Raw genomic sequence first — 57,671 nt, 5'->3', positions numbered from 1 at the left:
TGAAACTACAACATCTTCGTCAGCTGAAGGAGTCGTATTGTTACCAAAAAATGTGGATGTAAAGATTAATGGAAAAGCTAAAAAAGTATTGTATAATGATTTAGTATTAGATAATTTTAACGGGAATCTAAGTTTGAATAAAGGAAACCTAAAATTAGATCAAACTCAATTTAATTTAGTTGGTTCTACATTTAATTTAAATGGAATTTATCATCCAATTAATGCTAGAAACGCTAAATTTAGTTTTGATATAAAGGGTAATAACTTTGATATTCAGCGTGCGTACAAAGAAATTACGTTATTTAGAGAAATAGCAAGTGCCGCAGAAAAGGCTCATGGTAAAGTATCATTAGATTATCATTTAGAAGGAAATCTAGGAGTAGATATGTTTCCTAAACTAAAAACTATAAAAGGAAATGGAGATCTTGTGGTAGAAGATGTTCAATTAATGGGTTTTAAAGTATTTAATACTGTTGCAGAAAAGACATCAAAAGATGCCTTACACGATGCGAAATTAAAGAATATAAAAATCCATACATCAATTGCGAATAATGTAATGACGATTGATCGTACAAAATTTAAAATTGCAGGATTCCGACCTCGTATAGAAGGTCAAGTAACTTTAGACGGTTACATGAATATTGGTATGCGCCTAGGTTTACCACCGTTCGGGATTATAGGTATACCGATTAAAATTACAGGTCCTGCTGATACATTTGAGGTAGAAGTAGGAAAATATCATAAAGAAGATTTAAATGAAACTGATGACGAGTTCGCAGAATATCAAAAAAATCTTGAAGAAGAAAAAGCCAAAGCTTTACAGCAATAAATTATTAAAAAAGCCTTTAGAAAATGTCTAAAGGCTTTTTTAATGTTTAACTTCAAAATAAATCAATTAAATTTAAATCCAATGTTTCAATTTAATTGATAGTGAATAACTTAATAAAACATATAAAATGGTGGAAATTCTTGTTAATATCAATCTGGATTTATTTTACCTATTTAATGATACAGATTACGCTAAAATATTCTGTATTAACAGATGAAGTAGCATTTTTAGCAATAAAACAAGATGAAGTAGAACACGTAAATGGTTATTTACCGGTATTTTATATACATGTTTTTTTTTCAATCTTTGTTTTATTAATCGGATTAGTTCAGCTTTTTCCTATTGCGAAAATTGTTCCTCGAAGAATACATCAATGGCTAGGATATGCCTACGTTATTATAGTTGTAATATTTGCAGCACCATCGGGGATATTTATAGGATATTATGCAAATGGAGGATTGGGTGCAAAATTTGCCTTTATAATACTCGGAATACTTTGGATTTTTTACACAATACGAGCGCTAGTTCGTATAAAAAATAAGAATTTTAAAGGGCATCAACGAGATATGTGGCGCAGTTATGCATTAACCTTGTCGGCATTAACTTTACGATTATGGAAAGTGATAATTGTTTACTTATTCAAACCAAATCCAATGGAGGCTTATATAGTAGTAGCTTGGTTAGGATGGGTTTTGAATTTAATTCTTATCGAAATATATATTAACTATTCTAAAAAGTAGAATCCTATGAAATATCAATTTATCTATATTTTGTTATTAATGATAATGTTTTCATGTAAAAATGAAAAGCAAAATAACTTGGCCACACCCGAAACTACTGATACGATACAATCAGAGAATATCGAAATAAGCGAAAGCGATTATGGATTATGGGCTGGAATATTCGAAGCGGATTCTGTCGATTATAATCGTTCTGAAATTTTTTCAGTATCTAATCGTATAGGATTTGTGATACAAAAAATCACCGATGAAGACGTAAAAGGTTATAGTGTTACTGCAGGAAATATGCGTCCATTCGTGGGGACTATAAAAAATACAGATTCTACGCGATATGTTGTGGTAACAGAGCCGGGAGATCATAAATATGATGGAACGTTTAAATTTAATATAGCTCCAAATAACGATTCTATCTACGGATTTTGGTATTCGAAACGAAAAGATTTACCTGTATATTCAAGAAAATTTTCATTAAAACGTAAAGACTTTAGATATGATTCAAATTTGATGCTGAAGCCTAATACTTTTGAATATGATGAAGGAGAAGTAGAAAATTATCCTTTAGTGGATTGGGTTAATTATAAAGATAAAAAAGAAAACTACGAAGGAGAAGAATACGTAATAAATGTTAACCGAGCAGCTTCAGATGCTATTTATAAAATAAACGCATCTTCAAAAAAATTAACTGAAAAGGAATTGAAAAATCTCAGAAAATTAGATTTAGAAATCATCCGAAATACAATTTTTGCTCGTCATGGTTATTCCTTTTCAAACCGTGGAGTACGACAGTATTTTGACTTTGTGGAATGGTATATTCCATTGTTTACAAATGTTGAAGACAAATTAACTTCTATTGAAAACGATAATATTGCATTATTAAAAAGATTAGAAAAATATGCAGAAGATTATTATGAACAGTATGGTCGCTAATTTTTAAATTATAATTTTTCTCTTTAGGAGCTGTATTTATATCCAATAATAGTTAAAAAATATGCGATTTTATAGGGAAATTTAAATATAAATTAACTTTTTCTGACTTTTTAATTGATTATTTTAAATATTATCAATAAAATAGTAATTAAAAATAAATTTGTCGTAAATTTGCACCCATAATTTTCAAGAATGCAAAACATCAGAAATATTGCGATTATCGCACACGTTGACCACGGTAAAACAACTTTGGTTGATAAAATTCTTCACTCAACTAACGTTTTTAGAGAAAACCAAGAGTCAGGTGAATTAATCATGGATAACAACGATATCGAGCGTGAAAGAGGGATTACTATCTTTTCTAAAAATGCATCGGTAGAGTATAAAGGTGTAAAAATCAATGTTATCGATACTCCTGGCCACGCGGATTTCGGTGGTGAAGTTGAGCGTGTATTGAAAATGGCCGATGGAGTTATCTTATTAGTAGATGCTTTTGAGGGACCAATGCCTCAAACTCGTTTCGTTTTAGGAAAAGCTTTAGAATTAGGTTTAAAACCATTAGTAGTTATCAATAAAGTTGATAAAGAAAACTGTCGTCCTGACGAAGTTCATGATAAAGTTTTTGAATTATTCTTCAACTTAGATGCTACTGAGGAACAATTAGATTTCCCTGCGTTCTACGGATCTTCTAAACAAGGTTGGTTCAACACAGAGAATGTACGTACAGAAGATATTATTCCATTAATGGATGGTATTTTAGAGCACGTGCCTGCTCCAAAAGTAAATGAAGGTGCATTACAAATGCAAATTACATCTTTAGATTACTCTAAATTCTTAGGACGTATTGCTGTAGGTAAAGTAACAAGAGGAGAAATCAAAGAAGGAGACTGGATTGCTTTAACTAAGCCTGATGGATCTTTCAAAAAACATAAAATCAAAGAATTATACACTTTTACAGGTTTAGGAAAAGTTAAAGCTTCTGTTGTAAAAGCTGGAGATATCTGTGCTGTAGTTGGTATTGATGGATTCCAAATTGGTGATACTATCGCTGATCCAGAAAATCCTGAAGCATTACCAATTATGCATATTGATGAGCCTACAATGAACATGTCATTCGGTATCAACAACTCTCCATTCTTTGGTAAAGACGGAAAATTTGTGACTTCTCGTCACTTAGTTGATCGTTTAACTGACGAATTAGAGCGTAACTTAGCTTTACGTGTTGAGCCAACAGAAGATTCTAATACACAATTAGTTTACGGACGTGGTATCATGCACTTATCTGTATTAATTGAAACAATGCGTCGTGAAGGTTATGAGTTAACAGTTGGGCAACCACAAGTTATCTTCAAAGAAATTGACGGTGTAAAATGTGAGCCATATGAAACGTTAGTAATTGATGTTCCAGATGATTACTCTTCTAAAGCCATTGACTTAGTAACTCAACGTAAAGGTGATTTATTAGTAATGGAAGCTAAAGAAGGTATGCAACACTTAGAGTTCGAGATTCCTTCTCGTGGTTTAATTGGTTTACGTTCATTAATGTTAACAAATACTGCTGGTGAGGCTGTAATGGCACACAACTTCTTAGAGTATAAACCTTTTAAAGGTGCTATCGCTGGACGTTCTGCAGGTGTAATTATTTCTAAAGATCAAGGTACATCTACTCCTTATTCTATTGATAAATTACAAGATCGTGGTAAATTCTTTATCGCTCCAGGTGAAGAGGTTTACGAAGGTATGATCGTAGGAGAGCACTCTCGTAATAATGACTTAGTTGTAAACGTTGTTGAGGCTAAGAAATTAAATAATATTCGTGCATCAGGTAAAGATGATTCTACTACAATTGCTCCAAAAATCGAAATGACTTTAGAGGAATGTATGGAATATATCCAAGGTGATGAGTGTATCGAGGTAACTCCAAACTTCATCCGTTTACGTAAAATTCACTTAAAAGAGAATGATCGTAAGCGTTACGAAAAAACAATGGGATAATATCCAATTTGATATAATATTTAAAAACCTGATCAATTTGATCAGGTTTTTTTATTGATTATTTCTATCATTTTTAAATTCAACTTTTTAACTCCATTTTTATTTAAATGGTGATCATCATATAAATCAAGTGTATCATTGATTTCTATTAATTTGTTTAAATTATAATATTCTACTTTAAAAGAATTGAATAAACTATCAATTTTAGAGTTGTTATTATAAGAGTTATATAAACTTTTAGATATTGGAGCAAATACTAAAATAATCCTAGAATTATTATTTTTAATTAATTTTAAGTTTTCTTCAAAAATTTCAATTTGCTTATAATCTATATTCCACGTGTTATTATTATGAATTTTTTTATCAGCAAAACTAATTTTGCTTTCTACAAATCCTCCTTTAATATAATAATCATTTTTTTTGACAATTGGCTCAATATTATTCTTATTAATATTAAAAAAATCATTTATACTTGCAATCAAAAAAGTGTTATAAAGTTTAATATCATTAGCGGACAAAACCATATTTAATGATAAATTATCATTTTTATCATTACTAACTAAATCAAGAGCAGGGTTTATTTGTGATTTATAAAATGTTGGAGGATATACTTCGTATATCACAATTTTAGGTTTCACATTATCAATATACCTTTTTAATAAAATATTCGTTTGAACTGGACTTTGTGAACTTGATCCTAAATTAAATGTTTTTTTATTTACATAATATCTAGTATCAAATCCTCTATATGTATGCGAGGAACCTAAAAAAAGAATGTCAAGATTATAATTAATATTTTTTTATCTCTTTAATACGTGTATTTAAGTGACCATATCCATTTGGCTTATAACCGCCGAATTTAGTAGAGAAATAAGGTATATAATTATAATTTATTACATATAAAAATATACTATACAAGATAAATATTGAACATATGTATTTAAGTATTTTTTTAAACATATTTTAATGCATTAATTCATTTAATACATCAGTTAATTCAAGCTTAGAACCGCAATATTCTAATATTTTTCCTTCAATTTTAAACTTAGAAATATTAAAACCTTCTACAATATCATTATACCATACAATATGATTTTCATGTCCGGCAACGACCCAAAAATTATCCTCAATAACATCATTACATTTCCATACTTGTGGATTTGTTTTAATTTTATTCCAGAATAGTTCTTGTGAATGATCAAGATTTTGTTCCGCTAAAAAAAGTTCAATCATAAGATCTTTCTTGGGGAATGCTATCGATTTTTCCATGGTATAAAATTATTTCCTTTTTAACAAAATCCAATGATGTTGAGATATAATTTCTTCAGATCCTATTTCTTTCCATTCAATCGTATACCAGTATGTACCAGAAGATACTTTTTTTCCTCTGAAGGTTCCGTCCCATATAAAATTATTAAATAATGAACCTTCAAATATAATTTCTCCTAAACGATTGTATATTTTAAATATTGGATTGTTTTTTTCCTTTAGCTGAGAAAAATTTAGAAAATCATTTATGCCATCTTGATTAGGTGAAATAAAATTTAAAAATTCGATAATGCTAAATTCTTGTGATATAATAGTACATTCTGTCGAAGACTTAACATGAATCGTATGTTTACCAATAGTTACATTATAAAATACGTTAGAAGATTGAAATGGACCATTATCTAAAGCATATAGGAAGTTATTATCAGCATTGGTTACATTAATTGTTACAGTATTTCCACGGATTAAGATATTTTCAATGATCGGATTTTCAGATTCGCTTACAACAACCTCTTGAATATAGAAACATCCCTCAAATTCTAATCTTACTTGATAAACTCCTATAGGAACATTTTCAATTTTTGAAGTTGTTTCTCCACTATGAAACCAAAAATAGGAATCATATCCTTCGCCTGCATCTAATGAAGTTGTGGAATTCTGACAGATCGTTTGATCTTTCAAAACCTCTGATTTTTTGATAGTTTTAAAATGGAAATTAAGTATGGCTATATTTTCACATTTATTTAGATAAGAATATCGGAAAAAAAAAGTACTATTTTGTGTAAGGATTTGTTGTTCGCTAATTTCATTTTTATTTAATTTCGCATCATTTTCTGAAGCAAAAAATTTCAAAGATTCTGGATTTTCGTTGAGAATAAAACTAGTATAATTGGTAAGATCGATGTATTCTGATCCATCCATATTTTCATCACAAATAATAAAGGGATTTACAGAATTAGAAGTGCTTAACTCTTGTAAAATAAAGAAAAGAGGTTCAATAATCGGTAGACAATTTTGGTTTTGGAGCCTAACATAAATATTTTTTGATAAGTCGGGAACTAATAATTCTAAATATTCTATAGAATTTATATTTTGTTGGGCTTCCAGATATGTATTAAAATATTGAATATTAATAGTGTTGTTATAACCTTCTAAAATTTGATTATTGTATTGGAGTAAATGAATATTAATCTTATTATCTAAATCCTCGTCACAAATATAAAAAGAAGTGTTTTTAATAATTGGTGAAGAATGATATTCGATTATAATGCTCCCTTTTATGATACAGCTAGTAGCTAATTCAATCTCTACGTCATATTTTCCAGGTTGATGTACTAGATATGTGGAGGCATTTGCCGATGCTATTTGTTGTCCATTTCTAAACCATTTATAATTTATTGCATTTTCATGATATGCATTTAGTTGATATGTTTCATCTTCACATAATGCTGTTCCTTCTGTGATAGTTAAATCTTTTCCTAAGTTTATTGAATTTGAAAAACTCCCTGCCTTTAAGAATACTCCAGAGTCGTATAAACCATTTCCCTGGTCAGCAATAACTAATTTTATTGTATATTTTTTTCCTGGAGTTACATTAGCTATTGCATTCAAAATAACAGTTTCTCCATTAAAATTTGTGGGAGAATTATTAAAATTAAATTGACTAAAATATTGAGAATTTACCGGTGTACATAAACCTCCCGTTCCAAATATTGTATTTACTGATACTGGAATATTAGTGCCAGGTATTAAAGCTATATTTAGATAATCATTTGGAGAATTGTGCTCTTTTATTAAAAAAGCGAATCCATCGGTATAACCACAGTTTCCTTCATTGCTTGTGCGGAGATATTGTTCGGATGCAAAAATATATTCGAATATAATCTGATCATTTTCAATTGACGTAAAATCAAAAGATAAAATAGTCGCATTATAAGTTGTATTCGTAGTTAAGTTTAGAGCTTCCTCCAGATCTTTATCTCCTTTCCAATCTGAATTTGTAAAGCTTTGTAGGGTAGTATTAGGACCAACTGCTGCATTAAGGTTTCCCGTTGTTAATAAAATACCACTTTCTAAAGGGAAATTTGATTTTCCTTTTTCAAAATAACCATAGCTAATAGTATTATCACTGTTATATCCCGTCAGACGTATTGATTCTTCATCAATATCAATACAACTTGAACCTAAAAAAATGTCTTTTACTAATTGGATCGGTGTAAAATCATTTTTCACATGAATATATTGCCCACTAGATTTATGATATCCAATAAAAAGCACCAATATAAGCATAATGATTTTTTTTGTAATCAGTAAAATAAATTGATGTAATAAGTTGTATAACATTGTTTTATGTATAAATGAAGATTACATAAATTTAATGATAAATGAACAGATTATAAAGTTTAATATACTTTCCAATCTAGTATATATCACAAGAAAAGTATTTTTATGTATTGATGATGTTTTTTAAATAGATTAAAAAATAGTTTAATATATAGCTGATTCTGGGAATAATACAATTAAGATAATAGCTATATTTTTGTCTACCAATTATAATATAATTTTTACCAACCTATTATTTATAATTTTTTTTAAATCAACCAAAAAACTATGAAAAAACCTTTATTTCTGATGAGCTTGTTAGCTTCATTTATGTTTTCAAATTCACTAAACGCACAAGTTGGAATCAGTAAACAAACAACTTTTACTCCGGCAGAAAGCTCAATATTAGATGTAGAATCTGCTGATAAAGGTGTGCTAATACCAAGAGTAAAACTGACAGCGACAAATAATTTTGCTCCTTTAACAGGAAATATTGAAACCTCAAATTCATTATTAGTATACAATACAGAGATATCTCCTACCGAAGTTTTAGTCGCAAATAAAGTAACACCTGGATTTTATTATTGGGAAACTGATAAATGGGTGAGGGTGATGAATCCTAATGACCAAGATTTACGTTTAGTTGGGACCAACAACCACATTACCAAAGATGCCGGAGTTGGTGGAACAGGTAGTAGTAATATTGCAATTGGTAAATCAAATTTAAATGCCATTACAACTGGGTCTGATAATATTGCAATTGGATAAAATGTATTAAAATTAGCCAAAACACAAATAGGAGCTGTAGGTATCGGAAAAGATGCATTATCAAGTTAAGTAAATAGTGTTACCACAATTGATGAATATCCGGTAGCAGTTGGTTATAATTCATTAAAAGCTTTCGCCCCATATAACGTCAATGATGCTGGACGTGGTAATACAGCTGTTGGAGCAAGTTCTTTAAGTACATTAGTAAATGGCGCTTATAATACAGCTATAGGTACATTTGCTTTGCAAGCCATGAAAAGTAATAGAAATACTGCAATAGGTTATGGAAGTTTAAAAAATAACAGTTTAGGAACAGGGAATGTTGCATTAGGTTACAGTGCAGGTGGTAGTGTTACTTTTACTGATTATTACATTTTTATAGGAGAAAGAGCAGGAGAAGGATGGAGACCAGACAATGTGGGTAATGATATTTTAAGTAAAAATATTTTTATTGGAAATGATATTTTAGCTTCAAATGTAAGTGGTACAAATCCGAATGGTAAATTAAAATCATTTGGAAATGTTTTCTTAGGTAGCGAAATTCTTCATCATGATAATTATAGAAATCAAATTAAAAAAATTGATAATAGCACATTTTTAGGTTTCGGTAGCGGTCCAACTGATGTATTAAATAGTGAATTTTTCTTTAGTACTGCAATAGGTTCTCAATCTAGAGTTGGTGCTAGTAATTCAATTGTATTAGGTAGAGTTGGAACAAGTGATACTACATATGATAAAATTGGTATAGGAGAAATCTCACCTACTCATCGTTTACATGTAAAACCATATGGAACACTAGACCCAGTTAAAATCGAAGGATTAAAAAAAGGTGCAATTACAGATGCCTTATTAGTTGTTGATAAAGATGGAATCTTGAAGAAATTGAGTTCGACACAATTTAATGGTACAGCAACTATAACTCAAAAAACAGAAGAATTATATTCAATTATAAGTGATCATAAAAAACAAATCAATGATTTACAAGCTGTGCAAGCAGAGCTTATTAAACGTATAGAAAAACTTGAAAAATAACATTTACAATTCTTTTAAATATAAAAAAGCACTTCTGTACAGAAGTGCTTTTTTATTATTTTATAGTGATAAAATTAAAGTTTCCCTAAATTTTCTGCAATAGTTTCGATGAATGAAGTCAATGGTTTTTTAGCCATCATTTCAATCATCATATTGAATTTTCCATCAAAATCTAATTGTACATCAGATGTATTCTCATCAATAGCTTCAATATTTATAGTTAATGTATAATCAAAAGCTGGAGCCGGAGATTCAAAAACAATTTGCGAAGGTTCAGTTGTTTCTTTTAAACGCATTCCTACCTTTGGTAATGCACCAACACCTACAGTAAAACCTTTTCCAGATTCATGGATTTCAAAGGATTTTGTATCAGTTGGCATCAACTGTTTATAGTTTTCCATATTCAGTAAGAATTCAAAAGCATCTTGTTGATTTTTTGATAAACGTACTTTATTTGTATTTACTTTCATATTCCTGTGAGTTTTTTATAAATTTGTATCAAATCGCTCAAATGTACAAAGTTTTTTTTAATGAAAGTTCACTGACTTTCGCACAAGAATCAAAACCAGCAGCAAAAAATATTTTATTTCATCACGAATCTCAATTCGATGAAGCATTTCATTTATTGTCCAATTCAGGTGTAAATCACGTTAATATTTTTTCAGATAATATTGAGGAGGTTTGGGAAAAGTTTTTCGATTATTTCAAGCTAATCCGAGCAGCAGGAGGTATAGTTCGTAATCCTAAAGATGAATATTTATTTATTTACCGTTTAGGAAAATGGGATTTACCAAAAGGTAAGATGGAAGAAGGTGAAACTACGGAAGAATCTGCAATTAGAGAAATAGAAGAAGAATGTAGCATTACTCCCTTAGAGTTGAAGCGATTTTTAATGTCTACATATCATATCTATTTTCAAAAAGAATATATTATTAAACAAACATTTTGGTATGAGGTTTTTTATGAAGGAACAGAAACACCTCAACCACAAACCGAAGAAGGCATAGAAGCAGTGGTTTGGAAAAAGAAAGAAGAGATTGCAGAATTAATGGATAATTCTTATCCAAACATTAAATTATTAGTGAATAATTATTTAGATTTGTAATAAATAAGAGAACTTATTATGAAAAAATATATTTTAGGATTTTGTGCAGTAATGGCATTCGCTGTAACGACACAAGCTCAGGCTAAAAAAGAAAATAAAAAGGAAAAAACTGAGAAAGTTACTAAAGCACAAAAAAATATTTTAGCAAAAGGTACTGCCACAGTCGCTGATTTATATGCATACCAAGTGTATGGTGAATCTTTTGATGTTAAAAATACTTTAACAAAGAATGAGTTAGGTTCTTTATATGATAACATGAAAGATGGAGATGTGATTGAAAATGTTCAATTCAAATCGACTATTGAATCTGTTTGTAAAAAGAAAGGTTGTTGGATGAAAGTTGATCTTGGAAAAGGCGAGGAGCAATCTTTCGTACGCTTTAAAGATTACGGATTTTTTATGCCATTAGATGGTGAAAAATCAGATATTATCGTTCATGGAAAAGCTTTTGTAAGTGAAGTTTCTGTAGATAAATTACGTCATTATGCAGAAGATGCTGGGCAATCTAAAGAAGAAATTGCTAAAATTACAAAACCTCAGTTACAATTTAACTTTGAAGCAGATGGTGTTTTTGTAAAAGAAAACTAATAATTTAGACTTTAAAATATAACTAAAAACCTTTCATTTATTTGGAAGGTTTTTTTATACCAACAAATGAAAAAAAATATGAATATATTTCAAGAATTAATAGGAAAATCAAAAGAAGCTGAGCAATTCATCACATTTGAAAATACATTAAAATCTGAAGGAACTATCCGTCAAAATAATGTCGTGATTGATGGACAAAAATCCCACGATTATGAATTATTATTTAAAGAAGATGGAATTTTAATCACTTTTTTGGATGAAGAAATAATTGGTATTAAAGTTCATTTTGTACCTACACCAATTTGTAAACCTTTTCAGCGCGAATTCGTTTTAGGTTTAAGCCATATTAGTTCGGAAAATGATATCAAAAAACAATTTAATTTCCCCAAAAACCTAAATCAAGCCCCAATGCGAGCTGATAATATTTATGAATACGAAAATGTAACGGTTGCTTTTGATGCCATGACAGGTGAAGCAAAATATGCTGAAATCAAATAAAAAACCAGATCTAAAATGGATCTGGTTTTCCTTTGTATAATAAATTTTTCCCGAAGTAATTGTTACAAAAAATGTAAAAAATGGTATGAATATATCATTCTGTATATAAAGAAAAGAAGTAAGAAATTGAATTTATTCTTTTTTCATCAAAGTAAATTTCTCTTTCTTTTAAAATTTCAAATGCCTTTTAATCTTGATAAATCAAATACTTTGCACGAACTTTTTTAAAATCTTCTAAATCTTTTTGCCAAGTTGCTTTAATACGCTCCTCAGACCAACCCGCTTCTATTTGTTTTCTTAAATCTGCTGATCCTGATAATTGATCAATCCATAATTTTTTACCATTCAATGTCCAAAACGGTTGTTTAGTATTATTTTTATAAGCTGTTATTAACCATTGTAACGAAATTTCGTCCATATATAATTCATCCGATAAATCTTCACCATAACATACTTCATCTTTAAATTTTGGACTTGTCGCTCCAGGTTTACTTACTGGTGTATATTGAAAAGGCATATTTTTTAAATAAGGCGAACCGTACACTTGAAATTGAAAATCTGTTCCACGACCTTCATTTACATTTGTACCTTCAAATAAACAAACACTCGGGTATAAATTAATTGAACGATCGTTGGGTAAATTTGGTGATGGTTTTACAGGTAAAGAATATCTGGTATTATGAGTATAATCTTTTAATGGAATTACTTGTAAATCGGCTTTTATTTTATTCTTTAACCAACCTTCCCCATTTATCATTTGAGCATATTCTCCAATCGTCATTCCGTATACAATGGGAACTTTGTGCATACCTACAAAAGAAGTGAATTCCTGTTGCATTACTGGTCCATCAATATAGTGTGCATTGGGATTTGGACGATCTAATACAATAATTTTTTTACCATTTTCGGCAGCAGCTTCCATCACATAATGTAAAGTTGAAATGTATGTGTAGAATCTTGCTCCAACATCTTGCATATCAAAAACTAGAATATCCACATCTTTTATTTGATCTGGTGTAGGTTTTCGATTATTTCCATAAAGCGAAACAATTGGTAAACCTGTTTTAGTATCTACGCCCGATTTTACTTTCGCTCCTGCATCCGCATCACCACGAAAACCATGTTCTGGAGAATAGATTTTTACAACATTAATTTTTTGACCCAGTAAAAAATCGACTAAGTGAATTGTATTTTCACTGTAATCTATATTTTTTTTACTTGCTCTTAGAATGCCAGTTTGGTTAGATATTACTCCAATTTTTTTATCTTTTAATAAATGCAGATAGGCCTCCGTATTTTCAGCGCCAAGGCCAATTTCTAAGCCATAAACAAATTTTACGTTCTTTTTTGGATTTGCAAATTCAGTTTCGTAATTTTTTGTTTGTGAAATTGAAAAAATAGGTGTGCTTAGAAGTAAAGCAATTGATGTATATTTGACAAGTTTTTTCATGGTGGTAATTGAGTTATCATGGGTTGAAACAAAGACGATTTATTAATTTAATCGTATTGTATCATTGTAAAAAAAAATAATTTGAACTTTTCTTGGTGGTTTTCTAAAAAAATTGCACTTGGTAAAAATACTAAAAATAACTTATCAAGTATTATTATACGTATTGCACAGGTTGCTGTAGCTTTAGGAATTATTGTATCGTTAGTCACTTTTTCCACTGGAGTAGGTGCACGACAAGCAATCAAAAATAAATTAGCAGATTTCAATGGTCATATTACCATCCGAAATTATAATAGTAATAATTCATTGAGCTCAGATTCTATATCTATAAAACAAGCTTTTTATCCCAATTTTAAAAATGTTGAAGATATTGTCCACGTCCAAGCAATTGCAAATAAAAGTGGTGTTATCCGTACAGCGGAAAATTTTAGTGGCGTAGTTTTTAAAGGTGTAGGGACTGATTATGATTCTACTAGATTTAAAAACTTTTTAATAAAAGGTCATTTTCCAAGAATTAATAATGATTCTCTTGTAGATGATGTTGTATTATCTAAGAAAGTTGCAGATGAACTAAAATTGGATGTAGATAGTTCGTTTGTGATGTACTTTATTAGAGATGAAAGTAATCCTGTATACAGAAGATTTAATGTTCGTGGGATTTATAAATCTGACATCAAAAACTTTGATGATATTGTAATGATTGGGGATATTAAACATATTCAAAATCTGAATAAGTGGGATAGTACAACAATTGGAGGATTTGAGTTATTTGTAAAAAATATAGATGACATAGAGATGGTATCTGCAAAAGTTGCACAAAATATACCATACAACTTATTGTCTGAATCTGCATCTGATTCATTTGCTCAAATAAATGAATGGATTGCAATTTTTGATAAAAATATTACCATAATTTTAGTTGTAATGTTATTTGTAGTTGTAATTAATATGGTAATGGTTTTATTAATATTAATATTAGAACGCACTAACTCAATCGGTTTATTAAAAGCTTTTGGCGCTACAAATTGGAGTGTTAGAAGGCTTTTTATTAATTATGCCTTATTTATTATGATGCCTGGATTGTTAGCAGGAAATGTAATAGGTATTGGATTATTATTAATTCAGAAATATTTTAAGATAATTACATTACCTGCTGAAAATTATTATATATCAGTTGCACCAGTATATTTAGATGTTAAAATGATTGTTATATTAAATGCAGGGGCTTTATTAGTTTGTGCAATTGTATTACTTTTGCCATCATACATGATTTCTAAAATTACACCTTCTAAAGCCATTAATTTTAGATAAAGATTTATAAAAAAAAAGTATTAAAATGAAATACGCAAATAATATATTAGAAACGATTGGTAATACACCTTTAGTTAAAATTAATCACATTACTAAAGATTTACCATGTACAGTTTTAGCAAAAGTTGAATACTTTAACCCTGGACATTCTTGTAAAGATAGAATGGCATTAAAAATGGTTGAAGATGCTGAGAAAGATGGACGTTTAGTACCAGGAGGAACAATTATCGAAGGTACTTCAGGTAATACAGGAATGGGATTAGCTTTAGCTGCTGTTATCAAAGGTTACAAATTAATTTGTGTAATTACAGATAAGCAATCTAAAGAGAAAATGGATATCTTACGTGCGGTAGGTGCGAAAGTTGTTGTTTGTCCAACAGATGTTGAGCCAACAGATCCACGTTCTTATTATTCTGTTTCTAAGCGTTTAGCAGAAGAAACACCAAACGGATGGTACGTTAATCAATATGATAATCCATCGAATGCACAAGCAAACTACGAACAAACTGGTCCAGAAATTTGGGAACAAACAGAAGGTAAAGTTACTCATTTTATCGTAGGTGTAGGAACAGGAGGAACTATCTCTGGTGTTGGAAAGTACTTAAAAGAAAAAAATCCAAATATTAAAATTTGGGGAGTTGATACATATGGTTCTGTTTTTAAAAAATATAAAGAAACAGGAATCTTTGATGAAAATGAAGTATATTCTTACGTAACTGAGGGTATCGGGGAAGATATTTTACCAGAAAATGTTGATTTTGATGTAATCGATGGTTTTACAAAGGTGACAGATAAAGATGCAGCGGTATATACACGTCGTTTAGCATTAGAAGAAGGATTATTCGTAGGTATGTCTTCTGGTTCTGCGATAAAAGGGTTATTACAAATGAAAGATGAATTTGGACCAGACGATGTAGTTGTTGTATTGTTCCATGATTCAGGTTCTCGTTACGTAGGTAAAATCTTTAATGATGATTGGATGCGTGATAGAGGTTACTTAGAAGAAGAAGTAAAAACTGCTGTAGATTTAATTCAAGAGCATGTAGACAAACCATTAGTTATCGCACGTACAGAAGAATTAGTTTCTCATGCAATCGATCGTATGCGTCGATTTAAAATTTCTCAAATTCCAGTAAGAGATATTACAGGATTTGTGGGGTCTTTAGATGAGTCAGATCTTTTTCAAGCATTTATGCAAGATCCAAACATGGCTGAAAAACCAATTCGCGAAATTATGGGTAAACCTTATCCAATCGTAAAAGCAAGTGCGTCTATTGAAGAAGTATCTAAATTAATCACTAAAGAAAATCAAGCGGTATTAATCGAATTAGAAGATGGTAAATTAAATATCATTACTAAGTACGATATTATCAATTCGATTAAATAATAAAAACCGATCTTTATATCGATATGGGAATTGTATTAAAAGGAGAGAATTTAATAAAAGATTACGGTAAAAAACACGTCGTAAAAGGGGTATCCTTCCAAGTAGAGCAAGGTGAAATTATTGGATTACTAGGACCAAATGGTGCTGGTAAAACAACTTCGTTTTATATGATAGTTGGTCTAGTTTCAGCTACACAAGGAAAAGTATCGCTTAATAATTTGGATATTACTAAGGATCCAATGTACAAACGCGCACAGAAAGGAATCGGATATTTAGCACAAGAAGCGTCTATTTTTAGAAAACTTTCTGTGGAAGATAACATTAAATCTGTTCTACAATTTACCAAATACTCGAAGAAAGAACAACAACTTAAAGTTGATGCTTTAATTGAAGAATTTTCACTAGAACACGTACGTCATAATCGTGGAGATTTATTATCAGGTGGTGAGCGTCGTCGTTGCGAAATTGCACGATGTCTGGCTACAGAACCTAATTTTATTTTATTGGATGAACCTTTCGCAGGGGTTGACCCTATTGCGGTGGAGGATATTCAAAAAATTGTACGTTCGTTAAAGGATAAAAATATCGGAATCTTAATTACCGATCACAACGTTTCACAAACTTTAGCTATTACAGACAAAACATACATTATGTTCGAAGGTAAAATCTTAAAAGAAGGTTCGCCGGAGCAATTAGCTAATGATCCTGATGTGCGTCGTGTTTATCTAGGTGAAAACTTTACGTATCAACAGATTTAGGAAAAGAATAGAATTTATATTTTAATCCCTTTAGCATATTGCTAAAGGGATTTTTTTTTCAGTGGTTATAATTTAATTCCGTATTTTTAAAGTAAATTAAAACATTGAATATGAGAAAATTATACAATTTTATGATTTTGATGATAGGAATTTTATCCACATCAATACAAGCACAAACATTACATTACGGTATAAAAGCAGGTTACAATGCAGCTAATATTGGAGGAGATGTAGACAATTCTAAAACTTTAAGTGCTTTCCATGTAGGATTGCTTGTTGAGGTAGCTCTTTCAGATCAATTCTCTCTTCAGCCAGAAGTTTTATATTCCGCTCAAGGAGCAAAATTTAATTCAAATCGTGAAAGTAATATTGATTATGTCAATGTACCAATTTTAGTAAAATATTATTTTATAGATGGTTTTTCAGTCGAAGCTGGACCTCAAATAGGATTTTTAACTAAATCTGAAGATAAGATAAATGGACAAACCATAGATTATAAAGACGAAACAAAAGGTGTCGATTTTTCAATTCCTGTAGGTTTATCTTATCGATTTCCTATCAATATTTTTGCTTCTTTACGCTATGCTTTTGGACTATCTAACTTTAATGATTTAGAAAGTTCAAATTATAAAATGAATCATCAAGTTTTTCAAGCATCAGTAGGATATAGATTTTAGAAGAAGTATTATCTAATAAAAGCGCAATAGCACAGATAACTAAATGTATTCTATAATTTGTCGAAAATATCCTTAAAATTGTAGATTCATCGTAAGTAATATCAATTAAGAATAAAAATAAAAGCTGAAAATCGTTGGTTTGATTTTCAGCTTTCATAAATTATTATTTGGCTTTTGTATCTTCTTTCTCTGTAGATACATCTTCGTAATAATATTTTTTACGTGGACGTTTTACACCGTAAGAGCCTTTAATAATTTTTCCTCTTTTAGACTTTCTATCGCCCTTTCCCATAAATTAAAAATTTAAGTTAATAGATTCTATTATATGATTCTAATTTAATGAAATTAAATTCATTAACCAACATAAAATTAGATATTTTAAACAAACTTTTATAAAAAAGTTGATTTAAAAAATTCAATTCATTAAAAATTAATCTTTTTTTAAATCAATATAGCATTAAGCGAGCACTAAAAATCTCTGTTTCTTAACCCATCTTAAGTTTATTTATCAAATAAATCATGATACTAATGTCGTAACTTTGCAAATCGATAAGATTTTCATGAAAAATATAATTAAGTCTATTCTAATAAATTTATAGTCTTATTCGTATAAATACACTGAGAAGCGTCATCGTTTGGCATTTTAATAATATAAATTTACAATAATGAGTAGAAATACTGATGCAAATAAGAAAGCAGTTAAAGCAAAAAAAGCGCAAAAAAGAAGAAAAGTTAAAGAAGAAGAATCTGAGCGCAAAGCGAGACTAAAAGAAATTAACCGACTTTTTAACGAAAAAAATAAACTCGAAAAACCAGAATAAAATAAATGAAAATTCTACATACAGCCGATTGGCATTTAGGTAAACGATTGGATAGTTTCTCAAGGCTTCCAGAACAAATTGAAGTAATGAAAGAAATTGTGCAGATTGCGAATGAGCAAGATGTAGATGTAGTATTAATTGCCGGAGATTTATTCGATACATTTAATCCAAGCGTAGAGGCGGTAGAATTATTTTATAAAACGTTAAAACAACTTTCAAATAATGGACAGCGTCCAGTAATTGCTATAGGTGGTAATCATGATTCTCCTGATCGTATTGATGCTCCATTTCCTTTGGCACGCGAATGTGGGATAATCTTAATTGGTCACCCAAATGCCATTGTTACACCATTTGAATTGGAGGGATTTAAAATTAAAAATTCTGATGAAGGATTTTTAGAAATTAATCTTAAATCTACTCCTTTTCCTATAAGAATTATACATACTGCTTACGCAAACGAAATACGATTAAAGCAATTTTTTGGGGAAGAGAAAGAGGGAGAATTAAATCGTGTTTTAAAAGAAAAATGGACTTCACTTGCCGATGCATACTGTGATACAAATGGTGTAAATATCTTAATTTCTCATTTGTATATGAATAAAAGAGATGCAGAGTTATTAGATGAGCCAGAAGGTGAAAAACCAATAAAAATAGGAAATGCGGATATGGTATATTCTGATTGTATACCTTCACAAATCCAATATACTGCTCTAGGACATTTACACGCGTATAACAATATTGGAACAGATCAACAACCAGTCGTTTATTCTTCGTCGCCTTTATGTTACAGTTTTAGCGAAGCTGGACAAACAAAATATGTATCCATTATTCATGCAGAACCAAATCAAACCATTAAATGGGAGAAAGTTGCTTTAGTAAGCGGTCGTCCATTATTACGTAAAACTTTTGATGAGGTTAATAATGCAGTAGATTGGCTGCGAGAGAACCCAAATTCATTAGTAGAATTAACCCTAGAAAGTGATTCCTTTTTAAAAGCTGAAGATCGTAAATTAATTTATCAATCTCATGACGGTATTATTCATTTAATTCCTAAGGTGAAAAATCAGGCAAATGACGAAGTAGTTTATAAAGAGATTAATCTTAACCAAGACATAAAAGATTTATTCAAAGATTATTTTAAAACTAAAAATGCTAATCAAGAGCCAAATGATGAAATAATAGATTTGTTTAACGAAATTCTAAATGCATAGACCATGATTCCAATTCAACTAACCATAGAAGGACTTTACTCATATCAGGAAAGACAAACCATCAACTTTAATGATTTAATAGATGCAGGATTATTCGGGATTTTTGGCGCTGTAGGATCAGGTAAATCATCCATTTTAGAAGCTATTTCATATGTATTATATGGCGTTTCTGATAGATTAGGTGCTACAAAAATGTCTTATAATATGATGAATTTAAAATCGAATAGATCGTATGTTGAATTCGATTTTTTAAATTTTGAAAATAAATTATTTAGAATAACTCGGGAGTACAAAAGAAATTCTAAACAATTTGATGTGGTTAGAAATCCTACGGTTGTATTTTATGAGAACATAAAAGAGGAATGGGTACCATTAGATCATACTAATTCTGAAAAAATACTTGGTTTAAGCTACGAAAATTTTAGACGTACCATTATTATTCCTCAAGGACAATTCAAAGAATTTATTGAACTAAAGCCTACTGCTAGAACACAAATGATGAAGGAAATTTTTAACCTTCATAAGTATGATTTGCAAGATAATGCAGCACGTTTAGCAAAAGATAATTTAGCAGAATTAAATAAAATTGAAGGTAAGCTTCAAGGTTTTGAAACCATTTCATTAGAAAGTATTGAGGAAAGTCAAAATAACTTAAAAGTTGAAGAAGATAATTATACAGTTATTCTAAATAATTATAATGTTATAAATGAAAATTTTCAACGTTTAAAAGCTTTAAAAAGTGATTTTGAAACTTTAAAAACTAAAAAAATACAGTTTGAACAAATTAAAGTTCAAAAGGAACAAAAAGATAAGGAACAACTTCAGTTGGATCAATATGAATTAATTTTTAATGCATTTAATCAATTATTAATTGATCAATTTAAGTTAGAAAAAGAAATTCAAGAAAATAAAATTTCTCTCGAAAATCAAAAGAAACAAGGGGATTTAATTGAGAATCAAATCAAGGACATTACATTACAAATACAAGCTATTCAAAAAGATTTTGACGGATTAGCTGAAAAGCGAGTGGAAGAAAATGATTTGAATTTGATTATTCAAATTTTAGCATATACAGAAGAGATAAAAAATTTTAAAGCCCGAACTTTAAAAGGTATTGCTAAAGTTGAAGAAGTAAAGCAGAATCAAAAACAAATTGAAGATCAAATAAGAAATTCTGTTGCTCAACTAAAGGAAATTTCATCACAAAGATTAGATCCACAAGTTTTGATGGCAGCTGATAATTGGTTTGTAAAAAATGAATCCATACAGAATTCCATCAAGGCTCAGTCCCATAAAATCGAACAAATAAAAGCGCAGATAGCATTATTTCAGAAAAGATTTAGTGATGAGAAAATTACGATTTCTACTTTTGAAGCAGATTTTATTGCTTTGAAAGAAGTATTTGTAAAGCAGAAAAATGCGTTAGAAAATCAAAAAAATGAGTGCGAGGTACAACAAAAATTAGCACAATATGCGCATAATTTACATGATGGAGAATCATGTCCCTTGTGTGGTTCTTTAGATCATCCTCAGGTTGTGGTAATGGACGATGTGAAATCTAAAATTGAAAAGATTAAAGAAGAAATTCTACAATTAGAAAAGGAACAAGAAAAAGAGCAAAATAGATTTACGGAAATCAAGCAATTAATCTATCAAAATCAATTAATTGAACAACAAGTCATTCAAGAAAATAGAACTTTAGATGAGTTAAATAAGCAATTAAAAGAACATAAAAATTTGTTTATATGGCAAGATTTTGATTCATCAAATTTTGAAGGTTTTAAAGAAAGAAAACAGGAAGTTTTAAAGATTGAAAAAGAAATTGAGGACAAAAATAATTTTATCTCATCTCAGCGAGAAGTTTTAGAAAAAGCAAGAGCTGCTGTAGAAAAATATAAAATTGCATTAGATGAATTTAAGTTAGAAGAAGCAAAAAAAGCTGCACAAATCAAGCAAAATTTATCTAATCTTAAAGTTCTAAAATTTGAAGATTTTGAAAATTTAATTGTTATTGAAGTTGAAAACAATTTGAAAGAACTCAAAGCATTTAATTTAAAAATTGAGAAAGATTATTTGATTTTACAGCAAAATTTAAATGATTTTAATTTGAAATTGGCTGCTCAAAAACCGACAATACAATTACTTGATATTCGCATTGAAACTCAAAATTCAGAATTCATTCAAGTAGAAAATTCAATTCAAACGGCATTACTACAATCGAAAATTGAGGATCTAGAACAAGTTAAAATTGTATTAAATCAAAAATTAGACATTGTCAGCCTTCGAAAACAATTGGAAGAGTTCAGAATTCAGTTTAAAACATTGAATAATTCAATCCAAGAACTAGAGCAAAAATTAGCTAAAGTTTCTTTTGATGATGAAACCTATTTACAACAGGAAGCTGTATTTAATCAAATTACTTCGCAGCTAAAAGATGCTAATGAGTTGGTGATAAATCGCAAAACTGAAATTGCTCGTTTATTTCAAGCATACGAAGCAAAAAAAGAAATATTAGAAGTGCAAAATAAGTTGCAAAAACGTGCTGAATTACTGAAATTATTTGGTAATATGTTTAAAGGAGCTGGTTTTGTACAATATGTTTCATCAATTTATTTAAAACAATTATGCGAAAATGCGAATGTACGCTTTCATCGTATGACCAGAAATCAATTGAGTTTACAAATCAATGAAAATCATGAATTTGAGATTATTGATTATTTGAATGAAGGTCGTCCGCGTAGTGTTAAAACTTTATCGGGTGGGCAAGCGTTCCAAGTTTCGTTGAGTTTGGCATTAGCATTAGCAGAAAGTGTGCAAACGAATCTTAAAGCGAGTAAAAATTTCTTTTTTATTGATGAAGGATTTGGTACTCAAGATGCTGATGCTGTAAATATTGTTTTTGAAACTTTAAACCATTTACATAAAGAAAACCGAATTGTAGGAATTATTTCTCACGTTGAAGAATTGAAAGAGCGTATTCCGATTGCATTAAATATTACAAAAGATGAAGAAAAAGGAAGTTGTATAAATATGCTATAATTCTTAATAAATAAATAAAAAAGGGCTTAGTAATTTATTACTAAGCCCTTTTTTATTTAGATTAATGTATACGTCTTATCCAAACATTATATGGTAAATATCACTCTTATTTCTAGGGATTTTATGACATTCAAAACCACCTGGTTGTGGTATAATTTCAATAAGGTCAAAAGAAGTGCAGCTCTTAGGTAATCCTTTAAATATTAATGTAAAATCAAGTGATGAGCCTTCATCAATATGTGTCCAATTAGGATACATCGAAATCCCTTCTGTATGTACTAAAGGGTACTGTATGCCTGTTTTATTATCAATAAGATATGTACTTGGCCATATTCTAGCAGCATCAGCAAAATCTGTGCAATCCATATGGCAGTGTACAATAACTTGAGATTCTTCTTGTAATTGTGTTAAAAGCTCGGAAGCGATATAAATCTTTTTACTTACATCAATTTTAGGCATTACTTAGCTATTTTTTTTACATATAATTCTTCCACTTTAGTACGTGCCCAAGGAGTTTTTCTTAGAAAAGTTAAAGAAGATTTTAAATTAGGATTCTCATTAAAACATTTGATGTTTATTTCTCGTCCCAATCCTTCCCATCCGCCATAGTGTAATACCAAAGCTTCTATAATATCATCTAAACGTTTACCGTGTAATGGATTATTTTTTTGTTCCATAATATTTAATTAAAAAAGCAAATTTAAGAATTTAATATAATTATTATTTTAAGACAAATTCTAATTCCTTGATAATTTCCTGATCATCCACTTCTATAAAATCGCGTTTCATTTGATATATAATAATTCCTGAATCATGAGAAGCTTGGAAAACCTTACTGATATAATCAAAATTCCGAATCTTATCCATATCTTTTACTTGTTTAGAAATTATAGTTTCTAGTGTAGATTTAATTTCATCAATAAGATTTTTCTCCACCGGAAAGGTTTCTCCATATAATGTATAGACTTGGTCTTCTTCACTATAATTTTCTAACTCAATCATTCGGTTATAAATGATTTTATTTTTCGTGACAGGATTTACACTTTCAAATTTAGAGTTTGAAGATTTATTTTTTTTGATTTTATGGCCAAAAAATAAATGAAATGTGTTTATTTTACTTGTGATTAGTTGTGCGGTAACTTCTTCATTTCCAAAAACTTTTTCTAATGCAGCTTTGAAAGCATCTCGATCCATTTCCTTAGGAATGGATTCTCCCATTATTTCTACTAGTTTTTTGTTGTAAGAAACAATTTCATCAAAGTTTAGTAAATCCTCAAAAACACCATTTTCCGACGTTCTATAAACAAAGCGCTGGCTACCTAATTTTGTTTTAAAATCTTCTTGTAATGATACTGGTATTTGACTAAAGTCTGGAGTCATTTTCCATTCTACAGTATACGAATTTTTAGTAGAATCAAGAATTGAAACAACTAAATCAAATTGTTTATTTTTTTTATTAAGCGTATCTTTTTTTACAATTTGATATTCATTTTCGATTTGAGTATAACGAAAAACATCGCCTTTTTGCCAATGTGGAATCACATCAACAAATTCATATTCTTTATTGTATTGAGCTTGTATAAAGAGAGTTGTAAGAGTAAATATAAGGGTCAAAAAAAATTTCATGGCAAAGGAATTCTATCTAAAATCTTCATGTAAAATTAAGCTTAAATTTTAAACTTATTAAGATCTCATCCATTTATATTCAAAACAAGGTTTAAATAAATAGTTGAAACCTAGTTAAGCATATATTAAAAATGTAGTTACTCCTGATAAATTGATGTATTTTTGTACAAAATAAAGGTATGAGTACATCAGAAGGGATAAAAAAAATCAAGAAATTACATTCGCGTAATAGACATTTAGCATCTTATAATTTCGAAAAATTAACAGCTGTTTACCCAGCTTTAAGACAATATATAATCCCAAATAAATCTGGTGAGGCATCGATTAATTTTTCTGATCGTAGCGCAGTAAAAGCTTTGAATAAAGCTTTATTAAAGACATATTATGACATTGATTACTGGGAAATTCCAGCTGATAATCTTTGTCCACCTATTCCAGGTCGTGCAGATTATATACATTACGCTGCGGATCTATTAGGTCGCGCGCATGACGGAGTTATTCCACGTGGAAAAGATGTTAAAATATTAGATGTAGGAGTAGGGGCAAATTGTATTTATCCTATTGTTGGAAATTATGAATATGATTGGAACTTTGTTGGAGCAGAATTAGATTTACGTTCACATAAAAATGCTTCTGAAATTGTTCGTAAAAATGTACGTTTGAGAAATAAAGTAGATATTAGAATTCAATATAATCCAAATGCGATCTTTACGAATATTATTAAACAAGGAGAAAAATTTGATTTAACAATTTGTAATCCACCATTTTTTGGATCGAATAAAGAGGTGATGGAACAAACTATGCGTAAGTTGAAAAATTTAGGTAATAAATCTGATCAAAAACCTATTCAAAATTTCGGAGGTAGTAATTCTGAACTATGGTGTAATGGTGGTGAACGTGTGTTTATTACTAATATGATTAGAGAAAGTGTTAATTTCAAACACCAAGTGAAATGGTTCTCAACGTTAGTTTCTAAAAAGGATAACCTTCGTCCATTAAAAATAGTTTTGGAACGTGTAAAAGCAAAAGATGTTGAAATAATAAACATGGAACAAGGAAATAAATTAACGCGTTTATTAGTATGGCGTTTTTAATTCTGTATAAATTTTAATGAGTTATATTTTTTATTATTTTATTGCAGTTAATATTATTTCTTACATTTTATTTGGTATAGATAAAGTAAAAGCAACTAAAAATAAATGGAGAATTCCTGAAAAGTCTCTTTTTCTTGTGACGTTTTTGGGCGGAACAATTGGTTCTTTCGTAGCTATGAAACAATTTCATCATAAAACTCAAAAAACAGAATTTAAAAGAATCATTTATTTCATTGTATTCATTCAATTGTTTTTTATAGGAATTATAAGTTGGAAATTTTACACTACAATGTAAAATATATAGATAAAAAAATCACTCATTAACAGGTTAATGAGTGATTTTTATTTATGATGGATTATTAATATCCGTCTGAAGTTCTTCTTGGACTTTTAACTTCTGGCCAAGTCATTTGCTTACCGTCACGACCTGTTGGTAAAACACGTTTATCACGATTTACTAAGTTTTCTTCTTGATCTGCCATATAAACTAAAGATGCTGCTAAAATTGCATTACTTTGAATTTCCTCAAATACAATTTTATCATACGTATCTTTGTTCGTATGCCATGTATATGTACCGTACCCCCAGTTTAATGAACTAAGCATAAATCCTGGAACTCCAGCTGCAACAAAAGATGCGTGGTCAGATCCACCTCCTCCTGGAGAACCTGGGAATTCAGTTTTAATATGTTTAGTAACATCATTTGGTGCACCAGCTAACCAACGTGTCATGTAATCATAAGAATTTACAAATCCAGAACCGTTAATATTTACCACACGACCCGTTCCATTATCTAAATTAAAAACAGCTTGCGTATTTTTTACAATTTCTGGGTGATCTTCTACAAAGGCGCGAGATCCATTTAGACCTTGTTCTTCACTTCCCCATAAACAAACTAAGATAGTACGTTTATTATTTGGGTATAATTTTTTAATAGTACGAATCGTTTCCATCATAGCGATAGTTCCCGTTCCGTTATCTGTAGCTCCTTGCGCACCATCCCATGAATCAAAGTGAGCTGAAAGGATGATATATTCGTTCGGTTTCTCTTTTCCTTTGATCTCAGCAATTGTATTGTGAGTCTTAGTTACACCATTATGCTTAGATTGTGCGTTCACAGTTAATTTTGGATAAGTTCCATTTTCTGCTAAACGATATAACATTCCATAATCTTCATTAGAAATATCTAACATTGGAATTTTAGTAGTTTTTGCTCCAAAAATTCTATTCGCTCCCATAATACCTGTCCAATAAGAAATTGCTACTGCAGCAGCACCGTTTTCCTCTAATACAAGTGGTAATGTGTTGTTCGTATGTCCTGTTACTTTAATAGAATTTGTCCAAGCGTCATTAGCTGCTTTTTTATCAGCAGTTATTTTTGAGTATAATTCTTCTGTACCAAATTCTTTGTATTGATAATCTGAACGACCATGACTCTGATTTTGAGACATTAATACAATTTTACCTTTAACCTTTGGTAACCAAGCCTTAAATTCAGCTTCGCTTTTAAAAATAGGCATTGCAATTACTTCGGCATTTACAGCTTTTTTAGTTGCTGGTGACCATGCTAACTGTGTTGCTTCAATGTTTTTAGTTCTTGGGTAAGTCATATCAACATGCGTTAATCCTCTTTCCCATGCCTTCCATGTTCCGTAATCTTCACGGCGAGCATCTATTCCCCAAGATTTAAATGTTTTAATCGCCCAATCACTTGCTTGATCCATTTGTGGAGACCCAACTAATCGTGGTCCAATACCATCTAATAATTCGTGTGCAATTTTTTCTAATTGAGAATTATTATTGATTTCGTTTACAAATTGTTCAATAGTTGGGTTTAGTTTTTGTTGCTGACCAACTTGTGCTTGTAGCGTAATAGCAGAACCAAAAAGCGCTGCATAGGTTAGTGAGTGTATAAGTTTCATGTGTTTATATTTATAGCTAAAATAGAGTTTTAAGTAAAGAAACAAAATATTTTTCGAATAAATTTAGTAAACCATAAACCCTATTGATGTTGTCTAGATTTGTTGAATATGATTAGTTCTTAAATAGTTATACGTGCTTGAGTACTAATATTGTTAGTGGATTTTTAAAATATTATTTGTAGCATTTTATTAAAAAAATTATATTTAATTATTTCCTGATTTTGGCAAGTACTTTGTATTAGTAAAATAAATATTTGTAATGAAAAAGGGTAGTCTCATATTATTTCTATTGATTTTAATGAGTTGTAATAATAATTATAATAAGAATTCTGTATTCAATACTCCTGATCATGATAATGTTTCAAATTCGTCGAAGATAATTTCGTATAAATTGATCTCTAATTATTTTGTGAAAAATTCGGTCGATGTCAAAAAAATTGAGAAGTCTTATATAGATAATAGTAATGATTTTAATGCTATTTTTGAAAAAGCTAAAAGCTTAGATAAGCCTGATGAATCTGCTTCTATCAATTTTTCAAAAGAATTTGTGATACCAATTATATTAGAAAAAACTAATATTGGTACAACCATACAGGTAGATAGCGTTTTATTAAACGGTAATTTATTAAATGTTTATTATACCGTAACAGAAGTACAACCAATATCATATATCATACAACCTAATCAATTAATAATTATACAACGTGATAATATACAAGATTTTAATCAATTAAAATTAAAATTTGAGAAGACAACAACTGTTTTATAATATAAAAAGCCGACTATTTATAGTCGGCTTTTTATATATTTTAAAAGATAATTTTTTATTTAAAAATATCATTTAGAACTTTTGCTAAACGAACTCCTCCTTTTAACAATTGATCCTCGATGATATATTTGTTATCAAAATGATATTTGTAACCTAATTTTTCATCCATCTGAACATTAGCATAAATTACATTAGCTTTTTGATATGATTCATAAATCCAATCAGCAAAATCACCTTGTTGTAATTCTTTACGTTTGTTTTGTGTAATGATATCAATTACATTACTATATTCTGTAAAAGAATAATTTTCGTAATCTACTAACTTAGAATCCCATACAGAGTGGATGTTTGTTGATTCGCGGAACCATTGTACTTTTACGCGATTTCCTCCTAAATCTTCCTCGCGTCCTACATGTAAAGGTTGGTGAGAATCTCCAATAATATGAATCAAGAAATATAAATATTCTTGTTTCTTTTCTAAAGATAACTCTTTATTGTTTTTTAATTCATTCATTAAAAACAATCCTTTTTTATACATATTATCGTCAGAAGTATTCTCAATAGCCACTTTGTATTGCTCGTAATTCATTCCTCCCGGAATATTTACATAATGGTAAGAATCTGCATGCGCCCAGTTTTTATCAGATTTAATAAAATCTGGCCAATTTGCCCAATAAGCTAATTGTTGAGGCCCGATGATTTTAGTTACCTCTTTACGCGCTTTTTTTGTTAAGTTATTATCCGCAATTTCAGCAACAACTCTATGCCCAGTTAGTCCCCAAGCCGAAGCTTCTGTAGTTAATAATAAACAAGTTAATGCAAATGCACTTCCAATTAATTTTTTCATGTTATGATTGAATAATTTCTGCAAATGTACGCTTTTCTATATCTTAAATTAAAATGAAAAGGTTTGAAAATTCTTAATCTAAAATGTTTTCAAAAAATTTAACATTTAGTTTAAGCCACATATTCAGTAGATTTTTAAAAGAATGAACTTAAAAATAAATATAGAACTAAAAATATTTAGGTACTTTGTTTTGCATAATACTATAATAATTCTATATATTTGTAATACAAAATAAAAACACAGATAATGAATATAGAGAAAACAAAAATTCAGATGCGCAAAGGTGTGTTAGAATATTGTATTCTTAGCATTATTAAAAAAGGTGATGCTTATGCATCGGATATCATTGACGAATTAAAAAAAGCAGAGATGATTGTAGTAGAAGGAACATTATATCCTTTACTAACACGTCTTAAAAATGATAATCTTTTACAATATCGCTGGGAAGAATCAACATCAGGACCACCAAGAAAATATTATGCATTAACAGATGAAGGAGAATTCTTCTTAAAAGAATTAGAAGATTCTTGGACTCAGTTAATTGAAGCAGTAGACAAAGTAACCAAAGAAACACAAACAAATGGATAAAACAGTATCAATAAGTCTAGGAGGATTTTCTTTCGTTGTCGAGGAAATCGCTTATTCAAAGCTAAGAACATATTTACAAGATGTAAAGAATTCGTTACACGGAACTGAGGGTATCGATGATATTATTGAAGATGTTGAAATCCGTATATCTGAACTGTTTCGCGATCGATTAAAATTTAGAGAAGTTGTAAGTGACGATGATGTAAACTTTGTTATTGCAACAATGGGGCATCCTAATCAATACAGAGTAGAAGATGAAGAAGCTGAATCAACTTCAACTCATTCAACATATACACAGTCATCTTTTGAGACAAAAAATAACAAAAGATTATTTCGTGATCCAGATGATAAAATCATTACAGGTTTATCAGCAGGATTAGCGCACTATTTAGGATTAGATCCTTGGGCAGTTCGTGCAACTTGGTTAGTTTTAGGGATCTTAGGAATCTTTACAGGAATTTCCTTTTTCTTAGTGGTTTTATGCTATTTTATCTTATTAATATTTGTACCTAAAGCAACTACAACTTCAGAGAAATTGCAGATGTATGGTAAGCCTGCAAATATTGAGAGTTTTAAAAAAAACGCAGAAGTAGCCAGTGAAGCTGTAATTTCAGGAAGTCGTGAATTAAGTAATAAATTAGGAGGTGTATTTGGCGCATTTGGTAAATTTTTACTATGGTTCGTTGGATTTATTATCACATCTATAGGTGTAGGATTAATCATCGGAGGATGCGCGTTAGCTTTTACAACTTGGACTGACATTCCTACAGAATTATTTGGTTACATGGTCGAAGATCAATGGATGAGTGTTGCTACTAAAATTTTGGGAGGAATATTAATGATTATTCCAGGGATCTTAATTACTATTTTGGGAGTGCGTTGTTTTACACGTGTCAAGACAAGTAAAGCATTAATTATTGCATCTATTGTAATTTGGTTTATCGCCTTATTTGCAATAATAGGAATCTCATTAAACACTGCATCTAGATTTAGAAGTGATGTTGAATTTGTAAAAGATGAAACGTTGACCGTATCCTCAGATACATTAATAGTTCAGTTTAAAGATCAAAATTTAGGTGGATATAATTTTAAGGTTATGAATGATCTGGACCAGTTAATAGACGAGGAAGGTAATTTAATAATACCTATCGATGACGAAATAACGTTAGGTGAAAGTGATACAAACCAATTTAAAATTAGTTTGAAATATAAAGCAAAAGGAGGCTCTACTGCTGAAGCAAAAAGAAACGTAGAATCAACGATCTATAATCACATATTAGAAGGAAATGTTTTGAATTTAGATGAATTTATTAAAATTAAAAAAGAAGGTAAATTCAGAAAACAAGATGTAGAAATTAAGATTTTTGTACCTAAAAACAAAGTTGTTAATGTAAAGAAAATGAATAATCTATCTTTAATTGATAACGGTGTTGAAAAATATTTTTATTCTCCAAACAACAAATTCTTCTTAAATAATGGCGAGAAAATCGTATGTTTGAATTGTAATTCAGAAGAATTAGAGAATGATGAAATTAGTGATCGAGAGTTCCAAATTAATGTAAATGATGCTGATGAAAATGCTAAAGTTAGAATTGATAAAAACGGTATACGCATTGAAAGCAAAGATGGATCTATAGGAATTTCTACTCCAACAAAACAACAAAACAACAACCAAATAAACTATAAAGATGATACAGATTCTATTAACATTAACTACAGAAATAATTAAAACTATTGTAGATTTTTTTATTTAAGATTGTCATTTAATAATATAATAACGAGGATTACAGAAATGTAATCCTTTTTTTTATTTTTACATGTTGTGTAAAATAAAATTGGATGAAGAAAATTATTGGTAAACTAATGATGAGTCTTGTAGGATGGAAATTAGATAATCATCTAGATTTATCTAAAGTTAATAAGTGTGTTTTAGTTTGTGCACCACATACATCTAATTGGGATTTTTATTACACAATTGCAGCATTTTGGAAAATGGATATTCCCATGAAAATGTTTATCAAAGATGCTTGGACAAAACCTTGGTACGGATTTTTTATAAAAATTTTAGGTGGAATAGGCATAGACCGTACACAGAATAAAAATATGGTCAATTTTGCTATAGAAGTCTTACAATCAGCAGATAAATTATATTTGATAAATACGCCAGAAGGTACACGTAGTTACTCCCAAAAATGGAAAACAGGATTTTTTCATATTGCGCAAAATGCAGAAGTACCTATTTTGCTAGCCTATTGTGATTATAAAACAAAAAGAGCTGGAATATCTAAAATTGTAGAAACAAAAAATAAACAATTAGAAGAGGTTTTAAAGGAAATAGAATTATTTTATGAAACCATAACAGCTAAATACCCTGAAAATTATAATAAAAAAATATACTAAATATGTCATATCAATTAGTGGATCAGTTGAACAAAATATCAGAAAATACTTTAATTTCTCATCTAAAAATTAAGTTTACGGATGTTGGAGAAGATTTTATGAAAGCAGAAATGCCAGTTTCATCTATCGTTCATCAACCATTTGGATTGCTACATGGTGGCGCATCAGTAGTTTTAGCGGAAACATTAGGTAGTTCTTTATCTAATTTTATATTAAATGATAAAAATTATGTAGCCGTTGGACAACAAATTGACGCAAATCATCTCCGTTCAAAGCGAGATGGAACAGTGTTTGGACATGCTACAGTAGTAAAAAAAGGACATAAATCGCATCTCATTAAAATAGAGATAACAGATGAAAGTGGTAAATTAGTTTGCTACAGTCACATCACTAATGCTATAATTCCAAATCCAAATGCAAAATAAATTTCAAGCTAAACTTGAAAATATACTTACTAACAATAAATCGTTCTTACTCTTTAGAGAGCCAAATTCAGATTTTGTCGATTTATGGGCAGATCAAAAATTTGAATCTAAAAATAAATTCATTTTTAATCGTTTCGATAATTCTCAACAAATTATTATAAATGATGATGATATAGAAAGTATTCAAATTGAAAAGTTGAAAAATGAGCTTGATTTAAATTTAGAATCAAATTTTACACAAGAAGCAATTTCTTATGAGTCTTATATAGCCTTGCTTCAAAATACTGTAAAGGAATTAAATCAAACAAATACGGATAAAATTGTAATTTCTAGAATTAAGGAGATAAGTAATAAAGGAGTTAATATTATTAAAACTTTTAAAGCATTGCATTTGCACTATCCCAATGCGTACCTATATCTATGGTATTCTATAAATGATGGATTATGGATTGGGGCCTCACCAGAATTATTATTGCAAGAAGAGGATTTGACCATAAAAACAGTTTCATTGGCAGGTACTTTACCAAAAAATGAACAATGGTCTAACAAGGAAATTTTGGAACAAAAAGTAGTAACTGATTATATTATTTCAAAATTAGAAAATACGACTAACTTACATGTTGATGGGCCACATACTATAGATGCTGGATTTTTTAATCATTTAAAATCATATATCTCAGCTGATGTAAAATCGTATGATCAAGTCAACACAATTTTACAAAAATTACATCCTACACCAGCTGTTTGTGGAATGCCACAGCAAGATGCTCAAAATTTTATTTTAAAAAATGAAGGATATGATCGTAAATTTTATGCAGGTTATTTTGGTTATAAAAGGGAGAAAAAGTCATTGTATTTTGTAAATCTTCGATGTGCACAAATTTTTAAAAATACGGTAAAGTTATATGTAGGTGGAGGGATAATGCCTAATAGTAATCCACAGAAAGAATGGGATGAAACCGAATTGAAATCAAAAACAATCGGCAACTTATTAGTTACCGATTAAGATTATTTTTTTTGAGTTAAATCATGATATAAAGCACGAATAATTCCGTCCGAAAGCCCAATTTTAGGAACGTGAATTTTCGTTGCTTTTGACCATTTTAATACATTTGTATATATTTCTAAAGCATATACTACAACATCTGCACGGTCAGGTTTCATATTAAAGTTTTGCATACGTTGCTCTGCAGTCATTGTTTGTAGAATTTTATGGTGTTTTTTTACATATGTTGCACCAAGAGGTGTACCCACTTTTACACCAGAATATTTATAGACATGGTTAATATTTCCACCAGATCCAATTAATTCAATTTCATCATTGCCAATATTTTCTATAATCCATTTTTGCATTTCCGGAAAAGTTGAAGAATCCACCATGTTATCTAACAATCGTACGGTTCCCACTTCAAAAGATTGCGAAGCGAAAATTTTATTATCTTTTAATAAAGTTAATTCTGTACTTCCTCCACCTACATCTACATATAGATAGGTTTTATTATCTTTTACAAATGAGCTTAATTCAGTTGAAAATATTAATTCGGCTTCTGTTTGACCATTGATTATTTCTATATCTACATCACAATGTTTCTTTACATTCTGAACAATTTCCAATCCATTTTTTGCTTCGCGCATAGCAGAAGTTGCGTAGGCACGATAGTCTTCCACTTCATAAACCTTCATCATCAATGCATAGGCTTGCATCGCATCACAAATACGGTTAGCATTATTTTCAGAAATTGTACCATCAGTAAAAACGTCGTGACCAAGACGGATAGGCATACGAACAATACTTGTTTTATTGAAGATTGGAGCTTTACCTTCTTCTTCATAGACAAAATTAATTAATAAACGTATCGCATTGGATCCTATATCAATTGCTCCTAGCTTTTTAATCTTCATTTATATTCTCATTTAATTGTTGTAAATAATCATAAGTAGTGAATTGAGAACGATTTCTATCTTCCTTATTTTCACGATAGGCAAGGGACTGCTTTTCATCAATAATTCGAGCTTTAACATTATCATTAAAACTTAAATTAAATGTATCCATAATTACTTTTTTTAATCCTGAATCATAAACAGGACATGTAACTTCAACTCTATAATCTAGGTTTCTACTCATCATATCTGCAGAAGAAATATAGACTTGATCTTGTCCAGCATTCTTAAACCAATATATTCGCGGATGCTCCAAAAATTTATCAATCACACTTACACATTCTATATTTTCAGATAGGTCTTTCTTTCCTGGAATCAAACAATTAATCCCACGAACAACTAATCTAATTTTTACACCTTTTTGCGAAGCTTTATATAATAAATCAATAATTTGCTTGTCACTCAAACTATTTAATTTCATATTAATCTCAGCTTCAAAACCACTTTTCTTGTTATAAATTTCTCTTTTTATAAGTTTGATTAATTTATTACGTGTTCCATGCGGTGAAACCATCAGGTGATGATAGGTTTGCATTAAATAATTAGCATCAAAGAATTTAAATACCTGTTCTATCTCTTTGGTTATCCCAGGATTAGAAGTGATATAAGTATAATCTGTATAAATTTTTGCTGTCTTAGCATGAAAATTTCCGGTACTTATTATTGCAAATTTTTCTGCAATTCCTTCTTCTGGTAATCGTTCGATATAGGCAATTTTAGAATGAACTTTAAGTCCTGGTACACCAAATATTACATTTACACCTGCTTCCTGTAATTTTTTGGACCACATTGCATTATTCGATTCATCAAAACGCGCCCGTAGTTCTAGTATAGCAGTAACTTCTTTCCCATTCATTGCAGCATTAATCAAAGAATGCATTATTTGTGAGTCCTTAGAGACGCGATATACTGTAAGCTTAATTTTCTTAACCTTAGGGTCGATAGCTGCTTCTCTTAAAAATTTTAAGAGTAAAGAATAATCATGATACGGAGCAAATATAAGCTCATCATTTGCCGTAAAAGCCCTAAAATAACTATCGTAAGATAAAGGTCTTTTTTGTATGATAGGTTTGATCTTATGGTAGGTTAAACCTTGAATTCCAAAAGATGGGAAACCGATTAAATCCCTCTTATTATGATATTTTCCACCTGGAATAATACTATCATAATCGTCCAAATTTAGTTTTTCTAAAAAGAAATTTAATGTGTCATTTGCAATTTCTCTATCATATACCAACCTTACAGGTTCACCTTTTTTACGTTCTTCTAAACTATGAATTACTTTTTCATATAAGCTATGCTCTAAATCGTTATCAAAATTAAGTTCGCTATCGCGTGTAATTTTAATAGAATGTGCCTCAATAGAATCGTATTGAAATGTTCTGAAAATTTCATTTAAATGATATCGAATGATATCCTCTAAATACATTACGTAAAATTTCTGTCCCCACTTTGGTAATAAAATAAAACGATCAAATAAATGGGTTGGAACAATGATTAAGGCATATTGTACCTCATCTTTCATCGTCATTTTAACAGCTAAATAAAATGATCCATCTCTAAGAGAAGGAATTTTAATTTTTTCATTTAAAACGAAAACCCCCACATTATGTATTAATTCATCATTAAAATACTCTGTGATATATTCAGTATATTTTTCTGGTAATGTTTTATCATCTATAACATGAATGTCATGATCCTCTAATTTTTTGAATAATTCTTCATATAAAAGGTCATATTTCTCACGTTGTTTCGTAACAATTGTATTTATTTCTTCTATTAATTCTTCATCAGTTTGTTCAGCAACAATATTACTGTATACTTTTTCTACATCTTTTAATTGAATAGAGCGAAGAATTGTTGAATATCTTACGGAATAAAACTCGTCCAAGTTATTAGAATATATTCCTAGAAATCTAATTCTTTCTAATAAAGGGACATTTTCGTCAGCTGCTTCTTGTAAAACTCTTGCATTGAATTTTAGCCAGCTAATTTCTCTATTAATGTATCTTTTCATTTATAATTCTTTGGGAAAAATAATATGTTTAGTTATGCCTTTTTGTACTTTACTCCATTCATTTGTTTCAAATTCCATCCAAACTACTCCAGCAGTTGGAATATTTAAAATGAATTCAGATCCTAAATCATATGCAATATCAGTAAATGCAGGATTATGACCAAAAATGATTGCTGATTCTATGGAATTATCTAATGATTTTATCCAATTTTTTAATGTAAAATGAGAAAACGAATATAATTCTTTCTCATAGTTTATTTCTACAGTTGGAAAAACTATTGATTTTGCAATTTCGGCAGTTTCTCGTGCTCTGGTAGCAATACTAGAAAAAACATGTAAAGATTGATTATCTATAATTTCGCTCAATTTCTTCGCAGACAATCTTGTTCGCGTTTTTCCAGTTTCAGTAATGCTACGAAATTGGTCGTTTACTGGTTCGTCCCATCGGCTTTTTGCATGTCGAAATAAGATTATTCTTTTCATAATAAATTGAATTAAAAAAGTCACCAGTAAACTGATGACTAAATATACTTATTTTTCTAGAGCTATTTCATACGTTTGGATATCGGTTTTTAGCCATTCAGGTAATTCTATACTTTTACCTAAGGTTAAATCTACCAAAACTTGTGTGCTTAATCCTTTTGCATGTACAATTGGAATTCCATCTTTATCATCACTCACAATTACATATTCAAAGTCAAAAGATTTATTTCCTAATCTTGATACACGTAATCCAATTCTTGGGTTTTTTGATAAAAGTTTTAATTCTTTATAATAATCACATTCAATATGGGCAATAACAAACATGTTTTTAGTCCAATCCCATTTCTTAGAAGAATCAATCATATAGAAACCTCTTCCAATCTGAAAGTATTCTATATAATATACATTATTTACATGGCCAATGGGGTCTAAATCGTTCCATCTAATTTCTAGTGGATGATAGAATTTAAAATTTTCTAAATTCATGATAGTTTTTTTGTGGATTTATATTTCTTCTGGATTTGGATCAACAAATTCAGCTTTATATAATTTGATTAACCATAAAAATACTGAAAAAAGAATAGGCCCAAAAATAATTCCAATAAAACCAAATAAATTAATACCGATAATTACACCAAAAATTGTAACCAATGGGTGTACATCCGCCATCTTTTTTTGTAAAACAAATCGAATTAAATTATCCGATAATCCAACAATTATAAAGCTATATAGTAACAATCCTATCGCATTTGTAGTTTCTCCCTGTGCAATTAATATTATTGCTAGTGGAATATAAATTAATGCTGCACCTACAACAGGTAGCATTGCTGCAAAAATGGTTAAGACAAACCAAGTAAAGGAATCATCTACTCCAAAAATAATATAACCAATATAAGCTATAATAGCTTGTATAAAGGCAGTTACTGGTACACCAACAGTATTAGAAATCACTAACTGTTTCAAATCTAAATTCATATTCTTTAGATTTCTATTTTTTAGTGGAATATATCTATAAAAAGCATCTTCTAACTTTTTATGATTGATTAGCATAAAATATAGCAATATAAACGCAACTCCTAATTGAATAAAGGTGTCTAAAGATGCATTTAATAACGTTTGTAATATTTTCGTTCCGATTTGTGTTAATTTAGAAATATTGGTTTCACTAAATACATCAATGTTAAATTGTTGATTTAAAGTAGTAATGGCTTTCTTTATATCCGATTCTATTTTATTCGTATCATTCAAAAGGATCATCACTTTATTCGTTAGCATATGAATAAGAATGTATAACGGTGTAATGATTGTAACGGCTGATGCAATCATTAGTAGAACAACACTGGCTGTTTTATTCCATTTTTTTGTAATATATAAATAATTCAGTGGATTTATTAACAACACAAAAAGGCAGATTGCAATCAAAATACCTGGCAAAAAAGCAAAGACATTTTTTATAATTAATCCGAAAATAATAAGGATAAGTGTCAAAAATCCTAATTGTAATAGAACATTGTTTGATACATATTGTTTATGAGACTTCATAATTTTTAATTTAATAATAGGTTGATTTAAGCTCAATATCAAATTCAGTGCTAGAATGTTAAGTAAATGTAAAAATTTTAAGAAAATAAATGTTTAATTTCAATAAAGGATAAACTTTATACATTACAAATCCATTCTATATGTTGTTATTCCAACTATTACTTAAAAAACACCTTTAAATCTGTAAATAAATATTAAATTTATTTTTTTTATAAAAACCTCAAAATAATACATATGATTAGAAGAATTTTACTTGTTGCTACTTTAATGATTTCTACAATAAGCTGGGCTCAAGTCCAAACATTAATAGACAAAGTAAATTTTGATTCCAATACTATTCTAGTAGGAATGGCAAGTGATTATAATACCGATAAATCTTTTGAAAAATATAATTTTTATATAGATAATGCTTCTAAAATAGATGGGATAAAATTAAATTTAGAACATGGATATGAATTAAATAATAAAGTGACTGATGAAAACCATTTTATGATTTACGCAATTAAAGATCGTAAAATTGTAGATCAATGGTTAGTAAATCCAAAATTATATAATGTTTTCCATAACGGAATTGCCTACTCATTTGATGCTGATAAATTAGAAAAAATTGCGGATCTATATTCTTTTAAATATGAAATTGTAAAAGAAGAATATAAAAATCAAAAGGAATATGCAAAAGCACAAAAGATAAAGCAAAAAGATTACTCGATTTTCTTAGCTTATGAGCCAGATTTTTTAGTAGATGGTTCTTTTGAAGTTTCATTTAAAAAGGATGATAAATTTAAATCTGCAACAGATGCGGAAGAGTATTTATTAAATTTAATAAAACTAATAACAAAGAAAAAAGTATTTGTTACCTACGCATTTAATGAGAAAAACCTAAGAGATCAATCACAAATTACAATGGTGGTAGCTGGACCAGAAGAGGTTTACAAAAAGATTAAATTAGATAATTTGGAAAAAGGGGAATGGACTCCTGAAATTCATGAGGCCATATATGTAAAGAAAAAGTAAAAAAATGAATACAGAATTTGAAAAAATACTCAACTATTCTAAAGATCATAGATATGTGATTGCAATTTTTCAAGATCCATCAGGTACAGATTTTTGGGCTGGCTATGTAATTGATTTTAACGAAGAATTTTTTGTCATGCAACATATTACAAAATTTGGTAAAAAGGATGGTATTATTATAGAGCCAATGTACAAAGTGAGAAGAATAGATCGTGATGATTACTGTAAATGTTTGCAATACATATATGATCATAATCAAGAATTAGATGAAGAACAAGAAATTCTTCTTGATATTCCTAAAGATGATAATTGGATGTACTCTACTTTATTAAGATTAAAAGGAGAAACTGATTATTTAATTAGAATAGGAATTGGTAATGATACTCGATTTTCAGGTTTTGTAACAGAAGTTTCTGAAAATGATTTTATTTTAAAATGTATTGGCCATGATGGTTTGGAAGAAGGTAATATCTATTTTATGAACGAGGATATTAATTCTTTTAGAATAAATGATTTAGAATCTAGAAGGAGGCTAATGCTTTATAACTATAGAAGATCATTTGATTTTTATGATGAATAATAATATATCAAAAATAAAAAAGACTTTAGCTTAGCTAAAGTCTTTTTTATTTTTGATTCATTGATTAAAATTATCCGTTAACGGCTTCAACATTATCTACCACATCAGGCATCATTTGTTTTAATAAACCTTCAATTCCATTTTTTAGTGTAGCTGTAGAAGATGGACAACCAGAACAAGCTCCTTGTAATAACATTTTAGCAGTTCTTGTTTCCTCCACAAATTCAATTAATTCAATATTTCCTCCGTCGTTTGCAACAGCAGGTTGTACAAATTCATCTAAGATTGCTTTAATTTGTGTTTCAACGTCAGTAAAATCTTCTTTGGCTTTAATCACAACTTCTTCCGGAGCTTCTGTTGTAAACTCATAAAATTCGTCAAAAACAATTCCTCCAGCTTGTAAATAATTTAAGATAAATGAACGAACATCCATTGTCCATAAATCCCATTCTTCTGTATCATTTTTAGTTAAAGAAATATAATTTTCAGTAAAGAAAATTTCCTCAATAAAAGGATATTCTTTATAAAGTGCAACTGCTAAAGGAACTCCAGCAGCTTTTTCTTTAGACTTAATTTCTATAATTTCTGGTACCAACATAACGTTCGCACAAAATTTCATTACAGAAGGATTAGGAGTCATCTCAGCATAAACTGTAAAAGGCTGTTTTTTTTGTTGCTGTAAAATAAGACCATCCTCTAAATGTTCTTCTACAATTTCTAATAAATCGTTTTGAACATCTTCCCAATTAACGCCATCAATTTTCTCAATTGCTACAAAATTCGCAGTGATAAAAATTTTGTCGATAAAAGGTATAGATAGTAAAACTTGTGCAAGTGGTGATTCTGTAGCAGTTGAATCTTTTGTAAACTCAACGCCACCTTGTGCTAAAGTTTCGTCACAAACGAACTTCATCACATTTTCATTAGGTGTATTTTCTGTATATACTCTCATAATAACAGCAAATTTAGTTGATTTAGTTGTATATTTTGCCCAATAATTATAAATTTTTAGATGGCTATTATTAAAGAATTAAATGGGAAGCATCCTCAGATGGGTGAAAATTGCTTTATTGCAGAAAATGCAGTTATCGTTGGTGATGTACAAATGGGAAACGATTGTTCTATTTGGTTCTCTGCCGTTATTCGTGGAGATGTGCATTACATCAAAATGGGAAATAAAGTTAATATACAAGATAATGCGACTATACATGCAACGTATCAAAAGTCACCTACAACAATAGGAAATAACGTGTCTATTGGTCACAATGCAATTGTGCATGGATGTACAATTCATGATAATGTATTAATAGGAATGGGAGCAATTGTGATGGACGATTGTATAATTGAATCTAATTCTTTAATTGCTGCAGGAGCTGTAATTACGAAAGGTACACATGTAAAGGAAGGTGAACTTTGGGCAGGAGTACCAGCAAAAAAAGTGAAAGATGTTCCACAAAGTTTAAAAGAAGGCGAAATAGAGCGTATTGCAAATAATTATTTAATGTACAGTAGCTGGTATAAATAATGGAATTTAAATCTACTATTCTACATCCAATTTATGATCCAATCAATGATGAGGTTGATGTGATTGTGCATATTGAATCGCACTATACAAAATTTCATGTAACGTTTATAACGTATAAAAGAGCGCAAGAAATTTTTAAAGAAAATTCATTATCAATTTTCACAAACACGCTTTTTGTTGAAAGATTAACTAAAGAGAATATTCATTGTGCAATAAAATATGTTATTGACGAGCGCTTATATTTAAGCATTTTTTATCCAATAAACGAGCAAGCAAGAATTGCGTTATTTAGTAAATTAGCGCAAGAAAAAGAAATAAATGAATAACAAAAAGCAGAATTTTTATTCTGCTTTTTTTATAAGATTAAATTTGGTCTTTTTGATTTGGGAAGCGTAAGTATAACTAAATTATAAGAATCTTTAATCCATTGATAAATTAATGCATCCTTTGCATCTTGGTTGATTATAATTGTGTTCCAATGTTTCTTATTCATATGATAGCCTGGTAACACAGCTTGGTAGTTTTCTCTAAAATCGATTGCATTACTTGGATCACATTTAACATTTACACGATTAAATTCTCTAATGTCAGTTAAACAAAACATTTTACCTGCAATATAGATGACCAATGTTGTTTGGTCAAATGGAAACTTTTCTTCCACAAATGGTAAACTCAAACAAAATTCTCTTAATTCTTCAATATTCATACGTACATAAAATTGGCTATCGAAAAATACAAATTTTAGCGACGAACTACAATATGGTAGCAACTACTTTGTTTCTCTTTTACATAATATATTCGTCCTGAATTTTGAAAAGATTTTAAAATATTGTTAAGATCTCTATCAAGTTTAGAATTTTGACCTATTTTATGATTAAATCGGATATAAGATATGTCGAAAGATGCCCCATAATTATGCGCACTGTCATTAGATGATGCATTTCCATTGACACCTCTTAATCGATCTTGATCATGTAATGTGCGAGTAAGGGAAGTTACTACAAAGAAATTTTGCCCTGTTGTTTTCACAAATTCACGTGCTATATCTCTCAAAGTTTGATTTGCTCTAGGAGTTAAATAGCGATGACTATGTGTTAAATCTGTTACTCTAAACCCATAACCTCGTTGTTTTACAGAGACTAATTTTCCTTTAGAAACATATTTATCAAGTTGTTTTTTATCTTTTATAAGTGTAGTACCATGAGATTTTGCTGCTTCTAAATGTTTTATATATTCGGCAGTAGGAGGAATTACTTTTCTTCCTTGCGAAAAAGTTATACTAGTTCCTGATACAAATAGTATTAATGTGTAAAATGTATTCCTAAGCATGATGCAAAAATAAGTTTCTAGCCTTTTATAGGGTATAATTTTGACAATATTTTTATTCTAAATTTTAAAATACAAAAAAAATCCTACATTTTGTAGGATTTAGAGTTTAGGATTTCACCATATTTTTGAAATCTATTTTTGTATTTCTTACAGTTACATGAAAGCAAGGTTGTCTTCGTTCTTTTATATAATAAATTTTACCTTCTTCTACTAACCGATCCAGTAATGCTTGCACCACTCGTTCATTAGCATAATTTCTTCCTGATTTTTCACCGTATTTAGAATATGATATATCAAAAGAAGCACCGTAGCTATGAGAACTTTCGCCTTTTGTAGCATTACTATTAACTCTTCTCAATTTATTTTGACTTTCAATAGTTCTAGTGAGTGATGATATGCTTAGCTTATGATTAGTTTCTGCATAAAATTGATTAGAAATATCTTTTAGAAGTAAAAATGCATCCTGATTTAAGAATGCTCTACTATGGGTTAATTTTTGAATCATATACCCTTCGCCATCTTCGGGTACTGGTATAAGTTGATTAGCTAATATCAACGAATCCATTTGTTCATTATTTTCAATGATAGGAATGTTAAATGACTGTGCCTCAAAAACATGATCGTGATAAGTGATTTTCTTAACTTCAGTTGTTTCTGTAATGGTTTCCGTTTTCTCAGATTCTATTACAGACACACCAGAGCTAGGTAAAGAATTATTAGATATGAAAGTAGCTTCAGTTTGAGCCATCAGATAAGAACTGCCTAAAAGTGATAATGTTAGTATTAAATTTCTCATTATTAATTTTTAATTTTTTCAAACTGAGGGCTAAATTATTCAATTTCAATTGAAACATTAAGAAATAAAACTTAATATTATCTTAAATTATAGATTTTAAATGGATTTAATTCCGATTTTTTATCGTTTTTAAAGAATTATCAGCAAGATTTTAACCTCGCAATTAAAATTTTTGTTGTATTTAATATTAAAGAATATCACTATTTTTGTACTTTATATTTAAATCAATCCTATAAGTTTTCGTTAATGGCAAAAGTTAAAGTTGGAATGGTACAAATGACTTGTACTAAGGACAAACAAGAAAATTTAAATAAAGCGATAGAGCAAGTAAGAGTAGCAGCAGCGAAAGGAGCTCAAATCGTATGTTTACAAGAATTATTTACATCATTATATTTTTGTGATGTCGAAGATTACGATAACTTCGATTTAGCAGAAGCTATTCCTGGACCATCAACAGATGCCCTATCTGTCGTAGCAAAAGAATTAGGAGTTGTAATTATAGCCTCTTTATTCGAAAAACGTGCACAAGGGTTATACCATAATACAACAGCAATTTTAGATGCTGATGGTGAGTATCTAGGAAAATACCGCAAAATGCACATTCCAGATGATCCAGCATTCTACGAAAAATTCTACTTTACACCAGGTGATTTAGGATACAAAGTATTCAATACGAAGTTTGGTAAAGTGGGTGTTTTAATTTGTTGGGATCAATGGTATCCAGAAGCTTCTCGTATTACAGCATTAATGGGTGCTGATATTTTATTCTACCCAACTGCTATTGGTTGGGATACTACGCAAGACGAAGAAACAAACCAAGATCAATACAACGCTTGGCAAACGATACAACGTTCACATGCAGTAGCCAATGGTGTTCCTGTCATTTCAGTGAACCGTGTTGGTTTTGAACAAGATGGTGCAATGAAATTTTGGGGTGGTTCTTTCGCAACAAATGCACAAGGGAAACTTTTATATTTAGCAACGCATGATAAGGAAGAAACTGAAGTGGTTGAATTAGATTTAAACGAATCTGATTATTTCCGTAAGCACTGGCCTTTCTTAAGAGATCGTCGTATCGAAACATACGCTCCGATTACGAAGCGTTTTATTGATGAAGATTAATTTCAACATACAATATCTTAAAATGTATTGGATAGGAATATTCTTCCTATTCAGTACATTTTTATATGCACAACGAGCACCTTTAATCATTGAACAGATTCATCCAAAGGTTTTTGTTCATACCACTTTTAATACATTCAATGGCAAGCAATATGCGGCTAATGGCATGTATTTAGTTACAAAAAAAGGAATTGTTTTGTTTGATACGCCTTGGGACAACTCCCAATATCAACCGATTTTAGATTCAATTCAACTTCGTCATCATTTACCAGTAATTGCAGTTTTTGCATCTCATTCGCACGAAGATCGCGCAGGAGGTTTTGCTTTTTACAATCAAATCGGAATTCCGACTTATGCAACAAAAGAAACCAATGCGATTTTAAAAACAAATAATAAAGCTGTTGCAACACATGAAATTGAATTAGGGAAAACCTATAAAATAGGAGGTGAGCGTTTCGTTATTGAATATTTTGGAAAAGGACATACTGCTGACAATACGGTAGTTTGGTTACCGAAATATCAAATCTTAAATGGTGGTTGTTTAGTAAAAAGTACTGAGGCTACGGATTTAGGATATATTGGAGAAGCTGATGTGAACGCTTGGCTAAATACAATTCAAAAAATCATGCATCACCATCCAAAAATTAAATTGGTAATTGCTGGACACGATAATTGGAAAACCCAAGGTCATTTAGAACATACCTTACAACTTTTAAAACAGAATTAAATTGAACACATTAGATACAACAAAATTTCCTAAAGATTTAGGATACCGTTTCCCTGCGGAATGGGAAGAACACGAAGCAACGTGGTTATCTTGGCCTCATAAAGAGGAATCTTGGCCAGATCGTATTCACCTAATTTATCCAGCATACGCACAATTTATTGCTGAATTATCGAAAGGTGAAAAAGTTCGCATCAATGTAAAAGATGAGGAAATGAAAGCCTTTGCTTTATCGTACATCGAAAAAACAGATGCTGATTTATCGCAAGTCGAGTTTTACTTTTTCGAAACTAATGATGCATGGTGTCGTGATCACGGACCAGCTTTCTTAGTAAATAATGAAAATGCTGAAAATCAAAAAGTAATTGTGGATTGGGGATTCAATGCGTGGGGAGGAAAATATCCACCATTCGAAAATGATGATGTGATTCCAACTAAAATTGGAGAAGCATTTAATCTTCCAGTTTTCTACCCAGGAATTATCATGGAAGGTGGTTCAGTCGAATTCAATGGAAAAAATACATTGATGACGTCTAAATCATGTTTATTAAACGAGAACCGTAATCCAGACTATTCGCAACAACAAATCGAAGAATTCTTAAGAAATTACTATGGTGTTTCTCAAATTCTTTGGGTGGAAGACGGAATCGTTGGTGATGATACGGATGGTCATATCGATGATACAATTCGTTTCGTGAATGAAGATACAGTTTTAACGGTTGTAGAAGAAGATGAAAATGATGATAACTATGAGTTATTACAAGTTAATCTTCGTCAATTACAAGAAATGAAATTGGAAGATGGTCGCTCGTTAAATATTATCGAATTACCAATGCCTGATGGCGTTTACTGCGAAGGCGAGCGTTTACCGGCGTCTTATGCGAATTTCTACATTGCCAATAAATCGGTGATTGTCCCAACTTATCGTTGTGCAAAAGATGAGGTGGCTTTAGAAATCATCCAAAAATGTTTCCCAGATCGTCAAGTCGTTGGAATAGATTCAACGGACATCATTTGGGGATTAGGATCTTTCCACTGTTTAAGTCAACAAGAACCAAAAATTTAATAATAAAAATATCCGATACTTTAGTATCGGATATTTTTATTAAAATTTAAATAAATCAGATCCAAAAAAATATTCTGGACTTTTATTCTATATTGAAAAGTTGATTATCTATAAAATTATTTTTTAATGAACTTTTTCACAGTTGTTTCTTTATCAGTTATAATTTTTACAACATAACTCCCTTTAGGTAAGCTATGAACATTTAAAACTTTATCTGTTGTAGTAATTAGCTTTTTCCCCGATATATCATATACTTCTATCACTTTAATATCATCTTTTGTTTTTATGTTTAAAATATCTGATACGGGATTAGGAAATATTTCAATCTTTTTTTGTTGAGACGAAATACTAGAAGTTTCTAGCAAACTTTCTATGCTAATATTATCTACATAAAATTGTGTTCCCATATCAAACATATAAACATCAAGTGCAGTTAAGGATGCACCCATTTCTATTTCTTGTGAAGATATATAGGTATCGTTTAAATAAAAATTAATATTAGAGTTTTCAAAATCAATTTGATAGGAAATAGTTAGCCATGAATTTGACGCATAGGTTACACCTTCTACTTCATATACATAACTTCCGCTACCTGTCCATACTGTATTATCAAAAGCTAGATTTATAGTTGCTAAATTCGTGTCATTCTGGTCAATTAAAGTTAACATAATTTCAGAACCATATCCATTTTTATATATATCCTCTACAAAAACATCCATAGAAACCTTTATTTTCTCGGCAGAAGCTGTAATGTTTTTAAAAGCACCTATAAAGATATTTGAATCTTTAGTTTCTATTTTCAAAGAATTTTTACCATCTGTAAATTGCGCGTTTGTAACTAGTATTTCAGGGATTTCAATATTATCTTCTACATCCGAATAGATTTCCCAACCATTCTGAGTTTTTATAGACCCTAAGTAATAATTTTCTTCTTCCTCAAAAGAAATTTTAGATTGTGCTTTGATATTTCCTGTCATCAATAGAAATAATGTAGAAACAAATAGTAATTTTTTATTCATATATAATGTTTATTGTGAAAATTAATCATTTATAGAGACAATTTTACAATTTTATAGAAAGTAATTTCTTTGCTAATAATTGTAAGAGTTACATGATATTTTTTGAAACTAATTTTAATATTCATAACTTAATCATATGATTTTTAAGACTAAGTTATTAATCTTATCATGCTATCAATTTTATTAATTAAGTATTGATTTAAAATTGATTTAATTTATAGATATTAGAACTAATTAAGCAACAACAAAATACAAATATATAGACATGGAAAACGGTGGAGATATCTCAAAATGTCCATTTCATAATGGATCTTTACAGACAAATAGTGTGGCTGGAAAAGGAACTCAGAATAAAGATTGGTGGCCAAATCAATTAAACTTAAATATATTAAAACAGCATGATACTAAAACAAATCCAATGGGTGAGGATTTTAATTATGCTGAAGAATTTAAGTCTTTAGATTTAGAAGCTCTAAAATCTGACTTACATACATTGATGACAGATTCTCAAGATTGGTGGCCAGCAGATTTTGGACATTATGGACCTTTATTTATTCGTATGGCTTGGCATAGTGCTGGTACTTATCGTGTACAAGATGGACGTGGAGGAGCAGGAGAAGGACAACAGCGTTTTGCACCGCTTAACTCTTGGCCAGATAATGTTTCCTTAGATAAAGCGCGTCGTTTGTTATGGCCTATCAAACAAAAATATGGTCGTAAAATTTCATGGGCAGATTTAATCATCCTAACAGGTAATATGGCTTTAGAATCTATGGGTTTCAAAACTTTAGGTTTTGCTGGAGGACGTGCAGACGTTTGGGAACCAAATCAAGATGTGTATTGGGGCTCTGAGAATACTTGGTTAGCGGGCGATGTGCGTTACGGAAAAGGAGGTTCTGATGGTGTAGAAGGTGAAGATGTAATTATTGCAGAAGATACTAATAGTGATAAACATCGTTCTAGAGATTTAGAAAATCCATTAGCTGCGGTGCAGATGGGATTAATATATGTCAATCCCGAAGGTCCAGATGGTAATCCAGATCCATTGGCTTCAGCAAAAGATATTCGTGACACATTTGCACGTATGGCTATGAATGATGAAGAAACATTAGCTTTGATTGCAGGTGGACATACATTTGGTAAGACACACGGTGCCGGTCCTGCTGATCATGTTGGGAAAGATCCAGAAGCTGCAGGCTTAGAAATGCAAGGTTTAGGTTGGGCAAATTCTTTTGGAGAAGGGAAAGCTGGAGATACAATTACTTCAGGTTTAGAAGTTACTTGGACAAGTAAACCGACAGAATGGTCAAACTTATTTTTAAGTTATTTATTTGGATTTGAATGGGAATTAACAAAATCTCCTGCAGGAGCTCATCAATGGGTAGCTAAAGATGTAGGAGAAATTATTCCTCATGCTCATGATCCTAATAAACGCATTCGACCTACGATGCTTACTTCTGATTTAGCTTTACGTTTTGATCCAGAATATGAAAAAATTGGACGCCGTTTCTTGGAACATCCAGAAGAATTTGAGAAAGCATTCTGTAATGCATGGTTCAAATTAACGCATCGAGATATGGGGCCTAGAAATCGTTACTTAGGTCCTGATGTACCTCAAGAGGAATTTGTTTGGCAAGACCCTATACCAAAGTTTGAAGGAGAAATTATAAACGAATCGCAAATAGAAGAATTAAAACAACAAATCTTATCTTCTGGATTATCTATTTCTGAATTGGTTTCTACAGCTTGGGCTTCAGCATCTACGTTTAGAGGATCGGATAAACGAGGAGGAGCAAATGGAGCAAGAATTCGTTTAGAACCAATGAAAAATTGGGAAGTAAATAACCCTGTACAACTTAGTAAAGTATTAACAGTTTTAGAAAAAATTAAGGCAGAATTTTCATCAAATGTTTCGATTGCTGATCTAATTGTCTTAGGAGGTGCTGTTGCGATTGAACAGGCTGCTAAAGCTGCAGGACAAACTATTAAAGTGCCATTTACACCTGGTCGTTCAGATGCTTCACAAGAGCAAACTGATGTAGAATCTATAAAATGGTTGGAGCCAATTGCGGATGGATTTAGAAACTACAGAAAATACAATAATTATGCAGTATCTACTGAAGAATTGTTAATTGATAAAGCACAATTATTAACATTAACATCTCCTGAAATGACTGTATTAATTGGTGGATTGCGTGCAATTAATATTAATTATGATGGTTCAAATAACGGAATTTTAACAGATAGACCTGGTCTATTAACAAACGATTTCTTTGTAAATTTACTAGATATGTCAACAGAATGGAAAGCAATGGATCATTCTAAGGAAAAATATTTAGGAACGGATCGTAAAACTGGTCAAGCTAAATGGACAGGAACCCGAAATGATTTAGTTTTTGGTTCTAATTCAGAACTTAGAGCTATTGCAGAAGTTTATGGATCGGCAGATGCAAATGAAAAATTTGTGAATGATTTTGTGAAAGCTTGGAATAAAGTTATGAATGCAGATCAATTTTAAACTGTTATTAAATTAAGAGATATAAAAATAAAGGAGCTTTTTGGCTCCTTTTTTCATAATCAAAAATTATAGTATGTAGTACATTACGTTTTCTAAACAATAAAGTGTTGGGTTAGATCTATTTGTAATTTTTTTGCCCATAATAAAGCTGTAGTAAGCATTCTTTTCTTACTTCTTGTATCTTCTTTAAGTATTTTAATTTTCTAATCTAATAGACAATGTAGGAGCGAGATACATCATATTTTTTGAAGTAAAATTGACGGAAATAAAAAAGCAGATTTATATAATTTATGTTTTACAATTTTAAAAAATCCTACAATTAAGAAAGCATTTTCATAAAAATATAGACCAGCTTTCTTAAAAGAATAATTATTATTTTTTGCTCCGCTTATAAAAGTAACACATTGTACATTGTTGATTTCATGAATTAATTTTAATCCAATATATTGAATAACATTGACTTATTATTACACCATTACCTAAAATAGATTTTGTAAATCAAAATATTGTACTTAATTTTGTACATAATAAAATACAAGATTATGTTAATAGCAAGTGTTTCAGACTTCAGAAAAGATATTAAATCTTATTTAGATAGAGTTTCAAAGAATTTTGAAACCTTAATCATCAACAGAGGGAAAGATTCTGGTATAGTAGTAATGTCATTAGAAGAATACAATTCATTAATGGCTACTAATTACGAACTATCTTCTCGTATCAATGAATCAAGATTGGATTCAGCCATCGAAAAATTAAAAAGTAATCAATCTTTTGAAAAAGAATTAATCGAGGAATAAATGAAATATATTTTCGTAGATGAGTCTTGGGAAGATTATTTATTTTGGCAAAAAACTGATAAGAAAAAAGTAAAGCGAATCAATGATTTATTGAAAGATATTTCACGTACACCTTTTACGGGAATTGGCAAACCAGAGCCATTAAAACATAAATATTCAGGTTTTTGGTCATGTAGAATAGATGAAGAACATCGCTTAATTTATAAATACGAAGAGGAACAAATTTTAATTGCAAAGTGCCGTTTTCATTACGATTAAGCACAAATTTTTCAAGAAAATAATAAAATAAAATTCTGTTGGGATTGATTGCCGAGCAGAATTTTTTTTGTTTTAAAAGCGTCAACGACGAATTGGATAAAGCTGTAGAGCAATTCATTGAAAAAATATTTTCCATATGTATACAAGGGATTTTTTACACTTTTTTATAAAAAAAAATAAAATATAAACAAAGTATATATTTCATTATTCAATAAATCGGTTAAAATTATGTATATGCCGTTAAGGAAAAAGATTATGATCAAGTACAAAAAGAGTCTAAATTATTAGAAGATGAATTAATGAAAATGGCATAACAATTCGCAGACGAGCGTCAATCTATTGAGAGAAGCGCAAAAATGTTTACCGACTGAAAGGAATGATTTAAACATTTTAGTAAAACGAAATGATGATTACCCGTCGAGAATTGAAGCCTTGATTTTTTGGTTCGTTTTGGATCAAGCCAAATCCAAAGGATTCATGAATACATTATTCTTAAAATAATAAACTCATGAGTAAAATGAACATATAATAAATGAGGTACTTTATAGTTTAAAATATTACTTTAAAAAAGGCTTATATTTTAGTCTAAATTATCTTACGGAAGATAAAACACAAACAAGCAAAATTTACATTCAATTACTTTAAACTTCATTATTTTTCACGCCGTAACTTCCGTAACTTATTTTTAACAAAAAAGAAAATTGTAAAATCGCCAAAATAAAAAACTGGAAACATAAGCTAAAATCAAAGTAAAGGAGAACCATTGGTTCTCCTTATTGCATGCTATTCTTCGTTTAAAACTTTTTTTTCACAAACTCAAAAAACAAAAAAATGTTTTTGCTGATTTTTACTTACATTACTTACGCAGTATCAAAAAAATAGATAAATTTAACTTAAATATTTAAGGCTTTGTTTGGTTTATATTTGTCCGTTATTATGGTTTTCCTTAAAATAGTATTAGGTAATAATAGTATATTTATAGCTTATAAATAATAACCTAATGATTTATTTAGATAACGCATCAACCACTAGAGTTAATGAAGAAGTGCTTAATGAAATGATGCCTTATTTTAATCAATATTATTTTAATGCATCAAGTAATCATCTTGATGGGTTAAAAACTAAAAAAGTGATAGAGAATGCACGTAAATTATGTGCAGAAATCATTCAAGCTGAATCTTCAGAAATCATTTTTACTTCTGGTGCTACAGAGAGTATTAATTATGCTCTAAAAGGTTTTTATGAAGAAAATTTTGAAAGAGGTAATCATCTAATAACTTGTAAAACGGAGCATAAAGCTGTTTTAAAAACATGTGAATATTTAGAAACCAAAGGAATAGAGGTTACTTATTTAGATGTTGATTCAAATGGTTTAATCGATTTAAATGAACTAGAGAATTCTATTACTCCAGAAACTGCATTAATTGCAATCATGTATGCAAATAATGAAACTGGTGTTATTCAAGATATTCAGTTGATTGGTGATATTGCTAAAAAACATAACTTAAGTTTTTTTTGTGATGCAACTCAAGCTATTGGTAAAGTCGATATTGATGTTAATGAATTAAATATTGATATGCTATGCATGAGTGCTCATAAAATTAATGGGCCTAAAGGTATAGGTTTTTTATATGTAAAAAATGGTTTGATGTTAACTCCATTAATTCATGGTGGTTCACAAGAAAATGACAATAGAGGTGGTACATATAACACTCCTTTAATCATAGGATTAGGAAAAGCATGTGAATTGGCTAAAAGATATATTGATAAAACTGCAAAGGTATATAAGGAAATATGGGAAACTGTATTAAAATTTATAGAGAAAACAAATAATATTTTAATAGTTGGTGATTTAAATCAAAGATTATTTAATATTATTAATCTTAAAATTAATAATTTAGATGCATCAGTATTTGTAGAATCGTCTATCGAGGATGAGAATAATATTTTTTCATTAAAAACAGCTTAGAATGATAGAATTACCTTATTCCCAAAATTTACCGGTAAATTTACTTTCTGCAGTGTTTAATAACACAACAGCGACTTATAAATTTTATTGGTTATTAGCAATTGTGGAGTTGGTGGAACAGGAGAAAACAGAAATTCTAAAAAAAGAAATTTTCTCTAAAATGATTAGTAATTCTTGGTATACCATTAATTATTTTCATCTTTCATTTGGGAAACATGATTTACTTGAAGACGCTGTTTTGAAGTTGATAGATATTGAAAATCTAACGATCGATGAAAAACAAAGTATTGTTCAAGAAAGGTTAATTAATTCTACTGATTCTGAAACGAAGAAAATTCTTCAGCATTTTGATAAAAATGTGCCGCATTGGTTCCTTTCTCCATGGTTTCAAGGGGAGACGAAAACGGATATTTATAAAAAATCGCAAAGTTTTGAAAATCAATCTTTATATGCTTTATCTAAAGATAGAATCATTATGAATACTAATTGGATAGAATATCTAAAACAAAATTCTAAATTATTGAAAAGTTTTTGTTACTGGAATTTGACGTTGTTTCTTCAAAATAGAAATCCAAATGTACCTGATATTTCCAACAAATTAATTAAACCAGCACAAAGAAATAGCCTTCAAAAGCAAACCAACCACTATTGGAAAATCGTTTTTGATGAATTGGGTAGTATTGATTGTATTTTTACGGGTAAAAGATTGGTATTTAATGAAAAGAACTTTGCACTAGATCACTTTGTTCCTTATGCATTTGTTTCTCACGATTTAGTTTGGAATTTATTACCAATTGATAAGTCTTTCAATTCTTCAAAAAGCGATAGACTTCCACAGTTTGATAAGTATTTTACGCAGTTTAAAAATTTGCAAAAAATTGCCTTTAATATTCACAAAGAAAAGCATTCAAGCAATAAATTCCTTGAAGAATATTTAACTATTTTTCCTACAATTACCGCTTTTGATGATGTACTGTTTGAAAATACAATTCAACCACTATTAACAATTGCCAATAACAATGGTTTTTTATATCTAAATGAGTAAATCGAATCCATATAGCCACTTAACAGCGAAGGAGAGAAAATATATTTCATTTCCTTGTAAAATATTGTTGGATAAAAATCTTATTGTAGGTAAAACCTTAGATTTCGGCTGTGGATTTGGTAAAGATGTTGAAGTCTTAAAAATGAAAGGTTATGATGTTAGTGGCTATGACCCTCACTATTTTCCGATAAATCTTGAAGATGATTACGATACTATTATTTGCTTTTACGTTTTAAATGTTTTAGAATCTGAAGAGCAAGTAAATGTTTTAATGGATATTTCTGAAAGACTTAAAATAGGAGGGAAAGCCTATTTTGCAGTGAGAAGGGATGTTAAATATCAAGGATTTAGAACTCATAAATTGCATCAGATCCAAACATTTCAAACCAACGTTAAACTGCCATTTAAATCAGTTTTCGTCAATGATTTTTGTGAGATTTATGAATTTCAACATTATACTTATTTGCATCAAGGAAATGAAGCAATCAGTCCATTTTTAAGTATTGATGAAAAAAGAGAACCAATCGTAGAAACAGCCACTGTTTTTTCATTCTATGATAAATTTCCAGTTTCTAAAGGTCATGCTTTAATCGTTCCCAAAAGAGTAGTTTCTGATTATTTTGAATTAACAAGTAGAGAACAAATTGCTTGTTGGATAGTGGTGAATCGAGTTAAAGAAATTTTACAACAAAAATTCAACCCTGATGGTTTTAATATTGGAATTAATGTAGGAGAGACAGCAGGACAAACGATTCCTCACGTTCATATTCACATCATACCAAGATATAAAGAAGATGTTCCGAACCCTAGAGGAGGAATCAGGGGAGTAATTCCTTGTAAAAAAGAATATTAATATTCTTTAATGTCTAAATTATTTAAACTCCCTAAAGTAACATATGTTTTCTTTTTTATAATTTACAATAATGGTAAAGGAATTTTGGTTTTCATTCGAATGATTAAAAATGCTATTAAATATTTCAACGGCATTTTTGGTTACAATATAATTTAAAGACTTGTTTTCGTCTCTTATAATGTTTGTTGAAATATTAGTTCGCATCGTAGTATTTTTTTAATAATTCTTCTCTTAATTCGATAGTATTTTGCTTGATATCTAAAGTTGCGGTTCCTGCATGATCTGTATAAACAAACACATCTGAAATCTCATTTAATTGAGATAACAAATCTTCTAAACATTTATTTGTGATACAGAAATAGTTTCCAATAGTACGTTTAATTTCTTCTAATTTTAAACTTGTACTATTTTGTTCTTGAGTCATATCAAGTATGCAATAACCTAAAATTGCTAAAGGAATTGATCGATTGATTTTATTTAAAATATATTTATGACTTTCAATTTTTTCGATCAGATTTAATTCTAAAAGAGGAGCATTAAATTCCTCTTCAATGTTTTTAATATCTTTTGACGAACTTAGATAGGTGCGAGTTAATACTTTAAAATCATTTGATAACGTATTTTCACTAATTGATTTTACACCGTTAATTTCTAGTTTGTTTAGAATAAACTTTATTACTTTATCTTCACTAAATTCATAATTGACTTTATCATCAAAATATTCTGTAAATAATAATTGAAAGATACTCGCATATTTTTTTTGGCATAATTTATACTGAAGCAACCACAAAGTTCCTTCATTTTCCAAATAACGATCTAGACCTTCTTCAGGAGAAAAAATTAAATTTGAAAATTCAGTTAAATTGTTTTCATTTGTAATACCAAAAGCTTCTAACCAATATTTTACAGAAGATACCATATTTTTACCTACTCCTAATGAGATAATACTCTCTGAAACATTAGAAAAGTTAGGGTTGTTAAAACCCTTCAATAGCCACTGCTGTTTGCAATGAAATGTATCGTGTCCTGAAAATCTATAATTCATCAAATTCAACTTTATTAAAATAACTTTAATCTAAATGGAGGAATTCCTCCAACAGCTCAAAGATATAATTTTATAGTGATTTACTATAAAATTTAAATTGAATAATTCGTGTTTTGTGCATCCTATTTAAATAGAGTTAGTTATATTTATTTTCTGTTTGAAAATAGGGAAGGCTACAAAATAGAGAAGTGTATAAGAATAAATAATAGTAAATATAAAAAACTAATTTGGTTATATTATTCAGGTAGTTATGCGTTCAAATAGCAAAAAGAATCCTTTTATTTTTTTGTGGCACTAGAAAAGAAAAGTGTAATGAGAAATAAGATGATTTATAAAAACCATTAATAATAAGTTTTATAAGAATCAAATACCAACAAAAGCAAAAAACTCAATCCAACACATACCCAAGCAAGGAGTCACCAGCCGCCCCATCCAAGCTATGTTTACATAATGTGGCATTATAGTTACCTGCGGGCTAACGGGGGACAAGCCCCACTCTAATCACTAAGCGAAGCGTTTCATTCACCAAACTCCACAAACCAGCCCTAGCATTCGTTGCTAAGAACTGTTTTTCACAAAGCAGAAAAACAAAAGCAACCAATGCTGATCAGGGCTTTCGTTCTACACAAAAAATGCTTGATAAGCGATAAAAATTTACTTATACTATTTTAATCTTGTATAAACTTAGAAAATTAGTTTTTCTAAAAACGGCCTAACGATTAGCAGACGAGTGTCAATTCATTAAGCGGAACGCAAAAATGTTTACCGACCAACGGGAGCGATTTAAACATTTTAGTGTAGCAAAATGATAATTGACCGTCGAAAATCGTAGCCTTGACTTTTTTGGTTCGTTTTTGTGTCAAGACAAAAATGAACATATCAAATTGTAGCCTTGACTTTTTGATTATTTTTTTATCAAGAAAAAAGTGATAAAGAAGTTTAAAATACCTAAGCCACACCGTGGCTTCTCCTCTTAATCTCAAATGTTTTGTGTCAAGACAAAAATTAAGATATAAAATAGTAATTAGGTTTACTTTAATTAAAAAAGCCCTTCCACTGAAGAGCCTTTTTCTATTTATCTAATTTTAAATTTGGCCTTAAAACGATACCGTTAAGAAAATAAATTGTGAGAAGGATTAGAATAAATTAGTGACTGAAAGGAATCATTTAATTTATTCCCGAATCACGATTCATTTTTAGGTAATCGTTTTACAGCCTTGACTTTTTTGGTTCGTTTTTGTGTCAAGACAAAAATGAACATATAAATAATAAAATTGCATAATATTCCGAAAATCGTAGCCTTGATTTTTTGATTATTTTTTTATCAAGAAAAAAGTGATAAAGAAGTTTAAAATACCTAAGCCACACCGTGGCTTCTCCTCTTAATTTCAAATGTTTTGTGTCAAGACAAAAATTAAGATATAAAATAGTAATTAGGTTTACTTTAATTAAAAAAGCCCTTCCACTGAAGAGCCTTTTTCTATTTATCTAATTTTAAATTTGGCCTTAAAACGATACCGTTAAGAAAATAAATTGTGAGAAGGATTAGAATAAATTAGTGACTGAAAGGAATCATTTAATTTATTCCCGAATCACGATTCATTTTTAGGTAATCGTTTTACAGCCTTGA

Annotated in this window: 59 protein-coding genes (1 of these 59 running past the window's edge); 37 read left to right on the top strand and 22 right to left on the bottom strand. The window is 29.7% G+C overall.

The genetic code is table 11. The features are described from left to right. The 4 genes from IM532_RS12450 to typA form a co-directional block, all read left to right on the top strand. Positions 1-829, top strand: the end of a protein-coding gene (locus IM532_RS12450; RefSeq protein ID WP_194183812.1) for an AsmA family protein. The gene continues 2,297 nt to the left of window position 1, outside the view; 829 of the gene's 3,126 nt are visible here — the last part of the coding sequence; its start codon lies beyond the left edge, outside the window; the stop codon is at positions 827-829. Between the two features lie 176 nt (positions 830-1,005). Beyond that, positions 1,006-1,569, top strand: a complete 564-nt coding sequence (locus tag IM532_RS12445; protein WP_194183810.1) for a DUF2306 domain-containing protein — start codon at positions 1,006-1,008, stop codon at positions 1,567-1,569. Positions 1,570-1,575: 6 nt separating this feature from the next. Beyond that, positions 1,576-2,496, top strand: a complete 921-nt coding sequence (locus IM532_RS12440) for a YARHG domain-containing protein (RefSeq protein WP_194183808.1) — start codon at positions 1,576-1,578, stop codon at positions 2,494-2,496. Positions 2,497-2,688: 192 nt separating this feature from the next. Then, positions 2,689-4,491: a translational GTPase TypA gene (gene typA, locus IM532_RS12435; protein WP_194183807.1), complete on the top strand. Its 1,803-nt coding sequence runs from the start codon at positions 2,689-2,691 to the stop codon at positions 4,489-4,491. Positions 4,492-4,532: 41 nt separating this feature from the next. Here the strand turns inward: typA and IM532_RS12430 are convergent, their stop codons facing one another. From IM532_RS12430 to IM532_RS12420, 3 genes are all read right to left on the bottom strand, one after another. Further along, complete coding sequence (locus IM532_RS12430; RefSeq protein WP_194183805.1) at positions 4,533-5,114, bottom strand: hypothetical protein; 582 nt, start codon at positions 5,112-5,114, stop codon at positions 4,533-4,535. 340 nt (positions 5,115-5,454) lie between these two features. Then, positions 5,455-5,760: a hypothetical protein gene (locus IM532_RS12425; protein WP_194183803.1), complete on the bottom strand. Its 306-nt coding sequence runs from the start codon at positions 5,758-5,760 to the stop codon at positions 5,455-5,457. Between the two features lie 9 nt (positions 5,761-5,769). Then, on the bottom strand, positions 5,770-8,049 hold the full coding sequence (locus tag IM532_RS12420) for a choice-of-anchor L domain-containing protein (RefSeq protein WP_194183801.1): 2,280 nt from the start codon (positions 8,047-8,049) through the stop codon (positions 5,770-5,772). Between the two features lie 321 nt (positions 8,050-8,370). Between IM532_RS12420 and IM532_RS12415 the strand changes: the two genes are divergently transcribed. Together IM532_RS12415 and IM532_RS12410 are read left to right on the top strand one after the other, a co-directional pair. Continuing rightward, on the top strand, positions 8,371-8,850 hold the full coding sequence (locus IM532_RS12415; RefSeq protein ID WP_194183799.1) for a hypothetical protein: 480 nt from the start codon (positions 8,371-8,373) through the stop codon (positions 8,848-8,850). A 252-nt stretch (positions 8,851-9,102) separates the two neighbouring features. After that, positions 9,103-9,882 carry a hypothetical protein gene (locus IM532_RS12410; protein WP_194183797.1) on the top strand — a complete coding sequence of 260 codons (780 nt, stop codon included), beginning with the start codon at positions 9,103-9,105 and terminating at the stop codon, positions 9,880-9,882. Positions 9,883-9,956: 74 nt separating this feature from the next. Here IM532_RS12410 and IM532_RS12405 read toward each other — a convergent pair whose 3' ends face one another. After that, positions 9,957-10,352 (bottom strand): SRPBCC family protein, encoded by a 396-nt coding sequence (locus tag IM532_RS12405; RefSeq protein WP_194183795.1) that lies wholly within the window; start codon positions 10,350-10,352, stop codon positions 9,957-9,959. Positions 10,353-10,393: 41 nt separating this feature from the next. On the opposite strand from IM532_RS12405, the gene IM532_RS12400 reads away from it, so the two are divergent. From IM532_RS12400 to IM532_RS12390, 3 genes are all read left to right on the top strand, one after another. After that, positions 10,394-10,987 carry an NUDIX hydrolase gene (locus tag IM532_RS12400; protein WP_194183793.1) on the top strand — a complete coding sequence of 198 codons (594 nt, stop codon included), beginning with the start codon at positions 10,394-10,396 and terminating at the stop codon, positions 10,985-10,987. A gap of 18 nt (positions 10,988-11,005) precedes the next feature. Next, the gene (locus IM532_RS13735; protein WP_228063730.1) at positions 11,006-11,575 is read left to right on the top strand and encodes a DUF4920 domain-containing protein; all 570 of its coding nucleotides are present in this window, start codon (positions 11,006-11,008) and stop codon (positions 11,573-11,575) included. A 78-nt stretch (positions 11,576-11,653) separates the two neighbouring features. Next, positions 11,654-12,073: a hypothetical protein gene (locus IM532_RS12390; protein ID WP_194183792.1), complete on the top strand. Its 420-nt coding sequence runs from the start codon at positions 11,654-11,656 to the stop codon at positions 12,071-12,073. A gap of 187 nt (positions 12,074-12,260) precedes the next feature. On the opposite strand, the gene IM532_RS12385 is transcribed toward IM532_RS12390, so the two are convergent. After that, the gene (locus IM532_RS12385) at positions 12,261-13,523 is read right to left on the bottom strand and encodes an exo-beta-N-acetylmuramidase NamZ family protein (RefSeq protein ID WP_194183790.1); all 1,263 of its coding nucleotides are present in this window, start codon (positions 13,521-13,523) and stop codon (positions 12,261-12,263) included. A gap of 81 nt (positions 13,524-13,604) precedes the next feature. On the opposite strand from IM532_RS12385, the gene IM532_RS12380 reads away from it, so the two are divergent. The 4 genes from IM532_RS12380 (at position 13,605) to IM532_RS12365 (ending at position 17,656) form a co-directional block, all read left to right on the top strand. Further along, complete coding sequence (locus tag IM532_RS12380) at positions 13,605-14,834, top strand: ABC transporter permease (protein ID WP_194183788.1); 1,230 nt, start codon at positions 13,605-13,607, stop codon at positions 14,832-14,834. 25 nt (positions 14,835-14,859) lie between these two features. After that, the gene (locus tag IM532_RS12375) at positions 14,860-16,221 is read left to right on the top strand and encodes a pyridoxal-phosphate dependent enzyme (RefSeq protein ID WP_194183786.1); all 1,362 of its coding nucleotides are present in this window, start codon (positions 14,860-14,862) and stop codon (positions 16,219-16,221) included. Between the two features lie 29 nt (positions 16,222-16,250). Further along, positions 16,251-16,979, top strand: coding sequence for an LPS export ABC transporter ATP-binding protein (gene lptB / locus IM532_RS12370; protein WP_194183815.1), 729 nt, complete (start codon positions 16,251-16,253; stop codon positions 16,977-16,979). A gap of 110 nt (positions 16,980-17,089) precedes the next feature. Continuing rightward, entirely contained in the window at positions 17,090-17,656 is a 567-nt protein-coding gene (locus IM532_RS12365; RefSeq protein ID WP_194183785.1) for a porin family protein, read from the top strand. Positions 17,657-17,819: 163 nt separating this feature from the next. Here IM532_RS12365 and IM532_RS12360 read toward each other — a convergent pair whose 3' ends face one another. Further along, entirely contained in the window at positions 17,820-17,948 is a 129-nt protein-coding gene (locus IM532_RS12360; protein WP_194183783.1) for a 30S ribosomal protein THX, read from the bottom strand. Positions 17,949-18,321: 373 nt separating this feature from the next. Here IM532_RS12360 and IM532_RS12355 point away from each other — a divergent pair, with 373 nt between their 5' ends. From IM532_RS12355 to IM532_RS12345, 3 genes are read left to right on the top strand one after another with little or no spacing between them, the layout of a single operon-like run. Next, a complete protein-coding gene (locus IM532_RS12355; RefSeq protein WP_194183781.1) occupies positions 18,322-18,477 on the top strand; it encodes a hypothetical protein in 156 nt (51 codons plus the stop codon). 5 nt (positions 18,478-18,482) lie between these two features. After that, positions 18,483-19,688, top strand: a complete 1,206-nt coding sequence (locus IM532_RS12350) for a metallophosphoesterase family protein (RefSeq protein ID WP_194183780.1) — start codon at positions 18,483-18,485, stop codon at positions 19,686-19,688. A 3-nt stretch (positions 19,689-19,691) separates the two neighbouring features. Continuing rightward, on the top strand, positions 19,692-22,727 hold the full coding sequence (locus tag IM532_RS12345) for an AAA family ATPase (RefSeq protein WP_194183778.1): 3,036 nt from the start codon (positions 19,692-19,694) through the stop codon (positions 22,725-22,727). Between the two features lie 75 nt (positions 22,728-22,802). On the opposite strand, the gene IM532_RS12340 is transcribed toward IM532_RS12345, so the two are convergent. The 3 genes from IM532_RS12340 to IM532_RS12330 are packed head-to-tail and all read right to left on the bottom strand — an operon-like array spanning position 22,803 to position 24,353. After that, entirely contained in the window at positions 22,803-23,186 is a 384-nt protein-coding gene (locus tag IM532_RS12340) for a hypothetical protein (protein WP_194183777.1), read from the bottom strand. Further along, entirely contained in the window at positions 23,186-23,404 is a 219-nt protein-coding gene (locus IM532_RS12335; RefSeq protein ID WP_194183775.1) for a VF530 family protein, read from the bottom strand. Before IM532_RS12335 ends, IM532_RS12340 begins: the two co-directional genes overlap by 1 nt. Positions 23,405-23,447: 43 nt before the next feature. Continuing rightward, the gene (locus IM532_RS12330; protein WP_194183774.1) at positions 23,448-24,353 is read right to left on the bottom strand and encodes a hypothetical protein; all 906 of its coding nucleotides are present in this window, start codon (positions 24,351-24,353) and stop codon (positions 23,448-23,450) included. 179 nt (positions 24,354-24,532) lie between these two features. Between IM532_RS12330 and rlmF the strand changes: the two genes are divergently transcribed. Both rlmF and IM532_RS12320 read left to right on the top strand, forming a co-directional pair. Continuing rightward, on the top strand, positions 24,533-25,447 hold the full coding sequence (gene rlmF / locus IM532_RS12325; RefSeq protein WP_194183772.1) for a 23S rRNA (adenine(1618)-N(6))-methyltransferase RlmF: 915 nt from the start codon (positions 24,533-24,535) through the stop codon (positions 25,445-25,447). Positions 25,448-25,463: 16 nt separating this feature from the next. Further along, the gene (locus IM532_RS12320) at positions 25,464-25,742 is read left to right on the top strand and encodes a DUF1294 domain-containing protein (RefSeq protein ID WP_194183770.1); all 279 of its coding nucleotides are present in this window, start codon (positions 25,464-25,466) and stop codon (positions 25,740-25,742) included. A gap of 64 nt (positions 25,743-25,806) precedes the next feature. On the opposite strand, the gene IM532_RS12315 is transcribed toward IM532_RS12320, so the two are convergent. Next, positions 25,807-27,369, bottom strand: coding sequence for a M20/M25/M40 family metallo-hydrolase (locus IM532_RS12315; protein ID WP_194183769.1), 1,563 nt, complete (start codon positions 27,367-27,369; stop codon positions 25,807-25,809). Between the two features lie 259 nt (positions 27,370-27,628). Here IM532_RS12315 and IM532_RS12310 point away from each other — a divergent pair, with 259 nt between their 5' ends. Next, positions 27,629-28,138, top strand: a complete 510-nt coding sequence (locus tag IM532_RS12310) for a hypothetical protein (RefSeq protein WP_194183767.1) — start codon at positions 27,629-27,631, stop codon at positions 28,136-28,138. Between the two features lie 55 nt (positions 28,139-28,193). Here IM532_RS12310 and IM532_RS12305 read toward each other — a convergent pair whose 3' ends face one another. Then, on the bottom strand, positions 28,194-28,985 hold the full coding sequence (locus tag IM532_RS12305; protein WP_194183765.1) for a S1/P1 nuclease: 792 nt from the start codon (positions 28,983-28,985) through the stop codon (positions 28,194-28,196). Between the two features lie 246 nt (positions 28,986-29,231). On the opposite strand from IM532_RS12305, the gene IM532_RS12300 reads away from it, so the two are divergent. The 5 genes from IM532_RS12300 (at position 29,232) to IM532_RS12280 (ending at position 33,404) form a co-directional block, all read left to right on the top strand. Continuing rightward, positions 29,232-29,573 carry a PadR family transcriptional regulator gene (locus tag IM532_RS12300; RefSeq protein WP_194183764.1) on the top strand — a complete coding sequence of 114 codons (342 nt, stop codon included), beginning with the start codon at positions 29,232-29,234 and terminating at the stop codon, positions 29,571-29,573. Continuing rightward, positions 29,566-31,302, top strand: a complete 1,737-nt coding sequence (locus IM532_RS12295; protein ID WP_194183762.1) for a PspC domain-containing protein — start codon at positions 29,566-29,568, stop codon at positions 31,300-31,302. Before IM532_RS12300 ends, IM532_RS12295 begins: the two co-directional genes overlap by 8 nt. Positions 31,303-31,412: 110 nt before the next feature. Next, positions 31,413-31,973 carry a 1-acyl-sn-glycerol-3-phosphate acyltransferase gene (locus IM532_RS12290; protein ID WP_194183760.1) on the top strand — a complete coding sequence of 187 codons (561 nt, stop codon included), beginning with the start codon at positions 31,413-31,415 and terminating at the stop codon, positions 31,971-31,973. 2 nt (positions 31,974-31,975) lie between these two features. Next, positions 31,976-32,398: a hotdog fold thioesterase gene (locus IM532_RS12285; RefSeq protein WP_194183758.1), complete on the top strand. Its 423-nt coding sequence runs from the start codon at positions 31,976-31,978 to the stop codon at positions 32,396-32,398. Then, complete coding sequence (locus tag IM532_RS12280; protein ID WP_194183756.1) at positions 32,388-33,404, top strand: isochorismate synthase; 1,017 nt, start codon at positions 32,388-32,390, stop codon at positions 33,402-33,404. Before IM532_RS12285 ends, IM532_RS12280 begins: the two co-directional genes overlap by 11 nt. Positions 33,405-33,406: 2 nt before the next feature. On the opposite strand, the gene IM532_RS12275 is transcribed toward IM532_RS12280, so the two are convergent. From IM532_RS12275 to IM532_RS12255, 5 genes are read right to left on the bottom strand one after another with little or no spacing between them, the layout of a single operon-like run. Continuing rightward, positions 33,407-34,300 (bottom strand): Ppx/GppA phosphatase family protein, encoded by an 894-nt coding sequence (locus IM532_RS12275; protein ID WP_194183754.1) that lies wholly within the window; start codon positions 34,298-34,300, stop codon positions 33,407-33,409. After that, positions 34,290-36,356, bottom strand: coding sequence for a polyphosphate kinase 1 (ppk1, locus tag IM532_RS12270; protein WP_194183752.1), 2,067 nt, complete (start codon positions 36,354-36,356; stop codon positions 34,290-34,292). Before ppk1 ends, IM532_RS12275 begins: the two co-directional genes overlap by 11 nt. Then, positions 36,357-36,839, bottom strand: a complete 483-nt coding sequence (locus IM532_RS12265) for a SixA phosphatase family protein (RefSeq protein WP_194183750.1) — start codon at positions 36,837-36,839, stop codon at positions 36,357-36,359. It lies immediately after the preceding gene. A gap of 48 nt (positions 36,840-36,887) precedes the next feature. After that, a complete protein-coding gene (locus tag IM532_RS12260) occupies positions 36,888-37,325 on the bottom strand; it encodes an acyl-CoA thioesterase (protein ID WP_194183749.1) in 438 nt (145 codons plus the stop codon). Between the two features lie 18 nt (positions 37,326-37,343). Next, a complete protein-coding gene (locus IM532_RS12255; RefSeq protein ID WP_194183747.1) occupies positions 37,344-38,381 on the bottom strand; it encodes an AI-2E family transporter in 1,038 nt (345 codons plus the stop codon). A gap of 234 nt (positions 38,382-38,615) precedes the next feature. Between IM532_RS12255 and IM532_RS12250 the strand changes: the two genes are divergently transcribed. Both IM532_RS12250 and IM532_RS12245 read left to right on the top strand, forming a co-directional pair. After that, positions 38,616-39,395 (top strand): hypothetical protein, encoded by a 780-nt coding sequence (locus tag IM532_RS12250; protein WP_194183745.1) that lies wholly within the window; start codon positions 38,616-38,618, stop codon positions 39,393-39,395. A 4-nt stretch (positions 39,396-39,399) separates the two neighbouring features. Then, positions 39,400-39,975, top strand: coding sequence for a hypothetical protein (locus IM532_RS12245; protein WP_194183743.1), 576 nt, complete (start codon positions 39,400-39,402; stop codon positions 39,973-39,975). Between the two features lie 70 nt (positions 39,976-40,045). Here IM532_RS12245 and IM532_RS12240 read toward each other — a convergent pair whose 3' ends face one another. Then, positions 40,046-40,927: a NifU family protein gene (locus IM532_RS12240; protein ID WP_194183742.1), complete on the bottom strand. Its 882-nt coding sequence runs from the start codon at positions 40,925-40,927 to the stop codon at positions 40,046-40,048. A gap of 60 nt (positions 40,928-40,987) precedes the next feature. Between IM532_RS12240 and IM532_RS12235 the strand changes: the two genes are divergently transcribed. Both IM532_RS12235 and IM532_RS12230 read left to right on the top strand, forming a co-directional pair. Further along, on the top strand, positions 40,988-41,500 hold the full coding sequence (locus IM532_RS12235; RefSeq protein WP_194183740.1) for a gamma carbonic anhydrase family protein: 513 nt from the start codon (positions 40,988-40,990) through the stop codon (positions 41,498-41,500). Further along, positions 41,500-41,826 carry a hypothetical protein gene (locus IM532_RS12230; RefSeq protein WP_194183739.1) on the top strand — a complete coding sequence of 109 codons (327 nt, stop codon included), beginning with the start codon at positions 41,500-41,502 and terminating at the stop codon, positions 41,824-41,826. The genes IM532_RS12235 and IM532_RS12230 overlap by 1 nt, the downstream gene beginning before the upstream one ends. Before the next feature lie 29 nt (positions 41,827-41,855). On the opposite strand, the gene IM532_RS12225 is transcribed toward IM532_RS12230, so the two are convergent. From IM532_RS12225 to IM532_RS12215, 3 genes are all read right to left on the bottom strand, one after another. Continuing rightward, positions 41,856-42,206 (bottom strand): MmcQ/YjbR family DNA-binding protein, encoded by a 351-nt coding sequence (locus tag IM532_RS12225; RefSeq protein WP_194183738.1) that lies wholly within the window; start codon positions 42,204-42,206, stop codon positions 41,856-41,858. 35 nt (positions 42,207-42,241) lie between these two features. Then, positions 42,242-42,829 carry a DUF5715 family protein gene (locus IM532_RS12220; RefSeq protein ID WP_194183737.1) on the bottom strand — a complete coding sequence of 196 codons (588 nt, stop codon included), beginning with the start codon at positions 42,827-42,829 and terminating at the stop codon, positions 42,242-42,244. Between the two features lie 106 nt (positions 42,830-42,935). Continuing rightward, positions 42,936-43,625 carry a DUF5715 family protein gene (locus IM532_RS12215; RefSeq protein ID WP_194183736.1) on the bottom strand — a complete coding sequence of 230 codons (690 nt, stop codon included), beginning with the start codon at positions 43,623-43,625 and terminating at the stop codon, positions 42,936-42,938. A gap of 246 nt (positions 43,626-43,871) precedes the next feature. Between IM532_RS12215 and IM532_RS12210 the strand changes: the two genes are divergently transcribed. The 3 genes from IM532_RS12210 to IM532_RS12200 are packed head-to-tail and all read left to right on the top strand — an operon-like array spanning position 43,872 to position 46,537. Next, complete coding sequence (locus tag IM532_RS12210) at positions 43,872-44,747, top strand: carbon-nitrogen hydrolase (RefSeq protein WP_194183735.1); 876 nt, start codon at positions 43,872-43,874, stop codon at positions 44,745-44,747. 22 nt (positions 44,748-44,769) lie between these two features. Continuing rightward, positions 44,770-45,474: a BlaB/IND/MUS family subclass B1 metallo-beta-lactamase gene (bla, locus tag IM532_RS12205; RefSeq protein ID WP_194183813.1), complete on the top strand. Its 705-nt coding sequence runs from the start codon at positions 44,770-44,772 to the stop codon at positions 45,472-45,474. Position 45,475: 1 nt separating this feature from the next. Continuing rightward, positions 45,476-46,537 carry an agmatine deiminase family protein gene (locus IM532_RS12200; RefSeq protein ID WP_194183734.1) on the top strand — a complete coding sequence of 354 codons (1,062 nt, stop codon included), beginning with the start codon at positions 45,476-45,478 and terminating at the stop codon, positions 46,535-46,537. A gap of 116 nt (positions 46,538-46,653) precedes the next feature. On the opposite strand, the gene IM532_RS12195 is transcribed toward IM532_RS12200, so the two are convergent. After that, entirely contained in the window at positions 46,654-47,556 is a 903-nt protein-coding gene (locus IM532_RS12195) for a T9SS type A sorting domain-containing protein (RefSeq protein ID WP_194183733.1), read from the bottom strand. A 265-nt stretch (positions 47,557-47,821) separates the two neighbouring features. Here IM532_RS12195 and katG point away from each other — a divergent pair, with 265 nt between their 5' ends. The 6 genes from katG to IM532_RS12165 all read left to right on the top strand — a co-directional run bounded on the left by katG (position 47,822) and on the right by IM532_RS12165 (position 54,996). Then, positions 47,822-50,074 carry a catalase/peroxidase HPI gene (gene katG, locus IM532_RS12190; RefSeq protein WP_194183732.1) on the top strand — a complete coding sequence of 751 codons (2,253 nt, stop codon included), beginning with the start codon at positions 47,822-47,824 and terminating at the stop codon, positions 50,072-50,074. Positions 50,075-50,616: 542 nt separating this feature from the next. After that, entirely contained in the window at positions 50,617-50,871 is a 255-nt protein-coding gene (locus tag IM532_RS12185; RefSeq protein WP_019976179.1) for a type II toxin-antitoxin system Phd/YefM family antitoxin, read from the top strand. Continuing rightward, complete coding sequence (locus IM532_RS12180; RefSeq protein ID WP_194183731.1) at positions 50,872-51,129, top strand: Txe/YoeB family addiction module toxin; 258 nt, start codon at positions 50,872-50,874, stop codon at positions 51,127-51,129. A gap of 1,000 nt (positions 51,130-52,129) precedes the next feature. Then, positions 52,130-53,098, top strand: coding sequence for a cysteine desulfurase family protein (locus IM532_RS12175; protein ID WP_194183730.1), 969 nt, complete (start codon positions 52,130-52,132; stop codon positions 53,096-53,098). Between the two features lies 1 nt (position 53,099). Then, positions 53,100-54,143, top strand: a complete 1,044-nt coding sequence (locus tag IM532_RS12170) for an HNH endonuclease domain-containing protein (RefSeq protein ID WP_194183729.1) — start codon at positions 53,100-53,102, stop codon at positions 54,141-54,143. Next, positions 54,136-54,996, top strand: coding sequence for an HIT family protein (locus IM532_RS12165; RefSeq protein WP_194183728.1), 861 nt, complete (start codon positions 54,136-54,138; stop codon positions 54,994-54,996). Before IM532_RS12170 ends, IM532_RS12165 begins: the two co-directional genes overlap by 8 nt. Positions 54,997-55,189: 193 nt before the next feature. Here IM532_RS12165 and IM532_RS12160 read toward each other — a convergent pair whose 3' ends face one another. Next, the gene (locus IM532_RS12160) at positions 55,190-56,041 is read right to left on the bottom strand and encodes a DUF4007 family protein (RefSeq protein ID WP_194183727.1); all 852 of its coding nucleotides are present in this window, start codon (positions 56,039-56,041) and stop codon (positions 55,190-55,192) included. Between the last annotated feature and the right edge of the window lie 1,630 nt (positions 56,042-57,671).

Origin of the sequence: Faecalibacter rhinopitheci (assembly GCF_015234135.1) — a bacterium.
Classification (GTDB): Bacteria; Bacteroidota; Bacteroidia; order Flavobacteriales; family Weeksellaceae; genus Empedobacter; species Empedobacter rhinopitheci.
Note: the sequence above shows the minus strand (reverse complement) of the source record. Positions and strands in the feature narration are given on the sequence as shown.

What these genes read in the sequence shown, in the direction of transcription:
- IM532_RS12445 (WP_194183810.1), top strand. Translation starts at nt 1,006, where the DNA reads ATGATACAGATTACGCTAAAATATTCTGTATTAACAGATGAAGTAGCA.
- IM532_RS12440 (WP_194183808.1), top strand. Translation starts at nt 1,576, where the DNA reads ATGAAATATCAATTTATCTATATTTTGTTATTAATGATAATGTTTTCA.
- typA (WP_194183807.1), top strand. Translation starts at nt 2,689, where the DNA reads ATGCAAAACATCAGAAATATTGCGATTATCGCACACGTTGACCACGGT.
- IM532_RS12425 (WP_194183803.1), bottom strand. Translation starts at nt 5,760, where the DNA reads ATGGAAAAATCGATAGCATTCCCCAAGAAAGATCTTATGATTGAACTT.
- IM532_RS12420 (WP_194183801.1), bottom strand. Translation starts at nt 8,049, where the DNA reads ATGCTTATATTGGTGCTTTTTATTGGATATCATAAATCTAGTGGGCAA.
- IM532_RS12415 (WP_194183799.1), top strand. Translation starts at nt 8,371, where the DNA reads ATGAAAAAACCTTTATTTCTGATGAGCTTGTTAGCTTCATTTATGTTT.
- IM532_RS12410 (WP_194183797.1), top strand. Translation starts at nt 9,103, where the DNA reads ATGAAAAGTAATAGAAATACTGCAATAGGTTATGGAAGTTTAAAAAAT.
- IM532_RS12405 (WP_194183795.1), bottom strand. Translation starts at nt 10,352, where the DNA reads ATGAAAGTAAATACAAATAAAGTACGTTTATCAAAAAATCAACAAGAT.
- IM532_RS12400 (WP_194183793.1), top strand. Translation starts at nt 10,394, where the DNA reads ATGTACAAAGTTTTTTTTAATGAAAGTTCACTGACTTTCGCACAAGAA.
- IM532_RS13735 (WP_228063730.1), top strand. Translation starts at nt 11,006, where the DNA reads ATGAAAAAATATATTTTAGGATTTTGTGCAGTAATGGCATTCGCTGTA.
- IM532_RS12390 (WP_194183792.1), top strand. Translation starts at nt 11,654, where the DNA reads ATGAATATATTTCAAGAATTAATAGGAAAATCAAAAGAAGCTGAGCAA.
- IM532_RS12385 (WP_194183790.1), bottom strand. Translation starts at nt 13,523, where the DNA reads ATGAAAAAACTTGTCAAATATACATCAATTGCTTTACTTCTAAGCACA.
- IM532_RS12375 (WP_194183786.1), top strand. Translation starts at nt 14,860, where the DNA reads ATGAAATACGCAAATAATATATTAGAAACGATTGGTAATACACCTTTA.
- IM532_RS12365 (WP_194183785.1), top strand. Translation starts at nt 17,090, where the DNA reads ATGAGAAAATTATACAATTTTATGATTTTGATGATAGGAATTTTATCC.
- IM532_RS12360 (WP_194183783.1), bottom strand. Translation starts at nt 17,948, where the DNA reads ATGGGAAAGGGCGATAGAAAGTCTAAAAGAGGAAAAATTATTAAAGGC.
- IM532_RS12355 (WP_194183781.1), top strand. Translation starts at nt 18,322, where the DNA reads ATGAGTAGAAATACTGATGCAAATAAGAAAGCAGTTAAAGCAAAAAAA.
- IM532_RS12350 (WP_194183780.1), top strand. Translation starts at nt 18,483, where the DNA reads ATGAAAATTCTACATACAGCCGATTGGCATTTAGGTAAACGATTGGAT.
- IM532_RS12345 (WP_194183778.1), top strand. Translation starts at nt 19,692, where the DNA reads ATGATTCCAATTCAACTAACCATAGAAGGACTTTACTCATATCAGGAA.
- IM532_RS12340 (WP_194183777.1), bottom strand. Translation starts at nt 23,186, where the DNA reads ATGCCTAAAATTGATGTAAGTAAAAAGATTTATATCGCTTCCGAGCTT.
- IM532_RS12335 (WP_194183775.1), bottom strand. Translation starts at nt 23,404, where the DNA reads ATGGAACAAAAAAATAATCCATTACACGGTAAACGTTTAGATGATATT.
- IM532_RS12330 (WP_194183774.1), bottom strand. Translation starts at nt 24,353, where the DNA reads ATGAAATTTTTTTTGACCCTTATATTTACTCTTACAACTCTCTTTATA.
- rlmF (WP_194183772.1), top strand. Translation starts at nt 24,533, where the DNA reads ATGAGTACATCAGAAGGGATAAAAAAAATCAAGAAATTACATTCGCGT.
- IM532_RS12320 (WP_194183770.1), top strand. Translation starts at nt 25,464, where the DNA reads ATGAGTTATATTTTTTATTATTTTATTGCAGTTAATATTATTTCTTAC.
- IM532_RS12315 (WP_194183769.1), bottom strand. Translation starts at nt 27,369, where the DNA reads ATGAAACTTATACACTCACTAACCTATGCAGCGCTTTTTGGTTCTGCT.
- IM532_RS12310 (WP_194183767.1), top strand. Translation starts at nt 27,629, where the DNA reads ATGAAAAAGGGTAGTCTCATATTATTTCTATTGATTTTAATGAGTTGT.
- IM532_RS12305 (WP_194183765.1), bottom strand. Translation starts at nt 28,985, where the DNA reads ATGAAAAAATTAATTGGAAGTGCATTTGCATTAACTTGTTTATTATTA.
- IM532_RS12300 (WP_194183764.1), top strand. Translation starts at nt 29,232, where the DNA reads ATGAATATAGAGAAAACAAAAATTCAGATGCGCAAAGGTGTGTTAGAA.
- IM532_RS12295 (WP_194183762.1), top strand. Translation starts at nt 29,566, where the DNA reads ATGGATAAAACAGTATCAATAAGTCTAGGAGGATTTTCTTTCGTTGTC.
- IM532_RS12290 (WP_194183760.1), top strand. Translation starts at nt 31,413, where the DNA reads ATGAAGAAAATTATTGGTAAACTAATGATGAGTCTTGTAGGATGGAAA.
- IM532_RS12285 (WP_194183758.1), top strand. Translation starts at nt 31,976, where the DNA reads ATGTCATATCAATTAGTGGATCAGTTGAACAAAATATCAGAAAATACT.
- IM532_RS12280 (WP_194183756.1), top strand. Translation starts at nt 32,388, where the DNA reads ATGCAAAATAAATTTCAAGCTAAACTTGAAAATATACTTACTAACAAT.
- IM532_RS12275 (WP_194183754.1), bottom strand. Translation starts at nt 34,300, where the DNA reads ATGAAGATTAAAAAGCTAGGAGCAATTGATATAGGATCCAATGCGATA.
- ppk1 (WP_194183752.1), bottom strand. Translation starts at nt 36,356, where the DNA reads ATGAAAAGATACATTAATAGAGAAATTAGCTGGCTAAAATTCAATGCA.
- IM532_RS12265 (WP_194183750.1), bottom strand. Translation starts at nt 36,839, where the DNA reads ATGAAAAGAATAATCTTATTTCGACATGCAAAAAGCCGATGGGACGAA.
- IM532_RS12260 (WP_194183749.1), bottom strand. Translation starts at nt 37,325, where the DNA reads ATGAATTTAGAAAATTTTAAATTCTATCATCCACTAGAAATTAGATGG.
- IM532_RS12255 (WP_194183747.1), bottom strand. Translation starts at nt 38,381, where the DNA reads ATGAAGTCTCATAAACAATATGTATCAAACAATGTTCTATTACAATTA.
- IM532_RS12250 (WP_194183745.1), top strand. Translation starts at nt 38,616, where the DNA reads ATGATTAGAAGAATTTTACTTGTTGCTACTTTAATGATTTCTACAATA.
- IM532_RS12245 (WP_194183743.1), top strand. Translation starts at nt 39,400, where the DNA reads ATGAATACAGAATTTGAAAAAATACTCAACTATTCTAAAGATCATAGA.
- IM532_RS12240 (WP_194183742.1), bottom strand. Translation starts at nt 40,927, where the DNA reads ATGAGAGTATATACAGAAAATACACCTAATGAAAATGTGATGAAGTTC.
- IM532_RS12235 (WP_194183740.1), top strand. Translation starts at nt 40,988, where the DNA reads ATGGCTATTATTAAAGAATTAAATGGGAAGCATCCTCAGATGGGTGAA.
- IM532_RS12230 (WP_194183739.1), top strand. Translation starts at nt 41,500, where the DNA reads ATGGAATTTAAATCTACTATTCTACATCCAATTTATGATCCAATCAAT.
- IM532_RS12225 (WP_194183738.1), bottom strand. Translation starts at nt 42,206, where the DNA reads ATGAATATTGAAGAATTAAGAGAATTTTGTTTGAGTTTACCATTTGTG.
- IM532_RS12220 (WP_194183737.1), bottom strand. Translation starts at nt 42,829, where the DNA reads ATGCTTAGGAATACATTTTACACATTAATACTATTTGTATCAGGAACT.
- IM532_RS12215 (WP_194183736.1), bottom strand. Translation starts at nt 43,625, where the DNA reads ATGAGAAATTTAATACTAACATTATCACTTTTAGGCAGTTCTTATCTG.
- IM532_RS12210 (WP_194183735.1), top strand. Translation starts at nt 43,872, where the DNA reads ATGGCAAAAGTTAAAGTTGGAATGGTACAAATGACTTGTACTAAGGAC.
- bla (WP_194183813.1), top strand. Translation starts at nt 44,770, where the DNA reads ATGTATTGGATAGGAATATTCTTCCTATTCAGTACATTTTTATATGCA.
- IM532_RS12195 (WP_194183733.1), bottom strand. Translation starts at nt 47,556, where the DNA reads ATGAATAAAAAATTACTATTTGTTTCTACATTATTTCTATTGATGACA.
- katG (WP_194183732.1), top strand. Translation starts at nt 47,822, where the DNA reads ATGGAAAACGGTGGAGATATCTCAAAATGTCCATTTCATAATGGATCT.
- IM532_RS12185 (WP_019976179.1), top strand. Translation starts at nt 50,617, where the DNA reads ATGTTAATAGCAAGTGTTTCAGACTTCAGAAAAGATATTAAATCTTAT.
- IM532_RS12180 (WP_194183731.1), top strand. Translation starts at nt 50,872, where the DNA reads ATGAAATATATTTTCGTAGATGAGTCTTGGGAAGATTATTTATTTTGG.
- IM532_RS12175 (WP_194183730.1), top strand. Translation starts at nt 52,130, where the DNA reads ATGATTTATTTAGATAACGCATCAACCACTAGAGTTAATGAAGAAGTG.
- IM532_RS12170 (WP_194183729.1), top strand. Translation starts at nt 53,100, where the DNA reads ATGATAGAATTACCTTATTCCCAAAATTTACCGGTAAATTTACTTTCT.
- IM532_RS12165 (WP_194183728.1), top strand. Translation starts at nt 54,136, where the DNA reads ATGAGTAAATCGAATCCATATAGCCACTTAACAGCGAAGGAGAGAAAA.
- IM532_RS12160 (WP_194183727.1), bottom strand. Translation starts at nt 56,041, where the DNA reads ATGAATTATAGATTTTCAGGACACGATACATTTCATTGCAAACAGCAG.